Source organism: Aeromonas crassostreae (assembly GCF_054052445.1).
On record NZ_JBSTYM010000026.1, the window covers coordinates 1 to 43,277 of the forward strand.

At 63.2% G+C, this 43,277-nt stretch carries 44 protein-coding genes and 2 riboswitches; of the genes, 12 read left to right on the forward strand and 32 right to left on the reverse strand.

Annotated features, from left to right (window positions below; genetic code table 11):
• Positions 1–298: 298 nt before the first annotated feature.
• Positions 299–1,360 carry an OmpA family protein gene (locus tag ACW5W4_RS16285; RefSeq protein WP_456690088.1) on the forward strand — a complete coding sequence of 354 codons (1,062 nt, stop codon included), beginning with the start codon at positions 299–301 and terminating at the stop codon, positions 1,358–1,360.
• A gap of 73 nt (positions 1,361–1,433) precedes the next feature.
• Here ACW5W4_RS16285 and ACW5W4_RS16290 read toward each other — a convergent pair whose 3' ends face one another.
• A complete protein-coding gene (locus tag ACW5W4_RS16290) occupies positions 1,434–3,128 on the reverse strand; it encodes an NAD-dependent malic enzyme (protein ID WP_427263314.1) in 1,695 nt (564 codons plus the stop codon).
• Positions 3,129–3,192: 64 nt separating this feature from the next.
• Positions 3,193–4,038: a helix-turn-helix domain-containing protein gene (locus tag ACW5W4_RS16295; protein WP_456690089.1), complete on the reverse strand. Its 846-nt coding sequence runs from the start codon at positions 4,036–4,038 to the stop codon at positions 3,193–3,195.
• Positions 4,039–4,190: 152 nt separating this feature from the next.
• Between ACW5W4_RS16295 and ACW5W4_RS16300 the strand changes: the two genes are divergently transcribed.
• Positions 4,191–5,570 carry an MATE family efflux transporter gene (locus ACW5W4_RS16300; RefSeq protein ID WP_456690090.1) on the forward strand — a complete coding sequence of 460 codons (1,380 nt, stop codon included), beginning with the start codon at positions 4,191–4,193 and terminating at the stop codon, positions 5,568–5,570.
• Between the two features lie 118 nt (positions 5,571–5,688).
• Positions 5,689–5,937 carry a YciN family protein gene (locus ACW5W4_RS16305; protein WP_041993640.1) on the forward strand — a complete coding sequence of 83 codons (249 nt, stop codon included), beginning with the start codon at positions 5,689–5,691 and terminating at the stop codon, positions 5,935–5,937.
• 45 nt (positions 5,938–5,982) lie between these two features.
• On the opposite strand, the gene ACW5W4_RS16310 is transcribed toward ACW5W4_RS16305, so the two are convergent.
• Positions 5,983–7,098 (reverse strand): GGDEF domain-containing protein, encoded by a 1,116-nt coding sequence (locus ACW5W4_RS16310; RefSeq protein ID WP_456690091.1) that lies wholly within the window; start codon positions 7,096–7,098, stop codon positions 5,983–5,985.
• A 239-nt stretch (positions 7,099–7,337) separates the two neighbouring features.
• Here ACW5W4_RS16310 and ACW5W4_RS16315 point away from each other — a divergent pair, with 239 nt between their 5' ends.
• Entirely contained in the window at positions 7,338–8,729 is a 1,392-nt protein-coding gene (locus ACW5W4_RS16315; RefSeq protein ID WP_456690092.1) for a nucleobase:cation symporter-2 family protein, read from the forward strand.
• Positions 8,730–8,826: 97 nt separating this feature from the next.
• The gene (locus ACW5W4_RS16320; RefSeq protein WP_456690093.1) at positions 8,827–9,537 is read left to right on the forward strand and encodes a lipoyl protein ligase domain-containing protein; all 711 of its coding nucleotides are present in this window, start codon (positions 8,827–8,829) and stop codon (positions 9,535–9,537) included.
• A gap of 307 nt (positions 9,538–9,844) precedes the next feature.
• Here the strand turns inward: ACW5W4_RS16320 and ACW5W4_RS16325 are convergent, their stop codons facing one another.
• Positions 9,845–11,227: an alanine/glycine:cation symporter family protein gene (locus ACW5W4_RS16325; RefSeq protein WP_456690094.1), complete on the reverse strand. Its 1,383-nt coding sequence runs from the start codon at positions 11,225–11,227 to the stop codon at positions 9,845–9,847.
• A 105-nt stretch (positions 11,228–11,332) separates the two neighbouring features.
• Positions 11,333–11,441, reverse strand: a riboswitch (glycine riboswitch).
• 506 nt (positions 11,442–11,947) lie between these two features.
• On the opposite strand from ACW5W4_RS16325, the gene ACW5W4_RS16330 reads away from it, so the two are divergent.
• Positions 11,948–13,099, forward strand: a complete 1,152-nt coding sequence (locus ACW5W4_RS16330) for a type III PLP-dependent enzyme (RefSeq protein WP_456690095.1) — start codon at positions 11,948–11,950, stop codon at positions 13,097–13,099.
• Between the two features lie 67 nt (positions 13,100–13,166).
• Here ACW5W4_RS16330 and ACW5W4_RS16335 read toward each other — a convergent pair whose 3' ends face one another.
• From ACW5W4_RS16335 to ACW5W4_RS16365, 7 genes are all read right to left on the reverse strand, one after another.
• The gene (locus ACW5W4_RS16335; protein WP_427260768.1) at positions 13,167–14,132 is read right to left on the reverse strand and encodes a calcium/sodium antiporter; all 966 of its coding nucleotides are present in this window, start codon (positions 14,130–14,132) and stop codon (positions 13,167–13,169) included.
• 144 nt (positions 14,133–14,276) lie between these two features.
• Entirely contained in the window at positions 14,277–14,750 is a 474-nt protein-coding gene (locus ACW5W4_RS16340) for a redoxin family protein (RefSeq protein WP_456690096.1), read from the reverse strand.
• Positions 14,751–14,819: 69 nt separating this feature from the next.
• Positions 14,820–15,308 carry an NUDIX hydrolase YfcD gene (gene yfcD, locus ACW5W4_RS16345; RefSeq protein ID WP_408792395.1) on the reverse strand — a complete coding sequence of 163 codons (489 nt, stop codon included), beginning with the start codon at positions 15,306–15,308 and terminating at the stop codon, positions 14,820–14,822.
• Between the two features lie 152 nt (positions 15,309–15,460).
• A complete protein-coding gene (locus tag ACW5W4_RS16350; RefSeq protein ID WP_408792397.1) occupies positions 15,461–16,204 on the reverse strand; it encodes an amino acid ABC transporter ATP-binding protein in 744 nt (247 codons plus the stop codon).
• Positions 16,205–16,216: 12 nt separating this feature from the next.
• The gene (locus ACW5W4_RS16355; RefSeq protein ID WP_456690097.1) at positions 16,217–17,311 is read right to left on the reverse strand and encodes an amino acid ABC transporter permease; all 1,095 of its coding nucleotides are present in this window, start codon (positions 17,309–17,311) and stop codon (positions 16,217–16,219) included.
• Between the two features lie 67 nt (positions 17,312–17,378).
• The gene (locus ACW5W4_RS16360) at positions 17,379–18,566 is read right to left on the reverse strand and encodes an amino acid ABC transporter permease (RefSeq protein WP_456690098.1); all 1,188 of its coding nucleotides are present in this window, start codon (positions 18,564–18,566) and stop codon (positions 17,379–17,381) included.
• A 63-nt stretch (positions 18,567–18,629) separates the two neighbouring features.
• Entirely contained in the window at positions 18,630–19,649 is a 1,020-nt protein-coding gene (locus ACW5W4_RS16365) for an amino acid ABC transporter substrate-binding protein (RefSeq protein WP_427260764.1), read from the reverse strand.
• A 374-nt stretch (positions 19,650–20,023) separates the two neighbouring features.
• On the opposite strand from ACW5W4_RS16365, the gene ACW5W4_RS16370 reads away from it, so the two are divergent.
• On the forward strand, positions 20,024–20,239 hold the full coding sequence (locus ACW5W4_RS16370; RefSeq protein ID WP_111873885.1) for a DUF1107 family protein: 216 nt from the start codon (positions 20,024–20,026) through the stop codon (positions 20,237–20,239).
• A 55-nt stretch (positions 20,240–20,294) separates the two neighbouring features.
• Here ACW5W4_RS16370 and ACW5W4_RS16375 read toward each other — a convergent pair whose 3' ends face one another.
• The 16 genes from ACW5W4_RS16375 to ACW5W4_RS16450 all read right to left on the reverse strand — a co-directional run bounded on the left by ACW5W4_RS16375 (position 20,295) and on the right by ACW5W4_RS16450 (position 33,739).
• Positions 20,295–20,612 carry a DUF2845 domain-containing protein gene (locus tag ACW5W4_RS16375; RefSeq protein WP_408792402.1) on the reverse strand — a complete coding sequence of 106 codons (318 nt, stop codon included), beginning with the start codon at positions 20,610–20,612 and terminating at the stop codon, positions 20,295–20,297.
• On the reverse strand, positions 20,597–21,610 hold the full coding sequence (locus tag ACW5W4_RS16380) for an ABC transporter permease (protein WP_427260762.1): 1,014 nt from the start codon (positions 21,608–21,610) through the stop codon (positions 20,597–20,599). Before ACW5W4_RS16380 ends, ACW5W4_RS16375 begins: the two co-directional genes overlap by 16 nt.
• Positions 21,611–21,638: 28 nt before the next feature.
• A complete protein-coding gene (locus tag ACW5W4_RS16385; protein ID WP_456690099.1) occupies positions 21,639–22,520 on the reverse strand; it encodes an ABC transporter ATP-binding protein in 882 nt (293 codons plus the stop codon).
• A gap of 116 nt (positions 22,521–22,636) precedes the next feature.
• A complete protein-coding gene (locus ACW5W4_RS16390) occupies positions 22,637–23,248 on the reverse strand; it encodes an FKBP-type peptidyl-prolyl cis-trans isomerase (protein ID WP_041993599.1) in 612 nt (203 codons plus the stop codon).
• A gap of 377 nt (positions 23,249–23,625) precedes the next feature.
• On the reverse strand, positions 23,626–23,751 hold the full coding sequence (locus ACW5W4_RS16395) for a copper homeostasis protein CutC (RefSeq protein ID WP_456690100.1): 126 nt from the start codon (positions 23,749–23,751) through the stop codon (positions 23,626–23,628).
• Between the two features lie 7 nt (positions 23,752–23,758).
• Complete coding sequence (locus ACW5W4_RS16400) at positions 23,759–24,484, reverse strand: copper homeostasis protein CutC (RefSeq protein ID WP_427260760.1); 726 nt, start codon at positions 24,482–24,484, stop codon at positions 23,759–23,761.
• Between the two features lie 43 nt (positions 24,485–24,527).
• On the reverse strand, positions 24,528–25,430 hold the full coding sequence (locus tag ACW5W4_RS16405; RefSeq protein ID WP_408792409.1) for an ROK family protein: 903 nt from the start codon (positions 25,428–25,430) through the stop codon (positions 24,528–24,530).
• Positions 25,431–25,536: 106 nt separating this feature from the next.
• Positions 25,537–25,995, reverse strand: a complete 459-nt coding sequence (locus ACW5W4_RS16410) for a GNAT family N-acetyltransferase (RefSeq protein WP_456690109.1) — start codon at positions 25,993–25,995, stop codon at positions 25,537–25,539.
• Positions 25,996–26,036: 41 nt separating this feature from the next.
• Positions 26,037–26,843, reverse strand: a complete 807-nt coding sequence (locus ACW5W4_RS16415; protein ID WP_408792410.1) for a M48 family metallopeptidase — start codon at positions 26,841–26,843, stop codon at positions 26,037–26,039.
• 145 nt (positions 26,844–26,988) lie between these two features.
• On the reverse strand, positions 26,989–27,963 hold the full coding sequence (locus ACW5W4_RS16420; protein ID WP_456690101.1) for a PstS family phosphate ABC transporter substrate-binding protein: 975 nt from the start codon (positions 27,961–27,963) through the stop codon (positions 26,989–26,991).
• Positions 27,964–28,147: 184 nt separating this feature from the next.
• Positions 28,148–29,458: a phosphate regulon sensor histidine kinase PhoR gene (gene phoR / locus ACW5W4_RS16425; RefSeq protein ID WP_408792412.1), complete on the reverse strand. Its 1,311-nt coding sequence runs from the start codon at positions 29,456–29,458 to the stop codon at positions 28,148–28,150.
• 124 nt (positions 29,459–29,582) lie between these two features.
• Positions 29,583–30,272, reverse strand: coding sequence for a phosphate regulon transcriptional regulator PhoB (phoB, locus tag ACW5W4_RS16430; RefSeq protein ID WP_041993586.1), 690 nt, complete (start codon positions 30,270–30,272; stop codon positions 29,583–29,585).
• Positions 30,273–30,367: 95 nt separating this feature from the next.
• Complete coding sequence (locus ACW5W4_RS16435; protein WP_427260757.1) at positions 30,368–30,784, reverse strand: VOC family protein; 417 nt, start codon at positions 30,782–30,784, stop codon at positions 30,368–30,370.
• 155 nt (positions 30,785–30,939) lie between these two features.
• A complete protein-coding gene (locus tag ACW5W4_RS16440) occupies positions 30,940–31,662 on the reverse strand; it encodes a MaoC family dehydratase (RefSeq protein WP_456690102.1) in 723 nt (240 codons plus the stop codon).
• 494 nt (positions 31,663–32,156) lie between these two features.
• Positions 32,157–33,092, reverse strand: coding sequence for a 23S rRNA (adenine(1618)-N(6))-methyltransferase RlmF (rlmF, locus tag ACW5W4_RS16445; RefSeq protein WP_456690103.1), 936 nt, complete (start codon positions 33,090–33,092; stop codon positions 32,157–32,159).
• A gap of 158 nt (positions 33,093–33,250) precedes the next feature.
• Positions 33,251–33,739, reverse strand: coding sequence for a C40 family peptidase (locus tag ACW5W4_RS16450; protein ID WP_408792870.1), 489 nt, complete (start codon positions 33,737–33,739; stop codon positions 33,251–33,253).
• 298 nt (positions 33,740–34,037) lie between these two features.
• Between ACW5W4_RS16450 and ACW5W4_RS16455 the strand changes: the two genes are divergently transcribed.
• Positions 34,038–34,730 (forward strand): 4'-phosphopantetheinyl transferase family protein, encoded by a 693-nt coding sequence (locus tag ACW5W4_RS16455; RefSeq protein WP_456690104.1) that lies wholly within the window; start codon positions 34,038–34,040, stop codon positions 34,728–34,730.
• A gap of 15 nt (positions 34,731–34,745) precedes the next feature.
• On the forward strand, positions 34,746–35,594 hold the full coding sequence (locus ACW5W4_RS16460; protein ID WP_456690105.1) for a tetratricopeptide repeat protein: 849 nt from the start codon (positions 34,746–34,748) through the stop codon (positions 35,592–35,594).
• 181 nt (positions 35,595–35,775) lie between these two features.
• Here ACW5W4_RS16460 and ACW5W4_RS16465 read toward each other — a convergent pair whose 3' ends face one another.
• Entirely contained in the window at positions 35,776–36,018 is a 243-nt protein-coding gene (locus ACW5W4_RS16465) for an Lpp/OprI family alanine-zipper lipoprotein (RefSeq protein ID WP_041993569.1), read from the reverse strand.
• A 223-nt stretch (positions 36,019–36,241) separates the two neighbouring features.
• A complete protein-coding gene (ribB, locus tag ACW5W4_RS16470; RefSeq protein ID WP_456690106.1) occupies positions 36,242–36,895 on the reverse strand; it encodes a 3,4-dihydroxy-2-butanone-4-phosphate synthase in 654 nt (217 codons plus the stop codon).
• A 102-nt stretch (positions 36,896–36,997) separates the two neighbouring features.
• A riboswitch (FMN riboswitch) is annotated at positions 36,998–37,145 on the reverse strand.
• A gap of 183 nt (positions 37,146–37,328) precedes the next feature.
• On the opposite strand from ribB, the gene purU reads away from it, so the two are divergent.
• Positions 37,329–38,165, forward strand: coding sequence for a formyltetrahydrofolate deformylase (purU, locus tag ACW5W4_RS16475; protein WP_408792421.1), 837 nt, complete (start codon positions 37,329–37,331; stop codon positions 38,163–38,165).
• Between the two features lie 121 nt (positions 38,166–38,286).
• Here purU and ACW5W4_RS16480 read toward each other — a convergent pair whose 3' ends face one another.
• A complete protein-coding gene (locus tag ACW5W4_RS16480) occupies positions 38,287–39,555 on the reverse strand; it encodes a DUF945 family protein (protein ID WP_456690107.1) in 1,269 nt (422 codons plus the stop codon).
• 75 nt (positions 39,556–39,630) lie between these two features.
• Positions 39,631–41,112 carry a cardiolipin synthase gene (gene cls, locus ACW5W4_RS16485; RefSeq protein WP_427260750.1) on the reverse strand — a complete coding sequence of 494 codons (1,482 nt, stop codon included), beginning with the start codon at positions 41,110–41,112 and terminating at the stop codon, positions 39,631–39,633.
• Positions 41,113–41,208: 96 nt separating this feature from the next.
• On the opposite strand from cls, the gene ACW5W4_RS16490 reads away from it, so the two are divergent.
• Positions 41,209–41,751, forward strand: coding sequence for a DUF1439 domain-containing protein (locus tag ACW5W4_RS16490; RefSeq protein ID WP_408792425.1), 543 nt, complete (start codon positions 41,209–41,211; stop codon positions 41,749–41,751).
• Here the strand turns inward: ACW5W4_RS16490 and ACW5W4_RS16495 are convergent.
• Positions 41,746–42,195, reverse strand: coding sequence for a GNAT family N-acetyltransferase (locus tag ACW5W4_RS16495; protein WP_456690108.1), 450 nt, complete (start codon positions 42,193–42,195; stop codon positions 41,746–41,748). The two genes, ACW5W4_RS16490 and ACW5W4_RS16495, sit on opposite strands and share 6 nt — an antisense overlap.
• Before the next feature lie 283 nt (positions 42,196–42,478).
• Between ACW5W4_RS16495 and ACW5W4_RS16500 the strand changes: the two genes are divergently transcribed.
• Positions 42,479–43,150 (forward strand): lytic transglycosylase domain-containing protein, encoded by a 672-nt coding sequence (locus ACW5W4_RS16500; RefSeq protein ID WP_456690110.1) that lies wholly within the window; start codon positions 42,479–42,481, stop codon positions 43,148–43,150.
• The last annotated feature ends 127 nt before the right edge of the window (positions 43,151–43,277 follow it).

The window sequence follows — 43,277 nt, forward strand, 5'->3', positions numbered from 1 at the left end:
ACGCATAAAAAATCCGAAACCAAATCAACAGGTTTCGGATTTTTACACATCAGGAGGATCGGTCAATGGATCCTTAACTGATCGGCATTAGGCCCAGATGCCTCCTCTTTTTTATTGCCCCGTCCGCAGGCGAACGCTGGCCTCCTTGCCCCCTGGGGCCCCGCCCGATCCTCCCTTCCTGGGATCCGGCTCACAGGACAGGCTGCCAGATGGGGACCAGGCCACGCAAAACCAGAGGGGGTGGCTATAACTAGATGGTATGTAACAACTTTTGCACAACAACAAAAGAGGATAAGCAATGAAACCAAGCCTGTTATCCGCACTGATTGCCGTGGCTCTCACATCCGCTGCCAGCCTTCCCGCCCAGGCCAACGACTGGTATCTCGGTGGCGGCGGCGGCGTTGCCATCGGCCATGATATCGGCGATCTCGGCAAGGATGTCGACAAGAACGATACCGCCTGGAGCCTGTTCGCCGGGTACAACTTCACCGAACACTTCGGTGCCGAGCTCGGTTACCTCAATACCGGCGACTGGCAGGTCGACAACGAGCAGTTCAGCAGCCAGGGCGCCACCCTGTCCGCCATCGGCCGCCTGCCGCTCGGGGAGGTCTTCTCGCTGTTTGCCGAGGGGGGCGCCTACCTCTATCAAGTGGACACCATCAATGGTTCAGACAATGACTATGCCCCGCTGCTGGGGCTTGGCATGGGCGCCCAGCTGACCGACTGGCTCGATCTGCAGGCCCGTTACCGCTACATGTTCCGGGTCGGCGACGATGTCGACAACGGCAAGCTGAACAGCGGCACGGATCGCTGGGTGACGGATGTCAGCGTCGCCACCCTGGAGCTGGTGTTCCACCCGAACCGCCGCGCCTATGTGGCCCCCGTGGTCGCCCCCCTGGTCGCGGCGCCCGAGCCCGTCATGGTCGACAAGCGCTTCTCCCTGAGCTCGGACGTCCTGTTCGAGTTCAACAAGTCCTCCCTGCGGGCAGAGGGAAGCAGCGCGCTGACGGATCTCTACCAGCAGATAGTCGCGGTCAATCCCAAGGATGGCGAGATCACCGTCATGGGCTACACGGATCGCCTCGGCTCGGATGACTACAACCAGACCCTGTCCGAGGCCCGCGCCCAGACGGTGGCCGATACCCTGATAGGCATGGGCCTGCCGGCGGACAAGGTCTCCATTCAGGGCATGGGTGAGAGCAGCCCGGTCACCGGCAGTCAGTGTGACGGCATCCAGGCCAAGCGCGAGCTGATCGGCTGTCTGGCACCGGATCGCCGGGTCGAGGTGCGCGTCACGGGCACCCAGTCCGAGCAGGCCCCGGTGACGCCAGCGCCTGCCACCGAACCCATGGATGGCTGATCGGGCACTGTCCCTTGCGCTGTGCAAATGAAAGAAGGGATGCCGAGGCATCCCTTCTTGTTGGCTCTCCTCGTCAGAAGGAGGTGCGGCGATAGCGCCGGTACTCGGGGCGCCAGAAGTTCGCCTCTATGGCCTTGTCGATCACCTCGTCCGGAGTCTGCACCGCCTTGCCCTGCAGCATGGCGGTCTTGGCCACCATCTTGGCGATGTAGCGGGACACCTGGTGGATATCCGCCAGATCCGGCAACAAGGAGCCCTCCCCTCCCTTGACCAGGGGCGAGCACTCCGCCAGGGCGCGGCTGGCAGACATCAGCATGGCATCGGTCACCCGCTTGGCGCCGGAGGCGATGACCCCAAGGCCTATCCCAGGGAAGATGAAGGAGTTGTTGCACTGGGCGATGACGTAACGCTTGCCCTTGTACTCCACCGGGGCGAACGGGCTGCCGGTGGCGACCAGCACCTGACCGTCGGTCCAGCGGATGAGATCCGCCGGCGTCGCCTCCACCCGGGAGGTGGGGTTGGAGAGGGGGAAGATGATGGGGCGGGCGCAGTGCTTGTGCATGGTCTTGACCACCTCTTCGGTGAACAGACCCGGCTGGCCGGAGACCCCGATCAGGATGTCGGGGCGGCCGTGCTCCATCACCTCCAGCAGGGAGATGTTGTCCCCCACCGGCCAGTCGGCGATCCGCTCCACCGGCTGGGAGAGACGGCGCTGGAAGTCGAGCTGGTTGGGGATCTTGTCGGTGATGAGGCCGAAGCGGTCCACCATGAAGACCCGGCCGCGCGCCTGGGCATCCGTCAGCCCCTCGGCCTTCATCTGGGCCACTATCTGCTCGGCGATGCCGCACCCGGCGCTGCCGGCGCCGAGGAAGGCGACCCGCTTCTCACTGAGCTTGGCCCCCGAGGCCTTGCAGGCGGCGATGAGGCTGCCCAGCGTCACCGCGGCCGTGCCCTGGATGTCATCGTTGAAGCAGCACAGCTCGTCCTTGTAGCGGTTGAGCAGCGGCATGGCATTGCTCTGGGCGAAGTCTTCGAACTGCAACAGAATATCGGGCCAGCGGCGTTTGACCGCCTGGATGAAGGCGTCGACGAACTCGTAATACTCCTCCCCCGAGATGCGCGGGTGGCGCCAGCCCATGTAGAAGGGGTCATTGAGCAGCTGCTGGTTGTTGGTGCCCACATCCAGCACCACCGGCAGGCAGTAGGCCGGCGAGATGCCGCCACAGGCGGTATAGAGGGAGAGCTTGCCGATGGGGATGCCCATGCCGCCGATCCCCTGATCGCCAAGGCCCAGGATCCGCTCGCCGTCGGTCACCACTATCACCTTGACGTTTTGCTTGGTGGCGTTTTGCAGCATGTCATCGATCCTGTCCTTGTCGGAGTAGGAGATGAAGAGGCCACGGGCCCGGCGGTAGATGTTGGAGAACTCTTCGCATGCCTTGCCCACGGTCGGGGTATAGATGATAGGCATGATCTCGGTCAGGTGATCCCGGGTGAGCCGGTAGAAGAGGGTTTCGTTGGTATCCTGAATGTTGCGCAGATAGATGTGCTTGTCCATGTCGTTGCCAAACGCCATGAATTGGCGATAGGCACGTTCCACCTGCTCTTCTATGGTCTCTATGTTCTGGGGCAGCAGGCCCTCCAGGTTGAAATTGCTGCGCTCTTCGCTGGTGAAGGCACTGCCCTTGTTGAGCAGCGGGGTCTCCAGCAGGGCGGGACCGGCGTAAGGGATGTAGAGAGGACGCTTCTGATTGTTATCTTCAAACATGGTTACGTACCTTGACAATGTGGCCCCTGGATCCTATGGGCTTGGGCCAACAATTTCAAAGGGTTTACACCTGCGTTGCCACAGGTTTGCGACCCAGGCGACGAAAGGCGCCGGGGGTCTGACCAGTCAGGCGGCGAAAACGGTTCGCAAAGTTGGCGCCATCGCTGTAACCGACCCGGCTGGCCAGCTCATTGAGGGACCAGTCGGTATAGAGCAAGAGCTGGCGCGCCTTCGCCATGCGCAGCCCGGTCAGCCAGGCCATGGGGCCCATGCCGACGCCCTGCTGACAGAGACGGTGCAGGTGGGGCGGCGAGCAGGCCAGCAGGCTGGCGAGCCGGGCCACCGTCCAGGGTTCATCCAGCCGTCCCTCCACCAGGCGCTGCAGATGTTGCAACCGATCGAGGGAGCTGCCCCTCGTCTCTCCCCGCAGCACCCGGGTCAGCAGGGCCAGCAACAGGGAGAGCAGCTGGGGTTGCAGGGCGGAGCGGCTCCCCTCCCTGTGCATCAGCTGCAGCAGATGGTGCAGCGACTCCCCCTCGTCACTGACCCGGCAGTGATGGCCCAGCCGGTGCAGATGGTGCCAGCGCGGCACATCGTCGAGCAGGATCCAGCTGATGCGCCAGCTATCGCCATCCAGGCGAAAGCCACCGGGCAGGGCGGCGGGCAGAAACACCAAGGCCCCGGCCGGGATGGGGCGCTCCCCCTGCTCGGTCAGCAAGACGCCCCCCTCGCTGTGGCTGATCAGCAGGATGTGAAAGGCGGGGCGGTTGCGCTGGATCAGGTAGTGCTCCCGCAGCTCCGAGAGCCCGGTCAGGAAGATGCCGGCCTCCCCCAGCAGGGGCAGCCCCTCCCGTCCCAGCATCCGCTCCTCGCAGGCCGGGGCAATTTCCAGACACTCACGGGCAAACATCTTGCGCCTCCCAATCGATGCGGTGTCGACACTGAATCGACAATGGATAGTTTTGCACAAAGAAGACGATAGCCGCTCACAGCGGTCATTTCAGCAACAGCGCTTATGATACCGGCCATCCACTTTGGCTTTCCAGCACCCGGTTAACAGCGATGAACTATTGGCAAGCGATTTTCAAACAAACCACCGACAAGGCGTTCATGGCCAGGCTGTGGCGCCTGGCCCTGCCCGTCTCCCTGCAATCCATGATGTTCTCCCTGCTTGGCCTCATCGACATCATGATGGTGAGCCAGCTGGGGGCGACCGAGGTCGCCGCCGTCGGCTTGGGCAACCGGGTCTTCTTCTTCAACCTGCTGGTGATAGCCGGCCTCTCCGGCGGCGTCTCCGTGCTGGCGGCGCAATACTATGGCCGCGGCGACATGGGCGGGGTGCGCCGGGCCCTCACCCTGGCCCTGCTGGGATCCCTGCTGGTCAGCCTGCCCTTCGCCCTGCTCTATAGCTTCTCCCCCGGCAGCGTGCTCGGCTTCGCCAGCCAGGATCCCGTGCTGCGCCCCCTGGCGGATCACTACCTGATGATCACCGGGGCCACCATCCTCTGCACCGCCCTGGTGGTGCCCCTGGAGGCGGCGCTGCGCTCGGTGGGCAACGCGGCGGCCCCGACCCGGATCGGGATCATTGCCATCATCGCCAACGTCATCCTCAACTATGCCCTCATCTTCGGCCACTTCGGCGTCGAGGCCATGGGGGTGGCGGGCTCGGCCTGGGGCACCACGCTGTCGCGCCTGCTGCAAACCGCCCTGCTCATCGGCTATGTGATGCACAAGGAGGGGCGCCTGCTGCCCCGTCGCCCCGACTGGCTGCTGGCCCTCTCCCCCAGAGAGGTGCGCCGCTTCGTGCTGATCGCCCTGCCCCTGCTGCTCCACGACGGGCTCTGGGCCTTCGGCATGCTGCTCTACGGCTTCCTCTATGCCCACCTTGGGGTCGATTCCCTGGCCATCATGACTACCCTCGGGGCCCTGGAGGGGATCCTCATCTCCCTCTTCTTCGGGCTGGCGGTGGCCTGTGCCACCCTGCTCGGTCACCGGCTCGGCGCCGAGGAGTACGAGGCCGCCTGGCAGGAGTCCCAGCTGCTGCTGATGCTGGCACCGTTTGGTGCCCTTCTGGTCGGCCTCTTCGTCTGGTTCATGCAGGCGCCCCTGCTGCTCTGGATTGGCAACCTACCCGCCGACCTGCTGCCCGAGGCAGGCCAGGTGCTCGGCATCCTCTGTCTGGGCATGCTGATCAAGGTGTTCAACATGGTGGGGATCGTCGGGGTGCTGCGCTCGGGGGGCGACGTCAACTACAGCATCCTCATCGACATCATCGCCATGTGGTGCATAGGGCTGCCGCTGGCCTGGCTCGCGGTGAGCTGGCTCGGCTGGCCGCTGACCTGGGTCGCCGCCGTGGTGCTGCTCGAGGAGGTGAGCAAGATGTGGCTGGTCCAGCGCCGGGTGCGCCGCCGCCGCTGGCTGCGCAACCTGGTCATCAACTAGGTCGCGCCACAGGGCACAAGTTGCAGCAAATCAAAGAGTGGCCTGGCTCCCCGGTGTATGCTGATGGCCGATACTGTGACGGACGGCCCCAGGGCCGGCCCAGGTTAGGAGAGAGACGATGCAGACACAAAGAGAGACCCTGAGTCAGGAGGCCCTGCTCACCCTGGCCAACGAGTTGATCCGCAGCCACGAGGACTTCATCCACGGCATGCGCGCCGACGCCGTGGAGCAGCGCGGGGACGTGCTGGTGTTCAAGGGGGAGTATTTCCTCGACCAGGATGGCACCCCCACCCCCAAGACCATGGCGGTGTTCAACATGTTCAAGTACCTGGCCCACCGGCTCTCGGACAAGTACCGGCTGGCCTGATGGCAAGAGGGGATGCCATGGCATCCCCTCTTCGTCCCGCCCGCCTCAGGCGACCCGCGGCGCCACCGCCTCCGGCCCCACCACGCAGTTGCGGCCCGCCACCTTGGCCTGATAGAGCCGCTCGTCGGCCCGGTTGAGCAGGCTCTCCACCGATTCGGATGGCTGCATCATGGCCACCCCTATGCTGACGGTCACCTCCAGCAGCTCCTCGCTGGTCGGGCTCTTGATGAAGCGCGCCTCCACCGCGAGCCGCAGCCGCTCGGCAAACTCCCTGGCCTGTTTGGCCCCCTCGCAGCGAGGCAGCAGGACGGCAAACTCCTCGCCGCCATAGCGCCCCAGCACCATGCCCGGCTCCAGCAGCTCCGCCAGGCTGGCGGCCACCTCCTTGAGCACCGCATCCCCCGCCAGGTGGCCGAAGGTGTCATTGATCCGCTTGAAGCGATCGAGATCGAGCAGCAGCAGGGCAAACCCTTGCTGCTGGTAGAGAAAGCGGGCACGGGCCTGCTCCAGCCGTTGCATCATCAGGCGCCGGTTCATCATACCGGTCAGCTCGTCGGTGGTGGACTCCCGATAGAGCTGCAACAGCATGTTGAGCTGGCCGCACTGTACCCAGGCACTGGCCAGGGCAAACAGGCACAGCAGCCAGAACTGATCCAGGCTGGCGGCGCCGAGCAGGGGTTGGCCCAGCAGCAGCCAGTTGCCCCCCAGCATGGCCAGCAGGATGCAGGCCGCCAGTTGCAGGCTGAGGGAGAGGGGCACGGGGAAGATGGCAAACAGGCTGACGAGCAGATAGGGGAAGGCGCTGTAACCCGCCTGCAGCGGCTGATCCGGCCCGAAACTGGCCAGACAGAACAGGGAGAACAGCATCATCACCGCCATCAGGTAGCCGAGTGCCAGCTTCATCCGCTCCCGGCGAAAGTGGATCAGGTAGGAGAGCGGGATCAGCGGGGAGAGGGCCAGCAGGCAGAAGGCCCGCGCCTTGAGCAGCAGACCGAACTGCGCCTCGTCCAGGGTCAGCCAGTCCACCAGACCCCAGGCGGGAATGCCGACCATCAACAGGCAGGTGAGCAGTCGCAGCCTGACCGTCATGAACCCCATCCGGGTCAGGGTAAAGTCTTCCGAGTGGGCGCGGGCACTCCAGCACTCCGACAACGTCAGCATCCAGCGTCTCCAGATCGCAAAGAGGGCTTATTTTACGCCGATGTGCGATAAAAAACCCGGATCATCCAGCGGTTTTTGCCGATCGGGCCGGACGCAAACCGACGGATCATATTATCGGCACGCAAACGTTTCAACCTCGCGACAAATAAACCCGTTGAGCGCCATTTGTCGCTGGATCTCCCCCCTTCAGTCACTACAATAGCCGCCAAAATTTCTCCCCCCAGCACACAGAGGTATTTATGGAACAGGCTGTTCCCCAGCGCGCGACCGATCAGTCCGAACGACGCCCCCACCCGGATCTGGTCTATGGCATCAACGAGGTGCCTCCCCTGCCCCAGACCCTGTTCGCCGCCCTGCAACACATGCTCGCCATGTTTGTCGCCATCATCACCCCGCCCCTCATCATCGCCAATGCCCTCGGCCTGCCCGCGGACGACACCCGCTACATCGTCTCCATGTCCCTGGTGATGTCCGGCATCGCCTCCTTCATCCAGACCCGCCGCCTCGGTCCCGTCGGCTCGGGACTGCTGTCGGTGCAGGGCACCAGCTTCAACTTCCTCGGCCCCATCATCGCCTCCGGCCTCGCCCTCAAGCAGGCGGCCATGCCCACCGAGGATCTGCTCGGCACCCTGTTTGGCACCATGCTGGTCGCCGCCCTCACCATGGTGGTGCTCAGCCGCTGCCTGCATCTGGTGAGCCGGATCATCACTCCCCTGGTGACCGGCATCGTCGTGCTGCTCATCGGCCTGACCCTGATCAAGGTGGGCCTCATCAGCATGGGGGGCGGCTATGGCGCCCTGGCCGACGGCAGCTTCGCCAGCCACTCCAATCTCTTCCTCTCTCTACTGGTGCTCGGCCTCATCGTGCTGCTGCAACGCAGCCACAACCCCTGGCTGCGCCTCTCCGCCATCATGATCTCCATGCTGGTCGGTTACGGGGCCGCCCTGCTGATGGGCAAGGTGCAGGCGCCAACATTCGAGGGGCCGCTGCTGATGATCCCGCAGCCGCTGCGCTATGGCCTCGGCTTTGACTGGCAACTGTTCGTGCCGCTCGCCATCATCTTCGTGGTGACGGCGCTCGAAGCCATCGGCGACATGACGGCCACCTCGGATGTCTCGGGGGAGCCGGTCAGCGGTCCCCTCTACATGAGCCGCATCAAGGGCGGTGTGCTGGCCGATGGCTGCAACTCCATGCTGGCGGCTCTCTTCTCCACCTTCCCCATGTCCACCTTCAGCCAGAACAACGGCGTCATCCAGCTGACCGGGGTCGCCAGCCGCCATGTTGGCCTCTTCATCGCCGCCATGCTGGCCCTGCTCGGCCTGTTCCCGGCGGTGGCGAGCCTGGTGCAGCAGATCCCCGAACCCGTGCTCGGCGGCGCCACCATCGTCATGTTCGGCACCATAGCCGCCGCCGGGGTGCGCATCATCTCCCGCGAGGAGCTGGACCGCCGCGCCCTGATGATCCTCGCCGTGTCGCTCGCCATGGGGCTGGGGGTGGCGCAGGTGCCAGAAGTGCTGCAGCACCTGCCTGAACTGGCCAAGAGCGTGCTCTCCTACGGCGTCGCCACCGGCGGTCTCACCGCCATACTGCTGAACCTGCTGCTGCCCAAGGGGCGCAAGCGCCCGGTCTGATCCCTTCATCCGGCCAGGTAAGGCCCCGCCTGCGGGGCTTTACCTGGCTCTCCATCGCGGGTACTGTGCTGGCCATCCCCAGCGTCAGGATGCCTTCATGCCCTACCCCCTGCTTCCCCCTCTGCCCGGCGGCCAATCCCCCGACCAGATCCTGGCCGAGGAGCAGCGCTGGCTGCGGGAGTGCGCCCGTGACGGCGAGCCCAGAGCCCTCCTCTGGCAGGCGCCCCAATGCCTCATCGTCACCCGCAAGGATACCAGGCTGCCCCGCTATCAGGCGGCCTGTGAGCGGCTTGCAAGGGAAGGCTGGCCTGTGTTTGTGCGCGACAGCGGCGGCACCGCCGTGCCCCACGGGGCCGGCATCCTCAATCTCTCCCTGCTGCTGCCCCGCACCACCACGGATCTCGCCCATTATTACCGGCTGCTGGGGGCGCCGCTGCTGGCCCTGCTGGCGAAGTACGGCCTTGCAGGGAGTTATGACTTCGTGCCCGGCTCCTTTTGCGACGGCCAGTACAATCTGGTGATCGGGGGCAAGAAGGTGACGGGCACCGCCCAGCGCTGGCTGGCGCCGGGCCAGGATCACGACGGCGCCGTCTTGGCCCAGGCCATGCTGCTGGTCGAGGGGGACGTGGATGAGGGCACCCGGATGGCGAGCCGCTTCTACGAACTGGCGGGTGGGGAGCTGCGTTTTGTGGCCGGCACCTCCACCACCCTGGCCCATTGCATCGACTGGCGAGGCAGGCCCGGTGAGCTGGTGGCATTGGTGCAACAACGGCTGCACGCCCTGCTGGCCGGCCAGCCGCCCCTCTGACACCGCCCTGAACCCGTCAGCGGCCCTCTGAGCCTCACAGATACGGTGCCAACAAAAAAGCCACGACCGAGGTCGTGGCTTTTTCATTTCCGCGTGGTGTAGAGGCAGGGCCAGGCCGTCTGCGGCTCGGACTCTGACTCTGTATCCCGGTCCCGACGGAAGCAATGGATGCGGGACGCGGCGATCACCACAGGACCCCTCGCAGAGGATCAGGCCGTCTGCGGCTCGGGCTCGGATTCTGTATCGCTGCTCCGACTGAAACAATGGACGCGGGGCGCGGCGATCACCACAGGACCCTCGCAGAGGATCAGGCCGTCTGCGGCTCGGGCTCGGACTCTGTATCGCTGTCCCGACCCCGACGGAAGTAGGCCCGGGTCTCGGCGATCACCACATGGCGCAGGCCGATGAGGCCGATGAGGTTGGGCACCGCCATCAGGCCGTTGACGATATCGGCCAGCAGCCAGATCAGATCGAGATGGAGGAAGGCCCCGCTCGCCACCAGCGCCAGATAGACGAGGCGATAGGGTTTGATGGCTTTCACCCCGAACAGATACTCGGTGCAGCGCTCGCCGTAGTAGTTCCAGCCGAGGATGGTGGTGAAGGCGAAGAACAAGAGGCCAATGCTCACCAGATACTGGCCGATCCAGGCATCCAGCCCCTGGGCGAAGGCGGCGCTGGTCATGGCGGCGCCGCTGAGCTCGCCGCTCCAGGCCCCGGTCACCACCAGGGTTAGCCCGGTCATGGTGCAGATGATCAGGGTATCGAAGAAGGTGCCCGTCATGGAGACCAGCCCCTGCTCCACGCAGGAGTTGGTCTTGGCCGCCGCCGCCGCGATGGGGGCCGAGCCCAGGCCAGACTCGTTGGAGAAGACCCCCCGCGCCACCCCGGACTGGATCGCCAGCATGATGCCGGCGCCGACGAAGCCGCCGGTGGCCGCATGGCCGGTGAAGGCGCTGTCGATGACCAACATCACCGCCTCGGGCAGGGCGCCGGCGTTGTTCACCAGCACAGCGGCGCAAGCGAGGATGTAGAAGATGGCCATGAAGGGCACCACCTTGCTGGCCACGCTGGAGATGGACCGAATGCCTCCCAGGGTCACCAGGGCCACAGCCAGGGTCAGCACCACGGCGGTCGCTTCCCGGGGCACCGAGAAGGAGAGGCTCATGGCGTCTGAGATGGCATTGACCTGGGGGAAGGTGCCGATGCCGAAGAAGGCGACGCCAATGCCGAACAGGGCGAACAGCCTGGCAAGCGGCCTGGAGCCGAGCCCCTTCTCCAGGTAGTACATGGGGCCGCCGGCCATCTGGCCGTTGGCGTCGGTCTGGCGATACTTGACCGCCAGCAGGCACTCGGCGTACTTGGTGGCCATACCGAACAGGGCCGCCATCCACATCCAGAACAGGGCGCCCGGGCCACCGAGCTTGATGGCGGTGGCGACCCCGACTATGTTGCCTGTGCCTATGGTGGCCGAGAGCGCGGTGCACAGGGCGGCGAAGCTGGAGACGTCTCCCTGTTGCCCCTGGCCCTGATCGCGGCCAAACACCAACCTGAGGGCGAGCGGCAGCCGCACCAGTTGCAGCAGGCCGAGGCGAAACGTGAGATAGACACCGGTCCCGACCAGCAGGATCAGCAGGGGCGGGCCCCAGATAAAACTATCGATGGCGGTTAACGCCGAGTGAATTGATGACATGCATCCTCCTTAAAAAACATAAATTAAGGAGGAGAAGGATGATCTTCCCAAATAGCCGTGCTCGCCAGAGGCGATCGGATGTGGGCAAGGCCCGGGTACAACCATCCCATCCCCTCTGTCCTTTTGCCTGAGAGTTTCCGGCCTGAATATCATGGATAAACAAGGCCTTGCTCCTTCGGCGCCCGATTGAACGGGTCTCTCCAGAGTATCGTCCAGTAGCAGTCCACACCGGTTGCCCGGTACCTGAAAGATTCACTTCTTCGGTGGATGGTTACCCATCGCTCTCCTGCTACCTTCATCCGAACTAGTTTTGGATTAGGAAGCGGCATAGTAATCCAAAATATTGTGAGCTGTCTCGCAACAATCCCATTTTTTCGCCCTTGGCCCCCACATCCGGCCAAACGTAAATAGATTGTTAATTATCAGATGGTTAGACCGCTTCTCATCAGAGCCCGCCTCCCCCCTCTTCCTCCTCTCTTTTTTCCTGGGATATCAATTTTCCCTTTCGTCTCGACCAGAAAAACTTGCCGACATAGCCAATCAAAATGCTTGCATGACAAGTCAATAAACCGATAATTGCGCGCATATCCAAGCAGCAACCATGGATGTTATGCAGCCTGCTGGATAGGTCCCTTCCGGACCGCTCGCCTGAGCCGGCCGTTGCCGTCTCAACAAACCAAGGCTAGGGCAGACCCGCCCCCTAAGGATGATCAAAAGACAATGAAAGAGACCCTTGTGGCACAAGATTACCGCCAGCTGGTTGAACAATTCGGATCCCCCCTGTTGCTGCTCGACAAGGCCGCCGTGCGCCGCCAGTATCGGGCCCTGTCTGCCGCCCTGCCCGAGGTGCGGTTGCACTATGCACTCAAGCCCCTGCCCCACGAGGCGGTCGTTTCCGTGCTCAAGGAAGAGGGAGCCTGTTTCGATCTGGCCACCAATGGCGAGGTGGATCTGGTGCGCTCACAAGGGGTGCGGCCGGGCCGCTGCATCCACACCCACCCCATCAAGCGCGACAGCGATATCCGCTATGCGCTGGAGTATGGTTGCACCGTCTTCGTCTACGACAATCCCCTGGAGCTGGAGAAATTCCTGCCCTACAAGGACGAGGTGCAGCTGCTGCTGCGGGTCAGCTTCCCCAATCCCCACACCAAGGTCGATCTCTCCAAGAAGTTCGGCTGCACCCCGGAGCAGGCCCTGCCGCTGCTGCAACTGGCCCAGGCCAAGGGGATCAAGGTGATGGGACTCTCCTTCCACGTCGGCTCCCAGGTGCCCAATAGCGATCGCCACGTACAGGCCATCGATGCCTGCCGCGACATCATGGAGCAGGCCTGGGCGCTTGGGCTCAAGCCCTGGGTGCTGGACATCGGCGGTGGCTTCCCGGTCGACTATGATGGCGGCGAGTTTGACATCGACGGCTTCTGCGCTCCGATCCGCGCCGCCCTGGCCAAGCTGCCCGCCACCGTGCAGAAGATTGCCGAGCCGGGCCGCTTCATCAGCGCGCCGGCCATGACCTCGGTCGCCAGCGTGATGGGCAAGGCCCACCGCGGCGACAAGATCTGGTACTACCTGGATGATGGCCTCTACGGCAGCTACAACGGCCAGCTCTACGATCACGTCACCTACCCGGTGAGCACCCCCTATGCCCGCGGCGAGCTGCACAATGCGGTGCTGTCCGGCCCCACCTGCGACAGCGTGGACGTGATCCGCGATGGCATCATGCTGCCCGACCTCGAGATCGGCGAGCTGGTGATCGGCAGGGTGATGGGGGCCTATACCTGGGCCTCGGCCTCCACCTTCAACTTCTTCCCCAAGGCCAATATCCTGATCCTCGACAGCGCGGCCCAGGGCCAGAAGCTGGTGGCCGTCGCCTGAGACGGACCGGCCCATAGCAAGAGGGGGAGCCAATGGCTCCCCCTCTTCGTTTCACTCATGGCGCGGATCAGAACTGACTGGCCAGCAACCAGCCGGTGTAGCCGATGAAGACGCAGAGCAGCAAGCCCCCTTCCACCCGGTTGATGCGGCCCTGGCCCTTGCGGCCCAGGCACATCACCAGCAGCAGCAGGGTCAGCCCCATCATCAGGCTCCAGTCACGGGAGAGCACGGCTGGGTCCACATCCAGGGGCGCGATGCCGGCGGCGATGCCGACCACCGCCAGGGTGTTGAACAGGTTGGAACCGAGCACGTTGCCCAGGGCCAGATCATGCTCCTTCTTCTTGATGGCCATCAGGGAGGAGGCCAGCTCCGGCAGCGAGGTGCCGATGGCGACTATGGTCAGTCCGATGACGAGGTCGCTGATGCCAAAGGCCTGGGCTATGGTCACGGCGCCCCACACCAGCAGGCGGGAGGCGCCGACCAGCAGCACCAGGCCGACAATCAACCAGAAGATGGCCTTCTTGAGCGGCATGGCCTCGCTGTCTATCTCCACGTTCACGTCTTCGTCAAGGGCATCTCCCTTGCCGGTGATCCCGGCCCAGATGGACCAGCCCATCAGCACCACGAATACCCCCCCCAGGATCAGGGCGTCGGTGCGCCCCAGGTGGCCGTCGATGAGCAGGGCCCCCGAAAGCAGGGTGATGCCGAGCAGGATGGGGATCTCCTTGCGCACCACCTGGGAGGAGACGGCGATGGGGCTGATGAGGGCGGTCAGGCCCAGGATCAGGGCGATATTGGTGATGTTGGAGCCATAGGCATTGCCAAGGGCCAGCCCGGGGTTGCCTTGCAGGGAGGCGAGGGCCGAGACCACCATCTCGGGGGCCGAGGTGCCAAAACCGATGATCACCATGCCGATGAGCAAGGGCGGCATGCCGGCGTAACGGGCGGTGGCGGCGGCACCATCGACAAACTTATCCGCACTCCAGACCAGCAGGGCCAGTCCGGCAATCAGGGCAACAAAAGCCAGGGTCATACGTCTTCTTTCCAGTCGGGGTTGAGCTTGGGGGCGCCGTGGTCATCACGGCATCAACAGGGGACGCCGGCCCTGAGGCCGTGCCGGCGCCAGTGTAACCGAGCAAAGCCGGTTTTCAAGGGCTAACTCAGCCTTGATTAACCGTCACACCAGGGCGAGCAGGCTGGCGGCATCCGAGACCTCGAACTTGCCCGGCGCCTCGACCCGCAGCGCCCTGACCACCCCATCCTCGGCGATCAGGGCAAAACGCTGGGCCCGCACGCCGCCAAAGGCCCCCGTCTCCTTCTCCAGTCCCAGGGCGCGGGTCCAGCCGGCATCGCCGTCCGCCAGCATGGTGATGGCCTGCGCCCCCTGGGCGTCCTGCCACGCCTTCATCACGAAGGCATCGTTGACCGAGAGGCAGTAGAGGGCATCGACCCCCCGGGCGGAGAACTCGTCCGCCAGCACCACATAACCGGGCAGGTGGGCGTTGGAGCAGGTGGGGGTGAAGGCGCCGGGCACGGCGAACAGCACCACCTTCTTGCCCGCAAACAGCGCCCGGGTATCCAGGGTCTGCTTGCCCTCGTCCGTGATGAAGGTGAATTCGCCCGCGGGCAGTGGCTGGCCAATGGCTATCATGATGGGTCTTCCTGACGGTGAATGATGACTCGCAGTCTATCCCAGATGCGCGCGCCGTGCAGGCTAGACTCAGGCGCCGCCCCTCGCCTGCCAGTGGGCGAGGGCTATCAGGGAGTCGGGGGTGAACTCGGCGGCCCGGCTGGCGATCTCCGTCAGGCTCATCCAGTGCACGGCGCTCACCTCCTCGGCCTGCAATTGCAGCGGCCCCTGGTAGCGGCAGCTGTAGAGGTAGCCCCACACCCGGTAGTGGCTCCCTTCGGCCAGGAAGCGACCATGGTCATGGAGCGCCACCCCGTAGACGCCCAGCTCTTCCCCCAGCTCGCGCAAGGCGCTGGCCAGGGGGGGCTCCCCCACCGTCATGACGCCGCCGGCGCAGGCGTCCAGCATGCCGGGACAGAAATCCTTGCCGAGGGTGCGCCGCTGCACCAGTATCTGATCCCCCTCCCCCAGCACCAGTATGTAACTGGCGCGATGGCGCAGATTCTCCCGGCGCACCCGCGCCCGATCCGCCACCTCGATGACATTGTCCTGTTCATCGACTACATCGACCCACTCCATTGCCGCTCTCCGAAACATGCTGCTGACGCCGCAGTATACATGGCGCGGCCCCAGGCCGGATCCGCCATCGTCCCCCTTTTCCTCGCCCTCATGGGCCAGTGCCGGCCATGAAAAAGGCGCCTGTCGGCGCCCTCGTGATCACCATGTCCGCCTCAGTTGTGCAAGATCTGGGACAAAAACAGCTTGGTGCGATCGGATTGGGGATGTTCGAAGAAGGCTTCGGGCTCGTTCTCCTCGATGATCTGGCCCCTGTCCATGAAGATGACCCTGTCGGCCACCTGCTTGGCAAACCCCATCTCATGGGTGACGCAGAGCATGGTCATCCCCTCGTTGGCCAGCTCCACCATGACATCCAGCACCTCCCGCACCATCTCGGGATCCAGCGCCGAGGTCGGCTCGTCAAACAGCATCACCTGGGGATTCATGCACAGGCTGCGGGCGATGGCCACCCTCTGCTGCTGACCGCCGGAGAGCTGCCCCGGGTACTTGAGGGCCTGCTCCGGGATCCGTACCCGCTCGAGGAAGGTCATGGCGATCTGCTCCGCCTCCCGCCTCGGCAGCTGCTTGACCCAGATCGGCGCCAGGCAGCAGTTCTCCAGCACCGTCAGGTGGGGAAACAGGTTGAAGTGCTGAAACACCATGCCCACCTCGCGCCGCACCGTCTCTATGTTCTTGAGATCCGAGGTGAGCGCCATCCCCTTGACCAGGATGTCACCCCGCTGATGCTCCTCCAGCCGGTTGATGCAGCGGATCATGGTGGACTTGCCGGAGCCAGAGGGGCCGCAGATGACGATCTTCTCCCCCTTGCTCACCCTGAGATTGATGTTGCGCAGCACGTGGAACTCGCCATACCACTTGTTGACACCCTTGAGTTCGACCACATAGTTGTTTTCCATAATCGACAGCTCCTAACGCTTGTGGCCCGTGTGCAGCTTGCGCTCCAGGTAGATGGAATAACGGGACATGCCAAAACAGAACATCCAGAAGATCAAGGCGATGAACACATAAGCCTCGGTGGAAAAACCGAGCCATTGCGGATCCGCCAGCGCCACCTTGGAGATGGCCAGCAGGTCGAACAGGCCGATGATCAGCACCAGGCTGGTGTCCTTGAACAGGGCGATGAAGGTGTTCACCAGGGAGGGGATGGTGATCTTGAGGGCCTGGGGCATGATGATGAGCCCCATCACCTTCCAGTAAGAGAGCCCGAGGGCGTCCCCCGCCTCGTATTGCCCCTTGGGGATCGCCTGCAGGCCGCCGCGCACCACCTCGGCCACATAGGCCGACTGGAACATGATGATGCCGATCAAGGCCCGCAGCAGCTTGTCAAACTCCACCTCTCCCGCCACGAACAGCGGCAGCATGACCGAGGCCATGAACAGCACGGTAATGAGCGGCACCGCGCGCCAGAACTCGATATAAACGGTGGAGAGGCTGCTGATGATGGGCATGTGGGAGCGGCGCCCCAGCGCCAGCAAGATGCCAAGGGGCAGGGCCACGGCGATGCCCACCACCGCCAGCACCAGGGTCAGCATCAGGCCGCCCCAGAGGTTGGTCTCCACCTGGGATAGCCCGAAGCCGCCATGGAGCAGCACGAAGGCGATGCAGGGAAACACCAGCAGGGTAAAGAGAGCCAGCCAGCCCTTGTGCGGCGTTCTGGGCCAGATCAGCAGCGCCAGCAGCCCCGCCATGCCCGCAAATACGATGTTGACCCGCCAGCGTTGATCCCCCGGATAGAAGCCGTAGATGTACTGGCCGAAACGGCTCTCGATAAACAGCCAGCAGGCCCCTTCCTGACCGCAATCGGCGCGGCTGCCGCCGCTCCAGGTCGCGGAGATCAGGGCCCAGTCGATCAGATGCCAGAGGGCGGGCAGCAGCAGATAGAGCAGCGCCAGGGTCACCAGACCGTTCCACCAGTTGGGAAACAGGTTGGCCCTCAGCCAGGCCAGCAGACCGCGCCGACCCGAGGGTGGCGGCAGTGCCTCTTGCAACTCATTGACGTACATGGCGCCCCCCTCTCATCTGCCGAACGAGGCCAGAGGCGATGCCTTGGATGCGTGTCATGGGATCTCCTCAGCGCTCCACCAGCGCCATCTTGCGGTTGTAGATATTCATCAGGATGGAGGTGCCGATACTGATGACGAGATAGACCCCCATGGTCATGGCGATCACCTCGATGGCCTGCCCGGTCTGGTTGAGGGTGGTGCCCATGAAGACGGACACCAGATCCGGGTAGCCGATGGCGGTCGCCAGGGACGAGTTCTTGGTCAGGTTCAGATACTGGCTGGTGAGGGGCGGTATGATGACCCGCATCGCCTGGGGGATGACCACCAGCTGCAGGGTTCTCGAGGTGGAGAGCCCGAGCGCCGAGGCCGCCTCCGTCTGACCATGGCTGATGGCCAGGATGCCGGATCGCACTATCTCGGCGATGAAGGCCGCCGTGTAGATGGCCAGCGCCAGCAGCAGGGCCACCAGCTCGGGCAGCACCGTCAGGCCACCACGGAAGTTGAAGCCCTGCAGGGTGGGCAGGCTCCAGCCTATGGGGCTGCCCGCCAGCCAGAAGGTCACCAGCGGCAACAGCAGGATCAGCGCCAGGGAGCTGAGCCAGACCGGAAATGCCTTGCCGGTCAGCTCTTGGCGGCGATGGGCCCAGCTGCGAACTCCCCAGCTCAGCAGCAGCGCCAGCAGCAAGGCCCAGAGCACGTAGCCAAACCCCTCCTCAAACAGGGGCTTGGGCAGGTAGAAGCCTCGCACGTTGAGAAAGGCCAGCTCCCCCAGGCTCACACTGTCTCGCGGCGACGGCAGGGTGCGCAGCACGGAGAAGTACCAGAAGAAGATCTGCAGCAACAGGGGGATGTTGCGAAAGGTCTCGATATAGACGGTGGCGATGCGCGACACCAGCCAGTTGTTCGACAGGCGAGCCACCCCGAGCACGAAGCCGAGCAGGGTCGCCAATATGATCCCCAGCGCGGAGATCAGCAGGGTGTTGAGCAGGCCGACCAGGAAGGTGCGACCGAAGGTGTGGGTCTCATCGTAGGGGATCAGGCTCTGCAAGATGCCGAAACCGGCCGTGTTGCCGAGAAAGCCAAACCCTGTGGTGATGCCGCGGGCTTCCAGGTTGGCCAGGGCATTACTGATGATGTAGAACAGGAAACCGAGGACAGCCGCGACGGCCAGACACTGGAAGATCAGCGCCCTTACCTTCGCGTCATACCACCAGCGGCCCTGTGCTTTCCTCTGGTCGTGCGGATGTGACGCCATAGGGATTTACTCCGACAAAGCCAAGGCAAGAGGGAAAACGGGGGGCCTTGGCCCCCCGCACAGCTAGCGAATGGGGGGGGCGTACATCAGGCCACCCTGATTCCACAGCGCATTGATGCCGCGATCTATCTTGAGGGGAGATCCGGCCCCCACGTTGCGCTCGAACACCTCGCCGTAGTTGCCGACCTGCTTGATGATGTTGTAGGCCCACTTGTCATCCAGGCCGAGCACGCCGCCCTTGGGATCCTCGAGCCCCAGCAGACGCCGTACATCGGGATTGGTGGATTTGAGCATCTCATCCACGTTGGCACTGGTGACCCCGGCCTCCTCGGCGTTGAGCAGGGCATTCATGCTCCAGCGCACCACCTTGAACCAGGGTTCATCCCCCTGGCGCACCACGGGTCCCAGGGGCTCCTTGGAGATCACCTCCGGCAGCACGATGGCGTTCTCCGGCTTGGAGAGCTTGATCTTGAGGGAGTAGAGCTGGGATTGATCCGAGGTCAGCACGTCGCAGCGCCCGGCCTCGAACCCCTTGACGGTCTGATCCGAGGTATCAAACACCACGGCGCTGTATTTCATGCCGCCATTGGCGCGGAAATAGTCGGCGAGGTTGAGTTCGGTGGTGGTGCCGGACTGGATGCAGACGGCGGCGCCATCAAGCTCCTTGGCGCTCTTGACCCCCAGGGCCTTGGAGACCATGAACCCCTGGCCATCGTAGTAGTTGACCCCGGCGAAGGTGAGACCGAGGGAGGCATCCCGGGTCAGGGTCCAGGTGGTATTGCGCGAGAGCATGTCCACTTCACCGGACTGCAGGGCGGTGAAGCGCTCCTTGGCGGTCAGGGAGACATACTTGACCTTGCTGGCATCCCCGAGCACGGCGGCGGCGACGGCGCGGCACACGTCCACATCCAGCCCGGTCCAGGTCCCTTTGGCATCCGGGTTGGAGAAGCCGGGCAGGCCGTCCCCCACCCCGCACTGCACGAACCCCTTCTTCTTGACCGTGTCCAGGGTCCCTTCGGCCAGGACGTTGGCTGACGCCAGCGACAACGCAACCAATACACCAAGCTTATGTATCTGTTTCATATCACTCTTCCCTGTGGTTCGACTCGAACAGGCATCAGCGCAACCCGCCGATGACCCTCTCCCTTTCCTCACTTTTTTGCAGCTTATCCAGCCCGAAAAAAGCCTGTCAATCGGTGCAAACCGGCACAGAAATGGTGCAACAGCACAACATCACTCCCAGGTTCGATATACACCTTATGAATAAAAAATAGACCCATGTTGACCAAATAACATACCGAACTTTCCCTGCCAAACCGTGTGGATATTTTTCCCGCTATTTTCGCCCTGCCCCATAAGTGGGCAGGTTTTTTATTACAACTGACTCATATGATTCATATTTTTGTCATGGCGCGACGCCATAGTGTGCCCTGTCCAAACGAGAGGGTATGGTCGTGATGAAGGTGTTCAAGAGTTTGTCCCCCCGCCAGATAGCGCGATACGTGAAGAGTTTTCACCGCGGCAGTTTCATGGTCGAGGAGATGGGCCAGTTTGAATTTACCGGGGGCGAGATCAATCTGGAGAGCCTGAGTTGCCGGCAGACCTTGAGCCTGGCGATGAGGGTCAACCGGGCGGTTCGCAGCCTGCGTCAGGACAGCCAGCTGTTGGGATAACTTCCGCGAGTCTTATTGGTCCTTTGCTTCCATCTGATTTTTTTCGGCTCGCCGGTCACTGACCGCGCGGGCCATCTTCTATGGCGGTGATCACCCCGTTCGCGACGGTGACGAACTGCATGAACTGGCTCTTGCCGAAGTTGTAGGTCCAGCGTTCGGCATACTTGACCGTCATGCGCACGCCAAAGCCGTTCTCCTCATAGCGGGTCAACTCCTCCTTGAGCATGGGCTGGCCACAGCGCACCAGCAGCAAGGCCGTGCTGTCCCCCTCGGTCAGCAGATCGCCCTTGCAGCGCAGGGTGGCGGCGTCGGCGGTGAGCGTCAGGGCAAGACACATAGCAGAGATCATCAGTCGTTTCATGTGGCGTTCCATCTGAACAAGGCGGCACCCAGGGTGACGCAGACCAGGGTAAACAGGGCGATCTGGGCCAGGGGGCTCGCCACCTCCTGCCAGCCGGCCCCTTCCAGCATCACGGCCCGCGCCGCGGCGATGATCTGGCTCAGCGGCAAGCGGTCCGCCACCCCTTGCAACCAGGGGGGCGCCCCTTCCAGGGAGAACCAGACACCGGACAAGAACATCATGGGCAGACTGATGAGATTGAGCAAACCGCTGGCCAGCTCTTCATTCTGAAGGCGGGCCGCCACCAGCAGACCCAGGGACGCCATGGCCGCCCCACCCAGCAGGGCGATGAGCAGCAAGAGCCAGCCAGAGCCGAGCAGAGGGGCCCCCAGCAGCCAGTGGGCGACCAGAAACACCAGCAGACTCACCACCAGGGTGATGGCAAGGCGCGACAGCAGCTGGGCGCAGAGAAACTCGGCGGCGCTGAGCGGGGTCGCCCTCAGCCGCTTGAGCACCCCGTTCTTGCGGTATCGCACTATCACATAGCCCACGCCGAACAGGCCCGAGAACATCAGGTTCATGCCGATCACCCCGGGCAGCAGCCAATCCCCATAACGAATGGCCTGGCCGGGCAGGGTATCGCGCACCAATGGGGTCAGGCTGTGTCCCTTGAGCAGGTACTCGGCCAGCCCTCCCCCCGGTGAGTCCGGATTCACCCAGTAGTTGCCCCCGGCCGGGTTGAGCAGCAGATCCAGCTGATGGTGGCGCACCTTGCGCTGGGCCGGGGCCAGGCTCTCGTACTCCACCAGCCTGAGCTGGGGAATGGCCTCCAGGGCCTGATAGGCGGGAGGCAGGGGCCCCACTACCCCGAGCTGCAACAGGGGACGCTGATTGCCCGAGAAGATCAGGGAGAACCCCAGCACCAGCAGCAGGGGCACCAGCAGATTCCAGGCCAGGGCGGCCCGGTCGCGCACAAACTCCAGATTGCGGGCATGGAAAAGCGCGCCGATGCGCCTCAGGCTGTCGCTCATCTCGAACTCCTCTGTGTCAGGCCCTGGTTCATGCACCGCTCCTCAGGCTGTGGCCGGTCAACTTGAGGAAGAGATCCTCCAGGTTGGGGGAGCGGATCTGCATGCCGGTCAGGGGCACCTGCAACGCCAGCAGGCGCGGCATCAGGCTCGCCACGTCGGGGCAGACCAGCTCCACCTGTCCCCCTTGCCGGGTGCAAGGCAGCCCCAGACTGGCCAAGGCGGGGTGATCGGACAGGCGCACCAGCACCCCCTCGAAATGCTGGTCCAACAGGGCCTGGGGGGTATCCAGGCTGAGCAGATGGCCATGGTCGACGATGGCGATGCGATCGCACAACTGCTGCGCCTCGTCCATGTAATGGGTGGTCAGCACTATGGTCTTGCCCTGGGCCTTGATGGCCTTGACCCTGTCCCAGAAATGGTGCCTGGCCTGGGGATCCAGCCCAGTGGTGGGCTCGTCGAGAAACAGCAGCTCGGGATCCCCCAGCAGGGCCAGGGCCAGCAGCAGCCGTTGACGCTGGCCGCCGGAGAGGCGACGACTGTCCCGATCGACGAAATCCTCGAGGGCGCAGAGGTGGATCAGCAGCTCGAGGGGCAAGGGCCGGGGATAGAGGCGGGAGAAGAGGCGCAGGGTGTCGCGCACGGTCAGGAAATCCTGCAGCGCCGTGTGCTGGAACTGGATGCCGATGCGGCCACGATAATCGGCACCGGGCGGCGCCCCGTGGAACAGGATGCGGCCGCTGTCCGGGGTGAGGATCCCCTCCAGCAGCTCTATGGTGGTGGTCTTGCCGGCCCCGTTGGGGCCAAGCAGGCCGAAACAGCTGCCCGCCGCTATGGCAAAATTGAGCCCATCCACCGCCTTGACCCCGGCGAAATGCTTGACGAGATCGACGACCTCTATGATGGCTGGCATGGCTTCCTCCCCTGGCTCGTTCGACTATAACGAAAAGCGGAGATCCGTCCCATCTTTGCCGCGGGCCAAAAACAAACGGCGACCCCAGGGTCGCCGTTTGCAGCAAGCAGACTGGATCACAGGATGTCCAGCAGCTCCACTTCGAATACCAGGGCAGAGTACGGCGGGATGGAGCCGGCACCACGGGCACCGTAGGCCAGATCCTGCGGGATGAACAGCTTCCACTTGGAGCCAACCGGCATCAGTTGCAGCGCTTCGACCCAACCGGCGATGACGCCGGTGACCGGGAACTCAGCCGGCTCGCCACGGGCGACCGAGCTGTCGAATACGCCACCGTCGGTGAAGGTACCGTGGTAGTGCACGCGCACGGACTGGCCGGCAACCGGTACGGCGCCATCGCCTTTAACCATGACTTCATACTGCAGGCCGGAATCGGTCACCTGCACGCCGTCGCGCTTGGCGTTATCGGCCAGGAAGGCTTCGCCTTCGGCGGCGGCGGCCTTGGCAGCCACTTCCTGCTCGGCCTGCATGCGGCTGGTGATCACCTGGAAGGCGTCATTGATATCGTCGCGGCTGACCGCGAACTCCAGACCGTTCAGGGCATCTGCCAGACCCTGTTGCAAGGCGGGGATATCCAGACCGGCGAAGGCTTGCTGTGCCAGTTGATCACCCATGTTGCGGCCGATGCCATAGCTGGCCTTCTGTTCGATAGAGTCGTATTGGGACATTGAGATTCTGCTCCGGGTCCATGTGTCAAAAGAGCGGGAATGATAACAGAGTTTTTACCCGGGTGCTGCCGTCAGGGCGCCCGCCCTGCCTCGGACCCAGCCAGCCCTCTCTCAGTCCCGATCCAGCAGGGCCCACACCGCCGCCACCTTGGCGCCGTCGGTGATATTGACCCGGCCGTCGTCCGAGGTCCCCATGTTGACACCATGGCGAAGATCGGCACCATGCCGCCACGCCAGTCCTCTCTCAGTCCCGATCCAGCAGGGCCCGCACCGCCGCCACCTTGGCACCGTCGGTGATATTGACCCGGCCATCGTCCGAGGTACCCATGTTGACACCATGGGGAAGATCGGCACCATGCCGCCACGCCAGCCCTTTCTCAGTCCCGATCCAGCAGGGCCCGCACCGCCGCCACCTTGGCGCCGTCGGTGATATTGACCCGGCCATCGTCCGAGGTCCCCATGTTGACGCCATGGCGAAGATCGGCACCATGCCGCCACGCCAACCCTTTCTCAGTCCCGATCCAGCAGGGCCCGCACCGCCGCCACCTTGGCACCGTCGGTGATATTGACCCGGCCATCGTCCGAGGTCCCCATGTTGACACCATGGGGTACCATGCCGCCACGCCAGCCCATGCCGGACATGTGAACCTCGTTCACCCCGGTGAACTCCAGTATGGTGCGCACGTTGTCGGCATTGACCCCGGCCCCCGGCATCAGGCTGGCCCGCCCCGCCAGGGCCTGGGCCATGGCCTGCAGCGTCTCCAGCCCCGCCAGGGCGGTCGGGGCATGACCGGAGCTCAGGATGCGTTCGCACCCCGCCCCCACTATCACCTCCAGATCCGCCCGCCAGTCGCTGCACAGATCGATGGCGCGGTGAAAAGTGACCCCCAGGGGACCGGCCGCCGCCACCAGCTGCCTCAGCCTGTCTCCGGGCACCCGCCCTTGCGGGTCGAGCAGGCCGACCACCACCCCCTGCAGGCCGGCGGCGCGAGCGGCGGCGATGTCTTGCAGCATCAGCTCGAACTCGAGCTCGCCAAAACAGAAATCCCCGGCCCGGGGACGGATCATGGCATAGATGGGAACACGGCCATGGCGCGCCGCCTGCTGCATCAGGCCATAGGAGGGGGTGAGCCCGCCGAGGGCGAGGGCGGAGCAGAGCTCGATACGATCGGCCCCGGCATCCTGGGCGATGAACAGGGATTCCAGGTTGTCGATGCAGACTTCGAGACGGGTCATGATATCTCCTCGTGATGGGTGAGGTGAGACCCGTGGTCGAGTCTCACAGATGAAGCAGGGCCGCGCCGCGCACCCCGCCCGCGCCGCCAAACCGGGCCTGGCGGATCTCGGGCAGGGCGACACCGGGCAACAGATGCCCCGGCAGGCGCAGCGGCAATTGTTCGTAGAGTGCGGGCAGACCGCACAGGCCGCCACCGAGCACCACCACCTCGGGATCCAGCACGGAGAGGGCGGTGGCCAGGCCCGCCGCCATGATCTCCAGCCAGCAATCCAGGGTGGTGACGGCGTTCGGCTCCCTGGCCTCGAAGCGGGCCACTATCTGCTGGCCCGAGACACGCTCGCCGCTCAGTTGCTGATAGAGGCGTTCGAGACCTGTGCCCGAGGCATAGGTCTCGAAGCAGGCGAGCCGGCCACAACCACAGCGCGGGCGCGGCAAGTCGGGGTATTTCATCAGGATGGTGCCGGGCAGCGGGTAGTGGCCTATCTCTCCCGCCAGCCAGTTGCGTCCCTGCACCAGGCGTCCGTTGAGGTAGACGGCGCCGCCAATCCCGGTGCCGATGGTGACCGCCAGGGCCGACTCGGCCCCCTCGGCGGCGCCTTGATGCACCTCGGACCAGAGGAAGCAGTTGGCATCGTTGTCGACCCGCACCTCGCGATCGAGCAAGGCGCCCAGATCCGCCCCCAGATGACGACCATTGATGCAGGGCAGATTGGCGGCCACTATGCTCTTGTCGCTGCGATTGAGGATGCCGGGGAAGCCGATCCCGACCATGCCACGTACGCCATAGCGCTTGTCCGCCGCCTGCACCCTGTCGAGGATCAGCCGCTGCAGCGCCGCGTAATCCTCTCCCGGCGTCCCCAGCCGCTCCTCGTGACACAGGGTCAAGGCGCCGTCATAGATGGCGAATGCCACCTTGGTGCCGCCGATATCGAAACCGTAATACATGCCCACACTCCCTTGCAGCTTGAGAAAACGATGCTAGTCCTGAGCGGGTCATTGTATTAATTCGCAAAAAAAATAAAGTGACCCATACCGTAAAACTGGCGGCCCGTCACAGCGTGCGGCACATTTTCCGCTGCAGGCAGGGCTGGCCCTGCTGAGTCAGGGTGCGTTGCTCCCCGTCGAAACGAAAGCCGCGCCTCAAGTAGAACCCCTCCCCGACCCGATTGCCCGCCAGCAGCCAGAGGCTGACCCGCTCGAACCCCGCTCGCCGCATCTGCATCGCCACCGCCTGCCACAGGCGCTTGCCGTGCCCCTGACGCCAGTGGGCCGGGTGCAGGTAGAGGGCGCGGATATGGGCCTCGGGCCCGGCCTCCCCTTCCTGATGCTGCCAGTAGAGCAGGCCTATCACCCTCTGCTCGATGCAGATCAGCATGGGTTTGGGGTCTTCCCCCGCGAGCCGCCGACGCCACAGCTGCAGGTGGACCCCGGGTGCCAGCGCGCCCAGCAGCTCGGGGCCCAGCACCTCGCCATAGGCCGCCAGCCAGCTGGCCCGTTGCAGCACCGTCATGGCGGCGGCGTCTTGCAGCCGGGCCAGGCGCAGGGTCGCCGTCAGCGTTTGCACTGGGGCGTCAGTCCGGCGGCGCGGGCCTGCTGATAGAGGGGGGTCGCCGTGGCCAGCTCGGCGCGCAGCTCACCGATGCGGTTCGCATTGCTCGGGTGGGTGGAGAGCAGCTCCGGAGGCGCCTTGCCCCCGGCGGCGGCCCCCATGTTCTGCCACAGCGGGATCGCCTCTGCCGGGTTGAAACCGGCGCGAGCCATCAGATCCAGCCCCAATCGATCCGCCTCGCTCTCCTGCTCGCGGCCATAGGGCAGGGCTATCCCCACCTCGACCCCGAGCCCGAGCGCCGCCATGGTGGCGCCGCGATACTCGCTGGTGCCGAGGGCGATGTCCGCCGCCGCCAGCCCCAGTCCCGTGATCTGGCTGCGCGACAGCCGCTCGTTGGAGTGCTGGGCCAGCACATGGGTCAGCTCGTGACCGATGACGGTGGCCAGCTGATCCTGGTTCCTGGCCACGTCGAGCAAGCCGCTGTAGACCCCTATCTTGCCGCCGGGCAGGGCGAAGGCGTTGACCTGTTTGGAGTCAAACACCACCACTTCCCAGTCGCTGATGCCATAGCTGCTCGGCACCTGGGCGGTGACCGCCTTGGCGACGCAGGAGACATAGGCATTGAGCCTGGCGTCCTTGCTCAGCTTCTCCTGCTGCTTCATCTGGTTGAAGGAGTCCGCCCCGAGCTGGTTCATCTGCTGGGGGGAGAAGAGCAGCATCTGGCTGCGGCCCGTGGGGGATTGGGCGCAGGCACCGAGCAACAGACCGGCGGCGGCCAGCAGGCCTGCCTGGGTGAGGAGTGAGGTCATCGACGGAGTCCTTGTGACGGAGAATGCCTTATTCTCGGGAAAGCGCGCACCGGGTGCAAGTCGGTCAACATGACCTGCCGCTTGCGGCCATAAAAAAAACGAGCCCGGATGGGCTCGTTTTGGCAAGGCTTGCCGCGGGGCGTTATTACATCAGGCCCAGCTTCTTGAGATCAGCCTGGACCACCTTGGCCGGAACCGGCACATAACCGTCCTTGGCAACGATGGTCTGACCGGCCTTGGAGAGGATCAGCTTGACGAACTCCTGCTCCATGGGGGAGAGCGGCTTGTTCGGGTGCTTGTTCACGTACAGGTAGAGGAAGCGTGACAGCGGATACTTGCCGGTGATGGCGTTGTCGGCACTTGCCTCGACGAAGGTGGTGCCATCCTTGGAGAGCGGCACGGCGCGCACCCCTGAGGTGACATAACCGATGCCGGAGTAACCGATCCCGTTGAGGGAGGCGGAGACGGACTGCACCACGGAGGCGGAACCCGGCTGCTCGTTCACGCCGCTCTTGAAGTCGCCGTCACACAGGGCGTGCTCCTTGAAGTAGCCATAGGTACCGGAGACGGAGTTGCGACCGAACAGTTGCAGATCCTTGCCAGACCAGCTGCCATCCAGACCCAGGTCGGACCATTTGCTGGCTGCCTTGGCTTCGCCGCACTTGAGGGTGCTGGAGAAGACGGCATCAACCTGCTGCATGGTCAGCCCCTTGATGGGGTTGTCCTTGTTGACGAACACGGCCAGGGCATCGACGGCGACGCGAATGGCAGTCGGCTTGTAGCCGTGGCGCTTCTCGAACGCTTCCTCTTCACCGGACTTCATGGCACGGCTCATGGGGCCGAACTGGGAAGTGCCTTCGGTCAGGGCGGGAGGGGCGGTGGAGGAGCCTGCGGCCTGGATCTGAACGTTGACGTTCGGATAGACGCGCTTAAATTCTTCGGCCCACAGGGTCATCATGTTGGCCAGGGTATCGGAACCCACGGACGACAAGTTACCCGAGATGCCGCTGATCGGCGCATATTCAGGCAGATCCTTGTCGACGCCGTAAGCCATAGAGCCGGCAGAAAATAGCACTGCCGCAGTAACACCGATCACACTGGCCAATTTGTTGAGTTTCATCCAATCTCTCCAAAATTACAGAAGGTCCGTTCTTTAAGACGGCGCCAGTATCCGACCTGGCAGTGACAAATTTATGGCGTGATCATGACGCTTTCATGACAGCCAGCCAGATAAGCATAAAAACGGGGAGGGTCACCACTGTGGCCCTCCCCGTTGTCATCAACCGCTTGATGTTCAATGACTTCTATTTCGCCATCGCCAACTTGGCCACCACCAGTCGCGCCGGGATCAGGAAGCTGAAGCGGCTTCCCAACCCCACCCGGCTATCGATGTCGAGGTGGGTATCGTGGTGACTCAAGGCATGCTTGACGATGGCAAGGCCCAGCCCGGATCCGCCGGTGTGACGGGAGCGCGCCTTGTCGACCCGGTAGAACCGCTCCGTGAGCCGCGCCAGGTGATCCGGGGTGATCCCCTCCCCCTCGTCGCTCACCGCGAACAGGGCCTGATTGCCCTGGCGGCGCCACTCCACCTGGATCTTGCGACCCGGCGGCGTGTAATGAATGGCGTTGTAGACCAGGTTGGACACGGCGCTGCGCAGCTGATCCTCGTCCCCGAGCAGCCAGAGATCCGGCTGCACCAGAAACTCGATGACATGGGCTCGCTCCCCCGACAGGGCCCGCGCCTCCTGCTCGAGCAGGGAGAGCATGGCCGGCATGTCGACCCGATGGGACAGGTCGATGTCCGGCGCCGCCTCGATGCGCGACAGGGTCAGCAGCTGGTTCACCAGGTTGTCCATGCGCACCGTCTGCTCCATCATCACCCTGTGGGCCTTGGCCCACATGGCGGGCGGCGGCGGCTCCTCCGTCATCTCCAGGTACCCCTTGAGCACTGTGAGCGGGGTGCGCAGCTCATGGGAGACGTTGGCCACGAAGTGCTTGCGGGTCTTCTCCAGGCTGCGCAGCCGGGTCACGTCCCGCACCACCAGCATGGCCTGATCCTCGGCATAGGGCATGATGCGAAATTCGAGAAACTTCTCCTCATTGATGGGGGAGTGCATCTCGAAGGGCTCATCATAGTCCCCCTTGCCCAGGTAGCTGACGAAGGAGGGCTGACGGATCAGGTTGCCGATGTGCTGGCCCGCATCCTCCGGCCAGCGAAAGCCGAGCAGCTGCTCCGCCAGCCGGTTGCACCAGAGGATGCTGCCGTCGGTGCGAAACACCACGGCGGCATCGGGCAGGGCCTCGGCCCCCTCCCTGAAGCGGCGAATGAGACCCGCCAGCTCGCGCCGCCTGGCCCGGTGGCGCTGCTGCAGCTTGTAGATGCCGTTGAAGATGTATTCCCAGCTGCCGCTGCCGCTCGGCGGTACCAGGCTGCGGTCATGCCATAGCCAGTCCGAGAGCCGCTTCTGGAAGCGGTAGTGCCAACCAAGGTGCAGACAGGTTGCCACCAGCAGACAGAGGGTCAGGCTCTCCATCAGCCAGCCAAACAAGGCGAAGGGCAGGTAGAAAAACGCCATCCGCCACAACTGTCGTCGCCAGGCATAAGGTTGCAACATTAAGATCTCCTAGAGACAGCAAAGAGCAGGGCTCACTCCCAGCAGGCATGAGATTGCCCGATCATCCGGATACTGCCAATAGCAACAGGCACCGCCAGCCAGGGTGAGATTGCAGCACAGGGCCCTAGAGACGGGTGGAGAAGCGGTAGCCGGCCCCGCGCACCGTCTGGATCAATCTGTCGTGGCCCGACCCCTCAACCGCCTTGCGCAGTCGACGGATATGCACGTCCACCGTCCTGTCTTCCACATAGACGTTGGTGCCCCAGACGTTGTTGAGCAGCTGCTCGCGGCTGTAGACCCGCTCCGGGTGCGTCATGAAGAAATGGAGCAGCTTGAACTCGGTCGGCCCCATGTCCAGCGCCTTGTCCTCGGCACTGACCCGGTGGGAGACGGGATCCAGCCTCAGCCCCTGCACCTCGATCACCTCGTCCACCGAGGTGGGGGAGACCCGGCGCATCACGGCATGGAGACGGGCGGTGAGCTCCTTGGGGGAGAAGGGTTTGGTGATGTAGTCGTCGGCGCCGGCTTCCAGGCCGCGTACCTTGTCCTCTTCCTCGCCCCGGGCGGTCAGCATGACCACGGGGATCTGGCGGGTCATCTCGTCTTGCTTGAGCTGCTTGAGGAACTGGATGCCGCTGCCCCCCGGCATCATCCAGTCCAGCAGGATCAGCTCGGGATAGGGTTCACACACCTTGGCCAGACCGTCGGCGAAGTCCGCCGCCTCTATCGCTTCATAACCTTTTTGCTCCAGCACAAAGCAGAGCATTTCGCGGATCGGCGCCTCATCCTCGACCACCAGTATTCGCTTTGCCATATCCCTTCTCTCTCCTCATGAAGATTGGTGCGCCAATTATTAGAAGTTTGTATGACATTTTTATGACTTTATGACAGAGAGGATAATAAACGTTTTCAATCGCGACTGTCAGCGCGGCGCGCCAGCAGATCCCAGCGGTTGCCGCTGATGTCCTCAAACACCACCACTGTGCCGTACTCCTCTTCTCGCGGCTGTTCACAAAAATGGACACCGGCGGCGCACATCCGCTCATAGTCACCCCAAAAATCCCGGGTCTCGAGGAAGAGAAACACCCGCCCGCCTCCCTGCTTGCCGATCTGGGCGCGCTGCTCGTCATTGGCGGCCCGGGCCAGCAGCAGGGCGCAACCCGGCTGGCCAGAGGGGGCCACCCTGACCCAGCGCTTGCCGGGTTTGCCAGGTTCATCGAGGGCGCTGTCTTCGAGCAGGGTGAAGCCGAGGGCCTGGGTAAAGAAGTGGATGGCGGCATCATAATCCGCCACCAGCAGGGTGAGGGCGCCGAGGTGGGAAGCCATGGGGAGTACCTTGTCTGACGATGGGAGCTGGGCAGAGTGTGCCCACTCCTCTGCCAGATGGCAAACAGGGCCGATTGGCCCTGTTTTTTTCCCTTCGGCCCGGGGCCGATGGCAGACCGTCAGCCGCCACACGTGCTCGGGCTGACGGGGGAGCCTTAGAAGTAGAGGCGGGTCACGGACTCGATGACACAGCCGGGGCGACGCACACCCTCGATCTCGACCTTGATCTCCTTGAGCAGCTCCAGTCCCCCCTTGACCGGCGTCACGCCAATCAGTCTGGTGCGGGCGCGCACCTGGCTGCCCACCTTGATGGGATAGGGGAAGCGCACCTGATCCAGGCCGAAGTTGACCACCATGCGGGCCGTGGGGAACTCGGGGTTCGCCTCATCCACGGAGCCGGTGAGCCTGGGCAGGAGCGCCAGGGTCAGGAAGCCGTGGGCGATGGTGCTCTTGAAAGGTGACTCGGCGGCGGCGCGCTCGGGATCTGTGTGTATCCACTGGTGATCGCCGGTCACGGTGGCAAACTGGTTGACCATCTGCTGGCTGATGTGGAGCCAGTCACCGACATGGGTCTCCTCGCCGAGCTGGGCCTGCAGGCGCTCGAACACCAGGGCCGCCTCCCCTTCGAGGACGATCGCCGGCGCCTGGGGGGCCATGGCCTGACCGTTCACGGCCTGACGCTGCTCACCCTGCTGCGCCACCTCGGCAACCGGTTGACCATGGGCGTCAAGCACCCGCCCCAGCAAGGGGTGAAGGTGTGCTTTTTGCTGAAACTCACGCCAATAGTCGCGGATAGCCGGTGAGAGCCAATCCTTGAGCTCGAAGGGGTGCTGCGCCAGGATTTCACGCTTGCGCTTCAGAAAATCGACCACTTTCATTAACCGATCCCTATCTCTAATTAACCAGTGAACAGGTCTAACCAGTGCTATTTTATGAAAGTTTCAACTGCAAGTGCAAAAAAATCTCAGCGTACAACTGTACCAGGCGTGAGAGTGACCACTCACAGGGACTCATGGGATCGAGCCGCCACGGGCAGGCAAACGCTTGCCTTCGGGGATAAATGAAGGGAAAAGGAGCGGGTTATGCTTGGGGCGAGCCACCCTGGCCAGGCAAGCGCTTGCCTCTGGGGATAAATGAAAGACAAGGGAGCCGCTGGCGCCATCAGCAGGCCATGGGATGGCGGTTCACTCCCACCATCACAAAGCCGGCACTAAAGGGGCCAGCCCTCATGGACAACCGCCAGGCGACAGATTGGGCAAAGGGTGAGGAGGCGATAGGCCGCGGCACGGCGTCAAGGCCGCTCCCTCAGGGGACTGACGCCGGGGAGTTGAAGCCGGCCCCCGCAGGGCGCAGGGGCCGCTGGCGAGCTGGCTCAGTCGGCCCAGCGGTTGTCTTCCTGAAAGCTCCAGGCCAGGATCCGGCTCTGCTTGTTGCCCAGGTTCATCTCTATCACCCGCACCCGTTTGGCCTCCACCAGCTTGAGTCCCTGCCTGGCCGCCGCCAGATTCTCCTTCTTCGACACCAGGGAAGTGAACCAGAGGCACTGGCCGGCAAACTCTCGGCTCTCGCGGATCAGGGAGGCGAGGAAGGCGGCCTCGCCGCCATCGCACCACAGCTCCGCCTTCTGGCCACCAAAGTTGAGCACGGGTGCCTCGCTCCTTTCCTCTCCTCCCTTGCCCAGATTGCGCAGCTTGCGCCGGGTGCCGGCGCTGGCCTCGGCCAGGGAGGCATGAAACGGCGGATTGCACAGGGTCAGGGTAAAGCGCTCCTTGGGCCCTATGATGCCGTGAAACACCCGGCGGGGATCGGCCTGCAGGCGACACTCGATCTGCTTGCCCAGACCATTGCTGGCGGCCAGCAGGCTGGCCGCCTTGACCGAGACGGGATCGATGTCGGCCCCGACGAAACGCCAGCCATATTCTCGACTGCCGAGCAAGGGGTAGATGCAGTTGGCCCCCACTCCGATATCCAGCACCCTCACCCCCTTGCCGGTGCGCGGCGCCCCCAGCCCCTCGCTGACAAGATCGGCCACGTGATGCAGGTAGTCGACCCGGCCCGGGATGGGCGGACAGAGATAGCCCGCGGGCAAGTCCCAGTGGCGGATGCCATAGTGCAGCGCCAGCAATGCCTGGTTGAGCGCCTTGACCGCCGCCGGATCGGCGAAATCCAGGGTGCGAGAGCCATGCGCGTTGGTGAACACGAAGGGCGCCAGCTCGGGGGTTCGCTGGCTGAGCGCCGCCAGATCATAGGGGGCCTGATGGCGATTGCGGGGGTGCAAACCGGTCTTGAGGGGAGTCTCTTTGGTCATCTGAGGCCTGATCTGTCTGACAAAAAACGGGCCCACACTATAGAGAGTCGAGCGGCAAAAGTCTAAACGGGGGTCATGAAAAACCGGGCCACCAGGGCCCGGTTTGAGTGAGGTTGGAAAAACGGTCCGTACTGCGGGCGGTTTGTCCAGCCTGGCTCTTAGATCTCGATGCGGCGCGCCTGCCAGAACTTGTTGCGCCAGTACTGATTGTCCAGCCGGGAACGTGTGACGCCGGCCCGGGTCGAGGCGTGAATGAACTCGCCGTTGCCCACATAGATGCCAACATGGTTCAGTCGACGATTGATCTTGAAGAACACCAGGTCCCCCTCGACCAACTCCTGCCTGGACACCCGGGTTCCCTCGTGTACCTGGGAGCGGGTATCGCGGGGCAACTCTATCCCCACGGCATTGCGATACACTTCACGGGCGAAGGCGGAGCAATCGATGCCGCGCTCACTGGTCCCACCGAAACGGTAAGGGGTACCACGCCACTCTTTGAATACGGTCAGAATTTCATTTACATCGGGTGTTGGGTTAACTTCCGGTTCAACCACGGGCTCCACCATGGAGACTTCGATCTTGCTTGCGACATCCGGTTGAGGTGCCGAGGCACAACCCACCATGCCGAGCGAGACCAGCAGCAGCATCAGGTAACGCAATCCTTTATCCCCGCAAATGTTAAAACTTGTTAAAATACAGCCTTTGGCAGGCTATTGATGAAATGCAACAGTTCTCGACTATATCCAAGTATTCTATCGAGGCAAGTGAAAATCCCTATCAAGCTCACATTCTTGCAATAAAATGCGTTATTTTTCAGCATTGATGTGACGACAACCAGACAAGATGCCATGCCAGCATGCCGCACCACCTCTCTTGTTGAGTGATATTTATCCCTGTTTTATCGACTTTCTTAAGTGAATAATGATGACGATAACGGATCTGTTTTTGTTAAATAGTGCCACCCTGGCCCCTGCTCTGGTGCAGGCACTGGAGTCCGAACTCAATCCGACTCAGCACCTGCAGTGGCAGGGCGTGGTGCAGCCCCGTCGACGCCGGGAATTTCTGATAAGCCGGGTGGTGCTTAACCGGCTGTTGGCCCAGCGTCTGGGTCAGGATCCGCAAAAACTGCAGTTTTGCAGTGGCCCCCACGGCAAGCCCATGCTCGCCAGCCAGGGGGCACCGCGCTGCCACTTCAACCTGAGTCACAGCGGCGACTGGCTGGCCATCGCCATCGGCGAGCAGGGCCCCATGGGCGTCGACCTCGAGCTCGGCCGCCGGGCACGCTCCCCGCTCCCCCTCGCCCAGCGCTTCTTCGCCCCCGCCGAATATCAATACCTGGCCGCACTGCCCAAGGCGCAGCAGGCCAGCGGCTTCTATCGCTTCTGGTCACGCAAGGAGGCGGTGCTCAAGGCTCATGGTGGCGGCATCGCCGCCGGACTGGAGAAGGTGGAGTTCCTGCCGCAGCAAGGGTGGCGCCTGATCAATCGGCTCGACGGGATCGACTATCGGGTGCAGGACTGGCCCTGGCAGGGGGGCTGGCTCAGCCTCGCCGGCAGCCAGGATGACGTGCGTCTGCATCGCCTCGACGAACAGCTTGAAATCGTGGCGCTGCAACCCCATCTTGATGAAAACCCTTAGCAAAGAGCCAGCCTCATGATCGTTGACATCCATCCCCAGAATTTCCAGCATGAACTGCTCGATGCGTCCATGCACAAACCGGTCGTCATCTACTTCCATGCTCCCCAGATGCCGGAGTGTCAGGGCATGACGCCGCTCATCGAACAGCTGGTGGGCGAGAACAATCCCCAGGTGACCCTGGCCAAGGTGGACATGAACGACCCCCAGCTGCAGCCGCTGGCCGGACAGCTCGGTCTGCGTGCCCTGCCTGCTCTGGTGCTGTTCCATCAAGGGCGCCCGGATGAGCAGGCCTTCCTGGAGGGCCCCCAGGATGAGGCGACCCTGCGCGGCTACTTTGCCGCCTTCTCCCCCAAGGAAGAGGAGCTGCTGCTCAAGCAGGCGCAGCAGGATCTGGCCGAAGGGCGAGTCGAGGAGGCCTACGATCAGCTCGTCAAGGCCCATCAGCTCGCCGCGGATCGCCACGATATCCACCTCTGGCTGATCCAGGCCGCCCTCGAACTCAATCGCCTCGACGAGGCGGCGCAGCGGATAGCCCAGATCCCCATGGCCGCCCAGGATGAGCACTACCAGACCCTCAATGCCCGGCTGGCCCTCGCGCAGCAAGCGGCGGAGAGCCCGGAGCTGAGAGCCCTGGAAGAACGTTATCAGCAGACGCCGACCGATTTTGCCCTCGCCCAGGAGCTGGCGGTGCTCTATAACCAAGCTGGACGTCAGGAAGAGGCATTGACCCTGCTGCTGACCATATTGCAGCGTGATCTCGCCTTCGGGGAAGCCAAGAAGACCTACCTCGACATACTGGCCACCATGGGGGCCCATCCGGCCGCATCGGGATTCAGAAGAAAACTATACAGCCTGCTCTACTGATAGCCGACCAACATGAAGTGCAACCGGGCTATGTCAGGCACCCTAGGTGAAGGACATGGCTCTTGTTGTCGAAAGCTTGGTGCCCGCAAGAGGATGGGCAGAGGGAGTGCAAAGCAGGGGGGAGAGGCAAATTTTAGGCATAAAAAAATGGCGCAGTGACTGCGCCATTTTTTCGCATGAATTACTTCTTGTAGGAAGTAGCCATGTTGTCCAGACGCTGGTTAGCGCGCATGGCTTCTTGGTTGGCTTGAGCAACATCAGCGGCCATTTTGGATTGATCAGCACGAACAGCGCTAACATCTTGAGCCAGTTGGTCAACTTTGTTAGACAGATTCTGTACGGAAGTTTCCAGTTCGCTGGTGTTTGCACAACCGCCCAGCAGGGCAGACAGACCAACAACACCTACCAACAACATTTTTTTCATTTTTAAAGCTCCCTTGAACTCGCCAGACGTTTAGCAAGCGGCGTGATTATGGCACAAATAAATATGACTTTGGATAGGCCCCATCACAGATAAATGCATTAAAACCCTCATTTTTTTTTCCATCTGCACGACTTGAGCAAATTTCAGTCAAAACGGGGCCCCAGTGATGGAGTTCGCACAAAGCGTAACCAAAAAAAGCCCTTATTACAATTTCGTATGGAACTTAAGCCGAACGCTCAGTCAACATCTGACGATACTGCACCAGGTCTTCGATGGTCAGCACGGGCAACCCATGCTGACGGCCAAAGGCCACCAGATCCGGCAGACGAGCCATGGAGCCATCTTCCTTGGTCAATTCGCACAGGACGCCGAAGGGGTTGAGGCCCGCCAGCTGCATCAGATCCACGGTCGCCTCGGTATGACCACGGCGGGTCATGACGCCCCCGTTGCGAGCCCGCAGCGGAAACACATGGCCAGGGCGGTTGAGGTCGGACGGCTTGGCGTCATCGGCGATGGCGGCGCGGATGGTGGTGATGCGATCCGCGGCGGAGACCCCGGTCGTCACCCCTTGGGCGGCCTCTATGGTGACGGTGAAGGCGGTCTGATATTGGCTGGAATTGGCCTCGACCATCATGGGCAGTTCGAGCTGGCGTACCCGCGCCTCCGGCAGGCAGAGGCAGACGATGCCGGAACACTCGCGGATCATCATGGCCATCTGTTCCTGGGTCATGGACTGAGCGGCGAAGATGAGATCTCCTTCATTCTCGCGATCTTCATCGTCGGCGACCAGTACGCCTCGACCGGCGCGCAGGGCAGCCAGGGCCGCTTCGACTCGCGCGATGGGATGACCAAATTCACTGAGTAAAGACTGATTCATGGTAAGACTCCGTTGACTTCACAAGTACCAGAATCAGGGCATGGAGCAGACAGAGAGAGGCATGCGGCGGCCACCCGAAAGGGCCACGCGTGGAACAGTCTGTCTTATCCTCTTTCATCCGGACTGTGACCGTCGGCTCCGGCATCTCACCGGATCTGCTGACCCCGGCCTGTGGCCGGGCGCTCGCGGGCTCCCCGAATCGGATCGGGATACCGCCGGTGGGGAATTTCGCCCCGCCCTGAGAATAAGCCCGGACAGACTAAAGGCATTGTGCCTCGGATGCCAGCCCGATATGGCAAAAAACGGGGTCATGGAGATTTCGCCGCCGGGCTGTCCTTTGGCTTTTCGTTTATGGCATAGTGCCTTAAAAAAGCGCGGCCAGTGGGCATCAGCCCGCCCCGGCGGCCATCACACAACGGAAACGATGACAGACATGGAAAAGAAAATACTGCTGACGGATTGCCCCGATGCCAAGGGCCTCATCGCCAAGATCACCAACATCTGCTACAAGCACCAGCTCAACATCATCAAGAACGACGAGTTCGTGGATCACGAGAACGGCCGCTTCTTCATGCGCACCGAGCTGGAGGGGCGTTTCAATGACGAGACCCTGCTGGCGGACCTCGACGATGCCCTGCCCGCCGGTGCCCAGCGTCGCCTGGTCAAGGCCGGCAAGAAGCGGATCGTCATCCTGGTGACCAAGGAGACCCACTGCCTCGGCGACATCCTGATGAAGAACTACGCCGGCGCTCTGGACATGGACATAGTGGCGGTGATAGGCAACTACGACACCCTGGCGGAGCTGACGGGCAAGTTCGACATTCCGTTCCACACCGTCAGCCATGACAACCTGAGCCGCACCGAGCACGAGGAGCAGGTACGGGCCATCATAGATGGCTACCAGCCCGACTATGTGATCCTGGCGAAATACATGCGGGTGCTGACCCCGAGCTTCGTCGAGGCCTATCCGCGCAAGATCCTCAACATCCACCACTCCTTCCTGCCCGCCTTCATCGGGGCGCGCCCCTATCGCCAGGCGTTCGATCGCGGCGTCAAGCTCATCGGCGCCACCGCCCACTTCGTCACCGACGATCTGGACGAGGGCCCCATCGTCGAGCAGGACGTGATCCACGTCGGTCACACCTTCAGCGCCGACGACATGGCCAAGGCGGGCCGCGATGTGGAGAAATCCGTGCTGAGCCGCGCCCTGGCGCTGGTCCTGAGCGAGCGGGTCTTCGTCTACGGCAACAAGACGGTGGTGTTCAAGTAAGTCAGCAGCAAGCGATCATGAAAAAAGGCCCATACGGGCCTTTTTTTTGTTGAGCATCATCATCCGGATGGGCTATCGGGGGTTGCCGGCATGGGATCTATGTCCCCTTATCGGCGCGCCCTCAGAGCGGCAGCTCGTTGACCGTGAGCCTGCCTTGCTGCAGCTTGAGCTCGGCCTTGAGATCGCTCTGCTGCGCCTTGAGGTAGCCCAGCTGCTGGAGCTGCTGCAGCATGGGGGCCAGCTGGGGTACCGCCTCCCCCATCCCCTCGCTCAGGCTGAGGTGAAGCAGACCCGAGAGCGCCTTCATGCCCTCCTGCTCCCCCGCCAGGGTGGCCAGATCGGTCGGCGCCAGGGTTAGCTCTCCCGACAGGGAGGCGGGCTCGCCATTGAGCCTTGAGCTCAATTCGGTCAGGGTCAGGGTCAGACCGCGGCCCAGCACCTGATCCAGCGCCCCCGTCAGAGCCTGCTGATCCAGACTGCTCTGGGCACTCAGCTCCTGCAACACCTGATAGCCCGCCAGATCCAGCCCCCTCACCTCGAGGTCGAGGCGGGCATCGGTCAGGGCGAGCCTGTCGCTGTCATTGGCCATGTCCATGGCCGCCAGCCGGATCTGATAATGGTTCGACAGGGTTTCAGCCGCCTCCCCTTCCAACTGGCTCTGGCTGGTCAGGCGTTGCAGGGAGAAGTTGACCCCCTCCTGGGGCTGGGTCAGGGAGAAGGCCTCCAGCGCCATCTCGCTCTGGGGCGAAAGCCAGTTGCCGTTGACCTCCCTCAGCTCGGCGCTGCCCCTCAGCTGGCTCAACACCATATCCGCCTGGCTCTGGTTTTCATGCAGCGTCATGCCGGCCCAGTCGAGGGCCATGTAGCCATTGCCCGCGAGATCGCCGCTGTAATCGGCCTGCAACGGCTGGAATGTCATCTGGCCCTGCTCGTGCTTGAGACTAAAGGCCCCTATGTCCAGCTTGCTCTGATTATCCCGGGTCCAGAGGTTGGTGAGACTGGTCAGGGTCAGGCGCCACTCCTTGAGCCCCTGGGCCGCCAGCAGGGGGGCCAGCGAGCCCTGTTCGGTATCGAGCAGGATCTCGTTTCTGACATAGAGGGGCAATATCAAGCCCTTCACCTTGAACGCCAGCACGATGGGCTCGGCCTGGCTCAGCTCGTCATCGAGCCGGGCCAGGGCCGCCGGGCCTATCACCAGCTGCAGCTCCCCATCGCGTCGCCACAGGTTGCTGCGCCCGGCTTGCCACTGCAACGCGATCCCGCTCTGCTCGCGCAGGGTGACGGTCTGCTCGGCCAGCTGGCGATCGAACTCCTTGCCGGTCACCCAGCAAGCCCCCAACCCTACCCCTACCAGCGCCGCACCGGCGACGCCCCATACCCACTTTTTCATCCCATTGTCCGTTTTCATCACGTCTTGTCAGGCACTTTACGGGGCTAACCTCGCGCCAGCAAGACCGACGCATCCTCACAATAGCGGGCTGAACAGGTAAAAGATGTTCTCCATGACCCGTTTGTACCAGGGGCGGGCGCGCCACTGGGCGAGGGCCATGGGGGTCGCCTCGCTCATATAGCCTTCCACCAGCTTGCTCAGCTCGCCGACGAACTCGGGATTGTCCACCAGCAGGGTCACCTCGAAGTTGAGCCAGAGGCTGCGCCTGTCCAGGTTGACCGTGCCCACCAGGGCAAAGTCGTCGTCCACCAGCACGCTCTTGGTATGCAGCAGGCCGGCATCGTAGCGATATACCTCCACCCCGGCCTCCAGCAGCTCCTCCATGAAGGCGTTGCAGGCATGATTCGCCATCAGGGAGTCATTGCGGGCCGGCAGGATCAGCTGCACCTGCACCCCTCGCGCCGCCGCCGAGGAGAGGGCCGCCGCCAGGGGATCATCGGGCACGAAGTAGGGGGTGGTCAGCACCAGGTGGTGGCGGGCCTGATAGATGGCGAGCAGCAGGCTCTGCTGGATGCAGTCGCCGCCGACGAAGGGGCCGGATGGGATCAACTGGGCACGATAATTGTTCTGGGGCCAGGACTCGGGCTCGTGCTGCAGGCTGTCGAGCAGGCGCTCGCCGGTCTCCATCTCCCAGTCCCACACGAAGATGGACCACATCAGCGGCACTATGGGCCCCTGCACCCGGATCATGATGTCGACCCACTGGCCGACCCCGGCGTTCTGCTTGAAGAAGCGGGGATCCACCATGTTCATGGAGCCGGTGTAGCCCACCCTATCGTCTATCACCACCAGCTTGCGGTGCATGCGCAGATCCTGACGCTGGAAGGGGATGCGCCAGGCGCCGACCGGCAGCACCTCCACCAGCTTGACCCCGGCCTTGCGCAGCGCCTTGGGCCAGGCGGAGCGAAAGAAGCCCTTGCAGCCCACCGAATCGAGCAACAGGCGACAATCCACGCCGCGCTGCGCCACCTCGCACAGGGCCTCGCACACCTCGTCCGCCCAGCCCCCCGGGTGCCAGATGTAGAACTCCAGGTAGCAGGATTGGGTGGAATGGCGGATGTCCTGGGCTATCTCCCGCAGGATGGATTCGGGCTGACTCAGCAAGGTCATGCGGTTGCCCGAGAGCATGGGCATGGCGAGCCGCCCCTGGATCAGATCGTGCAGCGGCTGCGCCTTCTCGCCTACCTCGCAGGCGTGTTCGGGAAAGAGCCGGGCCAGCTGGCGGATCCACTTGGCATAAGGACGATACATGGCCTGGGCCCGCTCGGCGCGGCGCTTGCCCAGACGCACCTCGCCAAACAGCACGTAGAATCCCACCCCGGCAAACGGGATGGCATAGATGAGCGCGAGCCAGGCGAGGGAGACGCCGATGGGGCGCCGCTTCATCACCACCCGCAGGGAGACGCCGGCAACGATGACGGTGTGAAACAGCAGCAGCAACAGACCCAAGAAGCGGGAGAACAGCAGATGAAGGTCATATTCCAGGGTGTTGAACACGGAAGCTCCTTTGGACATGGGGTGGGGCGGCCAGGAGATCCCGCCGAGCTGGGATGATATGCTGTCGGGCCAATTCCATTCAATCAGGACACAAGCATGATCCTGCACACTATGCTGCTCAGCCTGGCCATGTTAGGGCAAGGCTCATATGACATCAATGAACAGCAGATCAACCAGTACCTGCAATCCCAGGTCCAGGTGGACAAGCAGCTGGAGCTGCCCGGCATCATCAAGGCCCACGTCCAGCTCGAGCAGAGCGACGTCCAGATAGGGCGCCAGAGCCCGGACACGGCCCGGGTCTTTGGCAAGGGCAAGCTCAACGTCAGCCTGCCGGACAACACCCAGTATGACGCCCACCTCACCATGACCTATGAGGCCAGGCCAAGGTATGACAAGGCCCAGGGCGCCCTGTTTCTGGACAACATGAAACTGATCGAATACAAGCTGGAACCCTTGGCGGCGGAGCAGAAGTTCGGCTTCATGCTCAACATGCTGCTCAAGAGCATGGAGAAGCGGCTGGAGACCCAGCCCGTCTATCGTCTGGACGACAAGGATCCCCGCCAGGCCTGGCTCAAGGAGAACCTCATCGGTCTGGAGCTGACCCCGGGCACCATACACCTGCTGACCAAGGGATCATGAGGGCAGGGCGCACGCTTCGGTTTCGGGATGGCGGATCAGCAGCTCTATCTGATATCCCTGCCGATGCTGCTTGATGAAATGGGCATGGAGGGGCCCCTTGAGCTCCTCCAGTGCCAGGTCGACGAAACCCACCTTGTGGTAGAAGGGCTGCTCGAACGGCAAGGCCTGGCAGACGATGGGTTTGCTGACGAGATCGCGGCACGCCAGCGCGAGCAGGCGCGAGCCCAGCCCCAAAGACTGGTAATGGGGTAGCAGACGAAACCCACACAGGTGGTAATACTCTTCCTCTTCCCGCAGCCGCACGGCCCCCACCAGCCAGTGCGCGTCGCGCACCACGAAGACCCGCTCGCTCAGATCGGGTACATAGTAGGAAAATGTGGTTTCGTAGTAGTCCCTGATCAGGGAAAGATCCGCATCACAATACTCTTCGAACGTGAGCTCCATGGCTCGGCCATCCATCACACCGCACTCCCCTGCCCGCTCTGCCGCTGTCGGCGATCCCAGGCTGGTCTGATCAGACCAGCCAGCGGGAGAAGATAACACGGGGCTGAGCGACAAAACAGCCGGCACTGCGTGGTTTGTGAATAAGCGCGGATCCCCCCGCGCGCGGCTGGCATCCATGGCGCTGCCGACGACGACCCGCGCCGCGGCGAGCCCCTTGTTCTTCCCGGGCCGGGCTGCTTTACTCAACGGGCATGGATGCAAGGAGAGACCCGTGAACACAAGGATGTCGCTCACCCTCATACTCGTCATCGGCCTGCCTGTCTGGGCCCAGTCCCCTCCCCCTGCCGAGGTGGTGATGATCGGGGCGCAGCCCCGGGATCCCGCCCCCGCCAAGCCGTTTCAGGTCTACAAGTCGCAACAGCGCAACGGGGTGACGCGCTACTCGGACATCAAGCCAGAAGAGGGGCACTACGAGGTGATGCAGTTCAACGACTGCTTCGCCTGCAACCCCAAATCCAGGGTCGACTGGAACACCACCGGCCTCTTCCTCCATGACTATGCCAGCACCATACAGGCCGCGGCGCACGCCTACGAGGTGGAGCCCGCCCTGATCCGTGCCCTGATCCACGCCGAGTCGGCCTTCAACCCCGTCGCCGTCTCTCGCAAGGGGGCCATGGGCCTCACCCAGCTGATGCCAGCCACCGCCCGCGAGCTGGGGGTGGGCAACCCGCTGCTGGCGGAGCAGAACATCTTCGGCGGGGTCAAATACCTCGCCGGTCTGCTCAAGCAATACAAGGGAGACGTGGCCCTGGCCAGCGCCGCCTACAATGCCGGCGCCGGCGCCGTGCAGAAATATGGCGGCATTCCGCCCTATGCCGAGACCCGGGCCTATGTGGATCGGGTGCAGCGGCTGCATCAACGCTACCTCAGCGTGATGAAGGCCAAGGGGCTCTGATCCCCCATCAAAACGAAAAAAACACGCCGGATGGCGTAATGCCAGTCAGTTAAGGCTGACTGGCATTGTTTTTATTGGCTTTTTTCACACTGTACTTCTGTGGCCTTGGCTTCACGCAGCGGGGGTA

Coding starts and splice junctions, on each gene's coding strand:
- ACW5W4_RS16285 (WP_456690088.1), top strand. CDS start 299: ATGAAACCAAGCCTGTTATCCGCACTGATTGCCGTGGCTCTCACATCC.
- ACW5W4_RS16290 (WP_427263314.1), bottom strand. CDS start 3,128: ATGTTTGAAGATAACAATCAGAAGCGTCCTCTCTACATCCCTTACGCC.
- ACW5W4_RS16295 (WP_456690089.1), bottom strand. CDS start 4,038: ATGTTTGCCCGTGAGTGTCTGGAAATTGCCCCGGCCTGCGAGGAGCGG.
- ACW5W4_RS16300 (WP_456690090.1), top strand. CDS start 4,191: ATGAACTATTGGCAAGCGATTTTCAAACAAACCACCGACAAGGCGTTC.
- ACW5W4_RS16305 (WP_041993640.1), top strand. CDS start 5,689: ATGCAGACACAAAGAGAGACCCTGAGTCAGGAGGCCCTGCTCACCCTG.
- ACW5W4_RS16310 (WP_456690091.1), bottom strand. CDS start 7,098: ATGCTGACGTTGTCGGAGTGCTGGAGTGCCCGCGCCCACTCGGAAGAC.
- ACW5W4_RS16315 (WP_456690092.1), top strand. CDS start 7,338: ATGGAACAGGCTGTTCCCCAGCGCGCGACCGATCAGTCCGAACGACGC.
- ACW5W4_RS16320 (WP_456690093.1), top strand. CDS start 8,827: ATGCCCTACCCCCTGCTTCCCCCTCTGCCCGGCGGCCAATCCCCCGAC.
- ACW5W4_RS16325 (WP_456690094.1), bottom strand. CDS start 11,227: ATGTCATCAATTCACTCGGCGTTAACCGCCATCGATAGTTTTATCTGG.
- ACW5W4_RS16330 (WP_456690095.1), top strand. CDS start 11,948: ATGAAAGAGACCCTTGTGGCACAAGATTACCGCCAGCTGGTTGAACAA.
- ACW5W4_RS16335 (WP_427260768.1), bottom strand. CDS start 14,132: ATGACCCTGGCTTTTGTTGCCCTGATTGCCGGACTGGCCCTGCTGGTC.
- ACW5W4_RS16340 (WP_456690096.1), bottom strand. CDS start 14,750: ATGATAGCCATTGGCCAGCCACTGCCCGCGGGCGAATTCACCTTCATC.
- yfcD (WP_408792395.1), bottom strand. CDS start 15,308: ATGGAGTGGGTCGATGTAGTCGATGAACAGGACAATGTCATCGAGGTG.
- ACW5W4_RS16350 (WP_408792397.1), bottom strand. CDS start 16,204: ATGGAAAACAACTATGTGGTCGAACTCAAGGGTGTCAACAAGTGGTAT.
- ACW5W4_RS16355 (WP_456690097.1), bottom strand. CDS start 17,311: ATGTACGTCAATGAGTTGCAAGAGGCACTGCCGCCACCCTCGGGTCGG.
- ACW5W4_RS16360 (WP_456690098.1), bottom strand. CDS start 18,566: ATGGCGTCACATCCGCACGACCAGAGGAAAGCACAGGGCCGCTGGTGG.
- ACW5W4_RS16365 (WP_427260764.1), bottom strand. CDS start 19,649: ATGAAACAGATACATAAGCTTGGTGTATTGGTTGCGTTGTCGCTGGCG.
- ACW5W4_RS16370 (WP_111873885.1), top strand. CDS start 20,024: ATGAAGGTGTTCAAGAGTTTGTCCCCCCGCCAGATAGCGCGATACGTG.
- ACW5W4_RS16375 (WP_408792402.1), bottom strand. CDS start 20,612: ATGGAACGCCACATGAAACGACTGATGATCTCTGCTATGTGTCTTGCC.
- ACW5W4_RS16380 (WP_427260762.1), bottom strand. CDS start 21,610: ATGAGCGACAGCCTGAGGCGCATCGGCGCGCTTTTCCATGCCCGCAAT.
- ACW5W4_RS16385 (WP_456690099.1), bottom strand. CDS start 22,520: ATGCCAGCCATCATAGAGGTCGTCGATCTCGTCAAGCATTTCGCCGGG.
- ACW5W4_RS16390 (WP_041993599.1), bottom strand. CDS start 23,248: ATGTCCCAATACGACTCTATCGAACAGAAGGCCAGCTATGGCATCGGC.
- ACW5W4_RS16400 (WP_427260760.1), bottom strand. CDS start 24,484: ATGACCCGTCTCGAAGTCTGCATCGACAACCTGGAATCCCTGTTCATC.
- ACW5W4_RS16405 (WP_408792409.1), bottom strand. CDS start 25,430: ATGTATTACGGTTTCGATATCGGCGGCACCAAGGTGGCATTCGCCATC.
- ACW5W4_RS16410 (WP_456690109.1), bottom strand. CDS start 25,995: ATGACGGTGCTGCAACGGGCCAGCTGGCTGGCGGCCTATGGCGAGGTG.
- ACW5W4_RS16415 (WP_408792410.1), bottom strand. CDS start 26,843: ATGACCTCACTCCTCACCCAGGCAGGCCTGCTGGCCGCCGCCGGTCTG.
- ACW5W4_RS16420 (WP_456690101.1), bottom strand. CDS start 27,963: ATGAAACTCAACAAATTGGCCAGTGTGATCGGTGTTACTGCGGCAGTG.
- phoR (WP_408792412.1), bottom strand. CDS start 29,458: ATGTTGCAACCTTATGCCTGGCGACGACAGTTGTGGCGGATGGCGTTT.
- phoB (WP_041993586.1), bottom strand. CDS start 30,272: ATGGCAAAGCGAATACTGGTGGTCGAGGATGAGGCGCCGATCCGCGAA.
- ACW5W4_RS16435 (WP_427260757.1), bottom strand. CDS start 30,784: ATGGCTTCCCACCTCGGCGCCCTCACCCTGCTGGTGGCGGATTATGAT.
- ACW5W4_RS16440 (WP_456690102.1), bottom strand. CDS start 31,662: ATGAAAGTGGTCGATTTTCTGAAGCGCAAGCGTGAAATCCTGGCGCAG.
- rlmF (WP_456690103.1), bottom strand. CDS start 33,092: ATGACCAAAGAGACTCCCCTCAAGACCGGTTTGCACCCCCGCAATCGC.
- ACW5W4_RS16450 (WP_408792870.1), bottom strand. CDS start 33,739: ATGCTGCTGCTGGTCTCGCTCGGCATGGTGGGTTGTGCCTCGGCACCT.
- ACW5W4_RS16460 (WP_456690105.1), top strand. CDS start 34,746: ATGATCGTTGACATCCATCCCCAGAATTTCCAGCATGAACTGCTCGAT.
- ACW5W4_RS16465 (WP_041993569.1), bottom strand. CDS start 36,018: ATGAAAAAAATGTTGTTGGTAGGTGTTGTTGGTCTGTCTGCCCTGCTG.
- ribB (WP_456690106.1), bottom strand. CDS start 36,895: ATGAATCAGTCTTTACTCAGTGAATTTGGTCATCCCATCGCGCGAGTC.
- purU (WP_408792421.1), top strand. CDS start 37,329: ATGGAAAAGAAAATACTGCTGACGGATTGCCCCGATGCCAAGGGCCTC.
- ACW5W4_RS16480 (WP_456690107.1), bottom strand. CDS start 39,555: ATGAAAAAGTGGGTATGGGGCGTCGCCGGTGCGGCGCTGGTAGGGGTA.
- ACW5W4_RS16490 (WP_408792425.1), top strand. CDS start 41,209: ATGATCCTGCACACTATGCTGCTCAGCCTGGCCATGTTAGGGCAAGGC.
- ACW5W4_RS16495 (WP_456690108.1), bottom strand. CDS start 42,195: ATGGAGCTCACGTTCGAAGAGTATTGTGATGCGGATCTTTCCCTGATC.
- ACW5W4_RS16500 (WP_456690110.1), top strand. CDS start 42,479: ATGTCGCTCACCCTCATACTCGTCATCGGCCTGCCTGTCTGGGCCCAG.